The following is a 56,013-nucleotide window of genomic DNA, read 5'->3' on the forward strand; positions in this document are numbered from 1 at the left end:
CCCGTCGCCGAGGTCCGGCTGAGTGATCGAGTGGGCATGATCCGCACCCTTCCGGGGATGGATGACACGCCGGTGCTCTGTCCGTTGACGGCCCCGCCGACTTTCTCCCGCCCGGGCGGCTCAGCGTTCAGGGCAGCCCCGTGCTTGATCACAGCATAACACCGATCCGATGCCCGTGTCACAAGCCCGCGCCAGGCCCGCTTGCCTTCGCGGAAATTCGCGTGTTAATTTACGAAGCTCGGGGTGGGCGAACGAAAGACCTCAAAGCGCAAAGGTGATGGCTATATGGGCTATATGTATATGATGGTGGCAGGACTTGCTCGAAGCCGGGCGCTCTTATTGGTTGCGGCGTTGTTGCTGATCGCCGTTTTTTTACCCTGGAATTCCGCAACGGCTACGACAATGACGAATGTCCCGGCGGAATCCGGCTCGGTCGGAGTTTCCCATCCTCCGACGGTTCAGACCGAACACGTGATTCTCTTTGTTCTGGAGGGATTGAGCCAGGACTCGTTGAAGGGCGGGACGATGCCGGTGCTCAGTCGGATGATCAAGGACGGGTCGGTGACCTGGTCGGCGACCGCGGTGAAACCGGCGCTCAGGCTGCCGACGATGGCCTCGCTGCTGACGGGCTTGCCGGTCGAGAAACACGGCGTGACCTGGAACTCCTTTGAGTTCGTCCGCGGCTATCCGCGCCCCCCGACCGTGTTCGACTATCTGGACCTGAGCGGCGGGCGGGACAGCGCGATTTTTTTCATGGACGAATCGCTCTATCAACTGGCGAGACCGGAACCCTATACGGATTATCAGATGTGTGGACCGTTGAAGCCGGAATGCAGCACGGACACGGTGGTCCGCTATATTCGGGACTATTTCAAGAAAGCGATCAGTGGTCACGGTCACGGCCATGCGATTCTGGCCCTTCCCCATCTTCTAGTGGTGCATCTGCCCCAAGCGGGCCGGGCCGGCGAGGCGCATGGGTGGACCTCGAAAGAATACCGGGAAGCGTTGAAGACGGTGGACAAGGCGATGGGATCGGTCCTCGATCTCTATCGCGAACTCAATCTGTTGGACCGGACCACGGTGTTTGTGACTTCGTTGAGCGGGAACGGAGACCTAAAAATCGGTAAAAACGGCAGCGGCGGTCAGGGAGGCGATCTGCCCGTGGTGCCCTGGATCGCGTCGGGCGTCGGCATCAAGCCCGGACATGTGATCCGCCAGCCGGTCTCGATCATCGACACCGGCGCCACGGTTCTCCGGTCGTTGGGTCTGGAGACCCACACCGAGTGGGAGAGCCGTCCCGTGGAAGAGATTTTCCTGACGGCGTCGGCCGCAGCCTCGGTCAGTGCGGGCTCAACGGGAGCTTCGCCTCAGGGACGGTGAGACCGTGCGCGTTCGACGGGAACCTTCTCTCGATCGACTGAAGTGGTGGGTGCGGGGGGCCTGCTTGGTGTCCGTCTTGCTGATCGGATCGAGTCTCTGGACCGCTTCCGCCGCGCCCCCGGCGGCCTATTTAAAGGAATATCCAATCATTGTCGATGCGACGGCGCTCGACCCTCCGACCAGATGGCAGGTGCCGGGGGTGACGCCGATGATCATGACGCTGGATCCCGAGACATCCGACGCCTATCGCACCACCGAACGCAAGGAGTTGAAGTTAAAACCCGGGAAGTATCGTTTCGGTACGTTTACGTTCGATTTCCCGTTTACCGTGACGCTCGACGGCGTCCTCGAATTTGCCCAGTCGCTCGATCAGTGCGTCGAGGGGCGCGGGACGCAGACGCTGACGGTCCGGTGTACGAGGACCGTGCCCTACGGCGGTCAGCGGGACTGGGAATACTGAGCAAGGGTCGTGAGGTAGGCGATGGCTCAAGCGGTCGAAGATTTGCTGGAAGCGTTGGAGGACGTCGATGACGCCACGCGCGAGGAAGCGGCCAAGGCACTGGCCGAACTGGCCGATCCCGGCACGCTGGAGCCCTTGATCCAGGCTTGCGGCGATGACTATTGGTCGGTCCGCGCGCACGCGGCGTGGGGGATCGCCAAAATCGGAGGGCCCAGGGCGGTCGAGGCCCTCATCGGTCTCTTCAACGATCCGATTACGGAGGTGCGCAATGAAGCCGTGGCCGCCGTGGCCCAGATGGGGCCGCCGGTCGTGGATCGACTCGTCAAATGCCTCAAGGACGAACGATGGCGGGTTCGGGAACATGCGGCCAAAGCCTGCGGCGAGATCAAGGACGCGCGGGCCGTTGATGCGTTGATCATCGCCTGCCGGGACCGGGACGGGGCGGTGAAGAGCGCGGCGGCCGAAGCTTTGGGGAAAATCGGCGACCCGAAGGCCGTTCCTGCGCTGATCAAACTCTTCCGCGACTCTTCGAAAATCGTCCGAGAGACGGCCGGTACGGCGTGCGTCGCGATCGGCCAGGTCTCGGTCGAGCCCCTGATCGAGTGCCTCAAGGATAAAGACTTTGTCGTTCGGTGCCACGCGGCCCGTGCCTTGGGCGGCATGACGACCGACTATCAGATCGGTCGGCCGTGGGTCCGCGAATCGCGCGTGGTCGAAGCCTTGATCGAAGCGCTCAAGGATCCCGACCGGGCGGTGCGGGAGGACGCCACGATCGCGCTGGGCATGATCGGCGATCCGCGCGCGATCGATCCGCTCATCGAGGCGATGAAGGACGGGGCGGTGAAGCGGCATGCGATCGCGTCCCTGGGCATGATCGGCGATCCGCGCGCGTTGCCTGCGGTGTTGGATGCGCTGCGCGGGAAAGGCATTCGCCAGGACGGGACGCCGACTCCCGGCTGCATCGTGAGCGAGGAAGCCTTCATCAAGGAAGCCGCCGCGACGGCCCTCGGCCACTTCCGCGATCCGCGCGTGATTCCGGATCTGATCATGTTGCTGAAGGACGGCATCCTGCGCGAGAAGGCGGCGCAGGCGCTGGTGTTGATCGGCGATACCGCCATCGAACCGCTGGTGGCGTTCCTGCACGATCCGAAGGCGTCGGAGGTGGAAGGGGAAGGCGAGCGCGTCTTGTCCTTCGCGTCGTCCCGGTTGAGCGCCAAGGATGCCTTGCGCTTGTTGGTGCTGGATACGCTGGAGAAACTGGGCTGGACGCCGCCGCCCGAGGAAGCGACGGTGGATTCCAGCGTGACCGACAATCTCCGGGTTGAGAAGCCGCTGGGAGAGACCGGGCGGTTCGGGCCTGCCGGCGACCTCGCCAAGGGGGCGATGTAGCGAGCAGCATTCAGCCCTCTGCGATCAGCCGTCAGCTTTTTCACCAAGATTCTATGCTGAAAGCTGAAAGCTGGCGGCTTCTTCTACTTTTTTCTCACCGCGACTCCGTGCGTATCGGCGGTTTCCTTGCCGTCCTTCATGTTGGTGATCCGCGCGATCCCCACGAACTCTCCTCCGCGGCCTCCATTTATCACCTTGATCACGCCGACCCCGGGGGTCGAGCCTTTGGCGTTGTTGACGGTCTTGTCGTTTCCGGTCAGGGGGGCGGGCCCTCGCGTCCCGACGAACACGTAGGCCTGGTCCGGGGAAACATCCATCAGGTCCGGAGCCGGGTCGTCGCTCACAGCCCCGGACAATTCGATCGTCCCTACGCTCAGGTTGCTCAACGTGTCGATGACCTCGATGTTGTTCCCCGCCCGGTCTGCGCTCCACAGGTAGCGTCCGACGGCCGCCATTCCGTGCGAATCGGCGAACTTGGTGTCGCGCGTGGTGATCAGTTTGGCTGAAACCGACTTCGGAAGGTCGGAAATATTCAAGGCGTAGACGTCGTAAGACAGCGGCGCGACCGGCCATCCTCCGCCGGAATTGATGTACACGGTGTCGCCGATCTGAATCCCTCCACAACCGGCCGGATGGATCTGGACATTATCCAAGGTGGCGACCACCTTCATCGGCGTGGCCGATACGTCGATGACGAACAGCCCCCCTCCTCGAAGCGTCACGAACGCGTACTTGCTGGACGCTTCCGTAATCGGACAGATCGGCGCCGTGTCCGGGCGCTCTCCGCTTTCCAGCGCCCCGAGGTTCAGCACGTCCTTTTCCGGGTCGAAGCTGAACTTATGGCCTGCGTAGTCCGTCCAGATCCTGATGAACTTCTTTTCCGCGATGTTGGCGGCGATCACCATCTTCTGATCGGGCGTCGGCCAGGCCGCATGGACGTTCTTTCCCATATTCAGACACGCTTCCGGCTTTTTCGTTGCGGCGTCCATGAAGAGGACCTGACCGCTCAGGAACGACAGGATGGCGTGAGACTGGTCCTGAGTGAAGAACAGCATGTGCGGGCGTCGGACGGCCTTCTTTGTCGCGTCCTGGCAGAACGTGTTGATGTCGCCGGCCAGATCGATCGTGACCGCCGGTTTGGCCGACGAGGGGTTGGCCGCCAACTGCGCGCCGTCATAAATATAGAGATAGCCGCCGCTCTCCTTGCCCGTGTCCGATTGGTCCGTGATCCACACCTCATAGGCGTAGGCGGAACTTGAAAGCCCCAGGCAAAGAACCATGACCGCCATTCCGAACCATCCCCCAGTGCATCGAGCGTTGTGCCTGATCCTGTTCATTGGAACCTCCTTGTCGGATGAAAAGTCCAGCCTGACGTGCCCCGCATGCTCAGAGACTACAGTCGTTCAACTTAATTGGAAGCCACGGTGGGAATACGATGGTCTCATAGTAGAAGGCGAGCGGAGCGCATGTCAATCTGAGGCCGTGCCGATCGGCGCGTCGCGGCGGAACGTCTTCAGTGGGTCTGTCGCTGCGGGTTCCACAGGAAGCCGACAGGCGCTGCAAGGCGTCTGCCGCGGCCGTGCGCGCGTCTCAGCAGGCGGAACGGGCCGGCGTCCGTTGACCGCGCGAAAAAGCCTGTGTTAAGGTCAACCGCGTCGGTGTGGGAGAAGGAGCGTGTCCGACTACGTGGCCGAACAAATTGCCGCGCTGAAAGACGAAGATTGGGCGGTCCGCGAGGAAGCCGCGTCGGCCTTAGGCTCTCTGCGTGATGCGCGGGCGGTGCTGCCCCTGGTGTCCCTCCTTCGCGATTCCGATCGGGCGGTGCGCGAGGCGGCCATCGGCGCGCTGACAGCGATCGGGGAGCCGTCGGTCATGGTGTTGGGATCCTGCCTCTCCGATCCGGAGCTTTCGGTCCAGGAGGCGGCTTCCTCCATCCTCACGGTCATCGGCGACAAGCGGGTCCTCGAGCCGCTGGTGAAGGCCCTCCAAAGCCCGGATTGGATCGTCCGGATGCATGCCGCCAAGGCGCTGGGGCGAATCGCCGCTGCCGAGGCGGCCGAGCCGCTTCTGCCGCTGTTGCAGGACAAGGTGAAAGCCGTGCGCGAGGAAGCCGCCCGGGCGTTGGCCTCGATCGGGTCGGCCGCCGTTCCCCTCTTATTGCAGGCTCTGAAGCATGAGGATTGGCTGGTCCGGTTGCACGCGGTCGAATCCCTGGGAAAAATGAAATCGCCCGCCGCCGTCGAGCCATTGCTGTATGTGCTGTTCAATGACCGGGATGCCGCCGTGCGGGAGGACGCCGTCCGCGCGCTCGGCGAAATCGGCGACCCTCGGGCGGTCGAGTTCCTGATCATGGCCATGAAGGAACCCGGTTTGCGGTTGCTCGCGGTGGAAGCGTTGGGGCGAATCGGCGACGCCCGCGCCGTGCCGGTCTTGATCGAGGTCGTCAACGGGTCGGGCAGGCCGGCCAGCAGCCGTCCGCTCGACGGGTGCGGCGACCGGTGGGATGAAGAAATGGTCGTGATGGGTGCGGCCGTTCGAGCGCTGGGCCTCATTCGAGACGAACGAGCCATCCCGACCCTGGTCGCGGCGCTCCAGAACACGATCACCCGCGCCGAAGCGGCGGCCGCGTTGGTGCGATTCGGTCCGGCCGCCGTACCGCGCCTGCTTCCGTTGCTTGCGAAGGAACAGGACGACAACATCCGCTACCACGTGAAGGAGGCGCTCACGCAATTGGGATGGAGGCAGGGGCGGATATAGAACAGGCGAGAGGTGCGAGGCAATGGGCAATAGGCGAGATGGCGGCAGGAATGAACCTCTGATTGGTCCATAGCCTTTCGCCTCTACCCCCGCCCATCGCCTGTCTCGTGAGCAGCTATGCCCAAGGAAAGTATCGAAACCCTCGTCGCGGAGTTGGTGCACGAGGAAGACTGGCGCCGCATGCGGGCCACGGCGGCCTGCCTATCCGGCGGACCGAGAGCCGTCCAGGCGTTGATCCATGCCTTGGAAGCGGGCGCCCCTGCGCTGAAGATCGAGGCGGCGGGCATGCTGGCCCGGATCAAGGATCCGCACGCCGGCGTGGCGCTGGTGCGATTACTCCGGCACGAGGATGAAGCGGTTCGGAGGGCGGGAGCCGCGGCATTAGAGCAGATGGCCGGGGTCGTGGACGCCGAAACAGCTTCCGCTCTGGTGCGGCAACTCTACGACGTGAAGGACGAGGAGGTGCGTAAGCTGGTGACGCATCTCTTGGGAGTCATTCCCAACGCCATCGCTCCCCTAGGCGAGATGCTTAAACACCCGGACGAAGAGGCGCAGGTGGCGGCCGCGACGATTTTGGAGCACCTGCTCGATCCGCGCTCGGCGGATGCGCTCATCGACGCAATGGGCTCACCCGCGGTCCGCGACATCGCCGTCCGCACGCTCAAAAAGCTGAACGCGATCCGCGAGCGGATCGATCGGGCGTTTGACGCCCTGCGGGAGGTCGAGGGCGCGAGCGAGCGGGAAGAGGCCCGCATGGCGACCGTGATCAATCTGCTTGCCGTCGGGCGTCCCAGCGTGGAGATCCTGATCGAGTACCTGCATGACGATGACTGGCTCGTGCGTGAAGCGGCAGCGGATCTGCTGGGCAAGATCGGCGACGTGCGGGCGGTCGAGCCGCTCATGGAACGGTTGCATGTGGACAAGGATACGGGGGTCAAGGAACTGGCGATCAAAGCGCTGGGACTGATCGGAGACGCGCGGCCGGTCGAACTCTACATCGAGGCAATTCCGATCCGACCGTTGCGCGTGTTCGCGATGGAAGCGCTGGCCAAAGTCAAAGATGTGGAAGTGCTGAAGCCCTACCAAGATCTCTTCGAGCGGCTGAAAACGGATCGCGACGGGCTGGTCGCTTACAACGCCGGGCTGATTTCGGACAAACTGGCGGCGTTGGCAGGCATGCACGACGTGGAGCACGAAGAGCAGGAACATCATGCATAACGAAGAACCACGATCCGATCGGGTAGAGCAGTTGATTTCCGCGCTGCGCGACGACAACGAAGCGCTGCGGGACCACGCCATCGCGAGCCTGGGGCAAATGGGGGTGGAGGCCGTGCCCCAACTGATCGGTCTGATGGCCGACGAGGATGCCGTGATCCGGGAAGCGGCGACCAGCGCCATTGTGCGGATCGGCCCGGCCGTCGTGGATCGACTCATCGAGGCGCTCGATGACGAGGAGTGGTCGGTTCGGGAACAGGCGGCGTCGGCGCTGGGAAAACTCAAGGATCCGAGAGGAGTCGAGCCGTTGGTCAAGGCGCTGAAGGATAAAGACGGCGCCGTGCGGACGGCGGCCGTCTGGGCGTTGGAGCGGATCGGCGATTCGCGCGCCGTGCCCGGCCTGATCGAAGCGTTGAGCGACAGCACGGTCCGGGAGGACGTCGCGCGGGTGCTGAAGAAGATCGGCGACGCCCGCGCCGTGGACGCGTTGATCGAGGGGCTGATGGGCAACAATTGGATGGTCCGCCGACACGCGGCCGAGGCGCTCGGGAAGATCGGCGATCCCCGCGGCGTTGAGCCCTTGATCGAGTCGTTGAAGGACGAGGACTGGCTCGTGCGCCGCAACGCGGCCGAGTCCTTGGCCCGGCTGGGGGACAAGCGGGCGATCGAGCCGTTGCTGCCCCTGTTGGAAGACGAGAACACGATCGTACAGGAAACCGTCGAAGGCGTGCTGACCAGTCTGGGCTGGAAGCCCGAGCGTACGGCTTAACCGATTCATAAAGGACGAATACCATGGCAGACGAAGCTCCCGTGAAGCTCATTCAGATCGGTCCGAAGGGCGGGGCCAAGAAAGACGGATTCAATCTCGTCACCGAGCGGGTGGTGGCGGTGAATCCCGAAGCCAGGCAGATCGAGGTGGAACTGCTGGCTTATGACGGCAAGACCGTGGTCCTGGATGTGGCGGAAGAGGTTCTGGAAGACCTCAAGAAGATCAAGGTCGGCGACGGCGCGACCATCCGCGTGGTGGAGGAGGGCGGGAAGCGCGTCGCCCAAAATTTTAAGATTCGAGCCAAGGACCCGAATGCCGCCAAGGCCGACGCGATGTTGCTGGATCTGAAAGATTCGCACTGGCTGAACCGCAAGTACGCGGCCGAGGTGTTGGGGGAGCTGAGAGATCCTAGAGCGGTGGGGCCGCTGGTCGAGGCGCTGACCGATGAGGTCGGGGATGTCCGACAGCGGGCCTACGATTCGCTGATCAAGCTGGGCAGCGTGTCGGTGCCGGCGCTGATTCCTTTGTTGGTGTCCGAGGAAGACGAGTTGCGGCAGTCGGTGACGGAGATCATTCGCAAGATCGGCAAGCCGGCGGTCGAACCCCTTGCGACGGCTTTGGTCGATGCGGACGATCGGCTCAAGAGCCGCATCCTGAAGGTGTTGGATCGGATGGGGTACAAGCCCAAGCCGAAGGAAGAGCCGGTGGCGGACCGGCCGAGGCTGACCAGTTCCTCCACCTGAATCGAAGCCGCGGGATCAGGAGGACGAGCTGGGTTCCCGCTTGGGTCGGCCGACGGACACATAGTGAAATCCGAAGCCGGCGATTCGAGCAGGATCATACACGTTTCGCAGATCGATCAGAGTCGGGCGCCGCAGGGCCGTTTTCAACCGATCGAAATCCAGGTTCCGGAACTGGTTCCATTCCGTCACGATGATCAGCGCGTCGGACCCTTCAGCCGCATCGTACGCGTCCTTGCACGGCACGATGCCGGGGAGCAGTTTGCTTCCTTCCTCAAGGGCGGCCGGATCGTAGGCGCGGATGACGGCCCCTTCCTTCATCAATTGCTGCGCGATCGCCAACGCCGGTGCCTCCCGCAAGTCGTTCGTGTTCGGTTTGAATGACAGCCCGAGCAGGCCCAATGCCTTGCCTTTCACACCGCCGACCGCGTCCCGAATTTTTTCTACCATGCGTTGACGCTGCTGGGCGTTGACGCGCGCCGCCGCGCTGGCGATTTCCAACTGATAGCCCACCCGTTCGCCGGTCTGCACGAGCGCGGCCAAGTCCTTGGGGAAACAGGAACCGCCGAAGCCGGGACCCGCGTGAAGAAACTTGCTGCCGATACGGTGGTCCAAGCCCATACCCTTGGCGACCACCTGGACATCCGCGCCGACCTGCTCGCACAGGTTGGCGATCTCGTTGATGAACGAGACTTTCGTGGCCAGAAATGCGTTGGACGCGTATTTGATCATTTCGGCTGTCGCAATATCCGTGACCACGAACGGCGTCTCGATCAGGTACAGGGGGCGATAGAGATCCTTCATGATCGCGATGGCGTGATCGCTGTCGGCTCCGATCACCACGCGGTTGGGCCGCAAGAAGTCTTCGATGGCCGAGCCCTCGCGCAGGAATTCCGGATTCGACACGATGTCGAAGCGATATGAACTGGACAGATTCGCCTTGATGACCTCCCGGAGTTTCTCGCCCGTGCCGACCGGCACGGTGGACTTGGTCGCGATGACTTTGTAACCGTTCATGTTCTTGGCGATGCCGCGCCCGACTTCTTCGACATAAGAGAGATCGGCTGAGCCGTCCGCGCGGGACGGCGTACCAACGGCGATGAACAGCACCAGAGCTTGGTCGACGGCCTTGGCGATGTCGGTGGTAAAAGCTAGACGGTTTTCTCTCAGGCCTTTGGCGACCAATTCGGTGATGCCCGGTTCGTAAAAAGGCACCGCGCCCTTTTCCAACATGGCGATCCGTCGAGCGTCGGTGTCCATGCAGGTCACGTTGACTCCGAATTCGGCGAAGCACGCCCCGGTCACCAATCCGACATAGCCAGTTCCGATGACGCTGATGTGCATAGTGGAAAGCCTCCAGAAGCTGAGCGATCGTATCGCCGGATCGTCCGGCGGTCATGTCCAGGCCGACGGAGAGCGAGTATAGCAAAGCGTCGAAGAGCCAGCCAACGAATTCGTCTTCTTCAGCGCCCATGTGCGGCCGATTCTACGGGCGTCAGGTTCCTCGATTGACACCCATCCGAACCGTTCAGTAGAATTTTGGCTTCGCGAGGACACCAGGGAGGATTCGCGTCATGGCACCGCAGACGGGAGCGATTTTGCGTCCTCTGGCGGTCATGATGAGCCGGGCGCTCAAGACGGTCGGCCCCGACGCGACCCTCCTGGAAGCCGCGAGACAGATGCGCGACGCCAAGGTCGGTGCGTTGCTGGTGGGCGAACGGGATGTCTACCTAGGCGTCGTCAGTGAGTCCGATCTGGTGCGCAAGGCGATGGCCGAGGGAGTCGATGCTCGCCAGACCCGCGTCCGCTCGGTGATGAGCAGCCCCCTGATCACGATCGAGATCGATCGCTCCGCGCATGACGCCAGCGACCTCATGGCGGAGAAAGGCATCCGGCACTTGGTCGTCACCGAAGAAGGCCAAATCGTCGGCATTCTTTCCGTTCGCGATCTGCTCCGGTACTTCAAGAACTGGGGGACGTTGTGATCCCTCATCCCGCGCCGATATCCGTTCGAACCCGACCAGGCGACTCGATGGGTCCCGCAGCTACATGACCACGGGACCAGGTTCCCCTCAATCCTCTACGGTACTGTTGCTGGTGACCGCGCTCATCTCTGGGGCCGTCGTGATGGCGCTGGAGATGCTCGGCAGCCGGTTGCTGGCGCCTGTCTTCGGAAATTCCTTGTACGTGTGGGGCGCGCTGATCGGCGTGATCCTGGCGGCGATGAGCAGCGGCTATGCCTTCGGCGGGTGGTTGTCGGATCGACGGCCCGGCGAGAAGGTCCTGGCGTGGCTTCTGCTGTTTTCCGGGGGCTGGACCTTTCTGCTGGCGTGGAGCGGGCATCCCGTCATGTTCAAGGTCGCCGCGCTGACGGACGACCCGCGATGGGGACCTTGCTTGGCGGCGAGCTTCTTACTGGCCCCTCCGGCGTTTGGTCTCAGCGGGGTGCTCCCAGCTCTTCTCCGCCTCGCCGTGAAGGACATGGGATATTTGGGGCGACATGCCGGGCGCATGATCGCAGTCTCGACGGTGGGGAGCTTGGTCGGAACCTGGGGCACGGCCTTCTTTCTTTTGTCCTGGCTTGGAACCCTGGCGCTGATCGGCTGGTTGGGGGGGATTCAGATTGCGCTCGGGTTTCTCTGGTTCGGGCGAGGGGCTGCGTTCCGAACACGGTCCCTTCTCTCCGTTCTCGGCGGGCTGTTCCTTCTGGGAGGATTGGTGAGCCTGGGCGGCCTGGCGATTTATCGTATCCAACAACTGCCGAAGCCCGTGTATCAGGTGGACAGTCCCTACCAGCAGGTCCGCGTGCGGGACGACGACGTGTTTCGCTATCTGATCCTCGATCGGACCTTCCATGCCGTGATGTGGAAGGCCGACCCCGTCACGCTGTTCTTGCCTTACAGCCAACTGTTTGTCGCGGCTCTTGCGCTCGTGCCTGAGCCCACGCGCGGCTTGATTCTGGGGCACGGCGGCGGATCAATGGCGAAATGGCTGGCTCGGACCTGGCCGGACCTGGAGCTGGACGTGGTCGAGGTCGATCCTGCCGTCGTGCGTGTCGCAGAGCAGTATTTCGATTATCACCCGCCTCCGTGGCACCATATCCATGTCAAAGATGCGCGAGCGTTCCTCCGCTCCACGGCAGCGACCTACGATGTGATCTGGATCGACGTCTTCGCCAGGCATATGGTGCCGTTCCACCTCACGACCAAGGAGTTTTTTTCGGAAGTGCGAGCTCACCTGAAACCCGACGGCGTCGCCGTCGTCAATTTGGCCACATCGGGAGAAGGCGGGGATCGCTTGCGGGAGAGCGCCGTCGTGCAAACGTTGCATACGGTGTTCCCAGCCGTCGAATCGTTCGGAGTGAAAGGCCCCTGGCGGACGAAACCCCAGGACGCGCAGAATCTGCTCTTCTTTGCCGGATCTCCCTTCGAGCGAATGACCTTCGAGCAATTTGTGAACCGGGTCAGCACCCTTGCGGCGGACGGACGGCTTCCAATGGAAGCGCTGGCGTTGTTGTCGACGCGCAAGACGGGTACCTGGCCGGCAGGTCTTGCCCTCACGGATGACTATGCTCCCTACGATCTCCTGATCGGACGCGCAGTCGATGACGGGGGACCGGGGCCTACAGGCTCATCGCAATGATATGAAAGCGTTGAAGAAATTGGTGCAGGCTCGCGCGCCGGCTCGCCGGACAGCGGGTCGCAGGGCCTCCCGAACTACAAGCTTGCTTCCCTTTTAACCCCTATGTTATAAGGTGTGCCACTCGACGCAGTGAAAATTTCGTGTCTTGACGGCAAAAGAGAAAGCAGAGGATAGGCTTTTCTGGGCGAGTTTAACAATCCGTGGGCTTGGCGAGAGTTCTTTACTAACCTAATCACTTCTCTTTTTCATTAAGGAGGTAGGTCATGGGCAAGATGATCTTATCTGTCTTTTTTGGCCTAGTCATGGTTGTGGCCGGCGCCTCGGGAGCCTTCGCTCACCAGGCTGGCGGCGTCGAAATCGGCGATCTCGAAACAGGATCCGTGGTCGGTCAACCGTTCAAGGAGTTGGTGGTTGACGCCGAATTCCATGCGGTTGAGATCGGAAACGTCAAAGCCTGGTATCCGCCCGCCACGATCATCGATTTTAAGGCTCGTCCCGGTCGGCCGGTGCTGTTCAAGGTCACGAACAGTTCCTCCGCCGAGCACGGTTTCTTGCTGACCGCTGACGAGGCATTCGGGGCACCGACGGTGTTGAAGGCTCAAATCGTGCTGAAGCCGGGGGAGACCAAATACATCGGTATTCCTACCAGCGACCTCTTCTACGCTACGACGGGCGTGACGTTGAAATATCGCTGCCATCTGCATCCGGCCCACGTCGGCGGGACCCTGTTGATGATCAAGTAAGATCCCGGCAAAACAGCCGGGCATGAAAAACCCCGTTCATCCCGGGAGGGTGAACGGGGTTCTTTTTTGGTTCGCGATCCGTACTAACTTGTTCAGGTCTGGCTTTGCGCTTCCGGCTGACAATCGGGAGGCGAGTCGAGCGGGATGTTCTGTGCTCCGGCCACCTTGCCCTCGACGATCAACAGAAGAAACCGGCTTTCGGTCGGTTCTCGTTTAAATCGTTCCTGGACAACGGTGTTGACGTCTACGACGATTTCATCATCGTCCCATTGCGTGCTGTTCACCACCCAGAAATGGCTGGTCGCGTCCGGGAAGCGGGTCGTCACGAAGCGCTCGATGATGGAGCCGAGGTCGCCCGTGCTTGGCTCGGCCGGTGTCGCCAGCCACAGGGTCAACGCAGCAAAACAGAGCATCGTCCATTTGTGTCTCATGGTTTCACCTCCGAGCGCCTGACAACGTCCGTTCGGCCGGACGTTTCCATTGTGAGATATAATCGGCTGCCCGCCGTGGTGGCTCTTGAAGGCAAACTCGCTTCACCACAAAATTGTACTGCTCTGTCGACTATAAAATCCAGGAATATGCTGGTTCGTGCCGCTGCGGATCGCTCGCGCGCACCAAAAGCAAACAGAAAGGCCTTCTCCCCTGCTGCAGGGGAGAAGGCCTTCGAGCGAACTATAGGACGGTGCGTAAAGCCGTCGTGGATCCGACGGTCGGGGCAGTTTAATTCCGCACCCCGCTCCACACCTTATCGGGATTGATCTCCTTGTCGGGATTGAGCTTCTTCGCTTTCTCTAAGAGAGCCTCTGTCGTCTCGGGATAGGCCGGATCAGGAACGCAACAGTTGTCGACCGGGCACACGGCGGCGCACTGGGGTTCGTCGAAGTGGCCGACACATTCGGTGCAGCGATCGTGAGTGATCACATAAATATTGTCGCCTACCCCCTGGCCCTCGCCGACATGGTAGCCTTTGCTCTCGGCATCGCTCCGGGTTTCGAAGATGGCCTCGTTGGGGCACTCCGGGAGACAGGCTCCACAGGAGATGCATTCGTCAGTAATCAGCAGTGCCATGACCCTTGCCTCCTTCCCGCGGTATCGGATGTGCTAGAAAAGACGGATCGAACGTTGAGTTGAACGGGTCGCTTCAGCGCGGCCTTCTAAGATCACAAAAAGTATGTCATTCTAGTTCGCTGTACTTTTCTAAGTCAACAGCGGCCGGACTGTTCAGAAGACCTATGCGGCTGATAACGATGGGCCGTTCGGCCCAAGCCTCGCAAGAGGAATGTGTGCACTTCCTGATGTGAGAGCAACTCGATGACTGATGCCGCGGGCTCCGATCCTCGTCAGAAAAAACAGCGTGCAGTAGTCCTGATCCTGCTCGCCGTTTTGTTGATTAGCGCGAGCTTGTTCCTCGGGAATCGCAAGGATTCCGACATCATTGTCGTGACGCTGCCGAGCGGGAAGCAGATCGAAGCCGAGGTCGCCGATACGCCCGAGAAACTGCTGTTTGGGCTTGCCTTCCGGGAGGGATTGCCCGAGGGCTCCGGGATGCTCTATATCTTTGAACGTTCCGGTCCGCATCGCGTCCGCACGAAAGGGTATCGCATTCCGGTCGATATGATCTGGGTCAACGAAAGTCGCCACATCGTCCATCTAGTCGAACATGCAGAGCCTTGTGCGGAAGATCCCTGCCCTTTCTACGGGCCTCCTCCGGAACACGCGCGTTATCTCATTCAGGCGACGGCCGGGCTGATCCGTCGCGAGCATCTCCAGACCGGCGCCGAGTTGAAGTTCGCCTTGCGGCTGTAGAATCCTCAGGAGCGCCCTCGGGCTGACGGTTGAGAAAGGGTTGAATGATGAGCGGGTTTCAATTCGTGGCGCGGGTCGACGAGATTCCTCCAGGTCGCTCGAAGGTCGTGATCGTGGATGAGAAACCGATCGCGCTGTTCAACGTCGATGGCACGTTTTACGCGATTTACAACGTGTGCCCTCATGAAGGAGGCCCGCTTGCCGAAGGGCGGCTGAAGGGATGCGTGGTGTCCTGTCCGTGGCATGACCTGGCGTTCGACGTGCGGAACGGGCAGGGAACGGATGGGGGCGGATACTGCGTCGGCAGCTATGAAGTCCGCGTCGAGGGGCAGGACGTCTTCGTCGGCGGCCGGCGCAAAATCTAGTCATGAATCGGCAGGGCGAGGCGCTGACGAGCGAGCGGGATCGAGACGCAAAGGTGCTCGCGTCTCGAGTGGACGAGCCGTTTCAGATTCATCTTTGGGAAGATCGGACCCGAGGGGAACTCTGGATTCCTTCCTACGATCCCGCGGCGTTGGTCCTGGTCGGCGATGATTTTCTGCGGATCGCGAGCGGCAATGCGGTCGATGCTGGTCGTCGAACGTTTGAATTCAAAGCGGTCGCGCCGGGTACGCACCGGGTGGTGTTCGAAAAGCGGATGGGCTGGAAGTTTACAGCCGAGGATCGGCGCGTGTTCCTCGTCCAGATCTTTTCCGGGGGCGACCGCCCGGCGGGGCGATGATGCCTGATATCGGATTTGTCAACGGGCGCTTCATGCCGCTGGCGGAAGCCGTCGTTTCCGTCGAGGACCGCGGATTTCAATTCGGCGACGGCGTCTACGAAGTCATCCGTACGTACGGAGGCCGGCTGTTTCAACTGGATGCGCACCTCGTCCGGCTGGAACGCAGCGCAAAGGCCATTGACTTGCCCTGCCCGCTCTCTCACGCCCAATGGACGGAACGGGTCGCCGAGGGAATCCGCCTGGCCGGATACCAGGAGTGCAAGGTGTATATTCAGCTCACGCGAGGGCCTGCGCCCAGAGATCATCTGTTCCCGACCGGCGTCCAACCTACCGTGGTGATGACAATCCGGGAACTGCATCCCTTGAGCGACAGCCTCCGGTCCGGCGTGGACGCGATCACGCTCCAGGACTTCCGCTGGGGCCGATGCGACGTCAAAAGCGTGAGTCTATTGGCCAACGTTCTGGCTCGCCAGCGCGCCAAAGACGCGGGCGCGTTTGAAGCCATCTTTATCAGGAACGGAGAGGTCACGGAAGGCGCGGTCAGCAACGTGATGATCGTGCGACGCGGCGTCCTTATGACGGCTCCGGAGGGAGAGCGTATCCTGTCCGGCGTGACGAGGAGCCTGGTGCTCGAACTGGCTCGCAAGGAGGGTCTCACCGTACATGAACGCCCCGTGGCGGAAGCGGAGTTGCGAGGGGCCGACGAGGTCTTTCTGACCGGGACGACCGTCGAAGTGTTGCCGGTCAACCGGATCGACGGCATCGCGGTCGGGTCCGGTCGGCCGGGACCTGTTGCGAATCTCTTGGGAGAGCGTTTTCGCGACCTGACGGCATAAGGGCCCCTTGCTTTGCTAGGGGTATCATGGTATTTTGCTTCCGCGTGAAGTGGGCGTTGGCCCACTTTTTTGTTTGCGGTGATGGCTGCGGCGGCGGTCGCGGAGGGATATGTGTACGACTCCCAGCGCGTCGCTGAGCGCATCCGGGAGATCGCGTCTCCGATTCTCTGGGCGCTCGGCTTGGAGTTGGTGGACGTCGTCTGTTCGGGACAAGGTCCTCGCACGGTCGTTCGGATCTTCATCGATAAGCCGGGCGGCGTGACGTTGCGCGATTGCGAGCAGGCGCACTTGTCGCTCGGTCCGGCCATGGACGTGGCAGACCCTATCCCGCATGCGTACACGCTCGAGGTGTCGTCCCCCGGATTGGACCGACCCTTGAAGCGAGTCGAAGATTACCGCCGTGCGATCGGGAAATCCCTCAATCTGAAGCTGAAGGCTCCTTACGAAGGTCGGTGGCGGATCGCCGGGCGGCTTGTGGGGGTCGAAGATCACGTGGTGTTGGTGGAGTTGGAGGACTCGACGGTTCAGGAAACAGTCCGGTTGGAGTTGGAGGCTATTGCAGAGGCCAAGCCTGAGGTGAAGTTTTAGGGCGTGCGAGAGGGCGAAGGTGAGCCATGAACAGAGAATTGATCGCGGTCATTGATCAAATCGGACGGGAAAAAGGCATCGACAAGGCGAGAGTGATCAGCGCCATCGAAGCCGCCCTGCAGACCGCGGCGAAAAAACGATTCGGGCAGGCCGAGAATATTCAGGTCGAGATCGACCCGAAAACCGGCGAGATCTCGGTCGTCTCGAAGAAAGTCATCGTCGACACGGTCACCAATCCCAAAGCGGAAATTTCGCTCGCCGAAGCCCGAGAGTTCGACAGCGAGGCGGAGATCGGCGATGAGATCGGCTCGTTGATCGAGATGGACGAACTGGGTCGCATCGCGGCGCAAACGGCCAAACAGGTGATCTTTCAGAAGGTCCGGGAGGCCGAGTGGGAGGCGGTTCAAAAGGAATATGCGACGCGGGTGGGCGATCTGATCAACGGGATCATCTTGGGCATGGAACGACGCAACTACCTGGTCGACCTGGGCAAGACGGAAGCGATCCTTCCCGTTCAGGAACAGATCCCCCGGGAAACCTACCGACGGGGGGATCGAGTCAAGGCGTATCTGTTGGAAGTGCGGCGCACGCCCAAGGATGTGCAAGTGATTCTGTCCCGCAGCCATCCTCAGTTCGTCGCCAAGCTCTTTGAGATGGAGGTGCCCGAAGTCTCGGAAAAGATCGTGGAGATCAAGGCGATCGTGCGGGAGCCGGGCGATCGGACGAAGATCGCGGTCGCGTCGCGCGACAAGGCCGTGGACCCGGTCGGGGCCTGCGTCGGCATCAAGGGGTCGCGGGTGCAGGCGGTCGTGCGGGAGCTGCGGGGAGAGAAGATCGACATCGTCGCCTGGACGCCCGATCCGCGGGTGTTCATCGCGGAAGCGCTCAACCCGGCCACCATCGAAAAGGTCGGGATCGATGAAGAGAAGAAATCCGCGCTGGTCGTCGTCGCGGATTCGCAACTCTCACTGGCGATCGGCAAAAACGGCCAAAACGTCCGTTTGGCGGCCAGGCTGACGGGCTGGAAGATCGATATCATCAGCGCGACCGAATACGAGAAAGAAAAGGCAGAGCGGGATAAGGAGATCAAGGCAGCCCTTGCGGAGGAAGCCGAGGCGCAACGGGAACAGGAGGAAGCGGCCCGGGCAAGCCGTGGCGCCAGCGTGGAGCCGGCCGCCGCCGAAGCCGCCGCGACGTCCGAAGCCGCAGCCGCGGGCGAGGTCCAATAGGGATGGTTCGAGATGCGAGTGTATGAGTTGGCCAAGAAGTTGGGCATGGAGAACCGAGAGCTCATTCCCGAGTTGAAGCGGATGGGTATTACGGTCGCCTCCCACAGCAGCGCCCTCGACGACGAGACGGCGCAGCGCGTCATTGAAAAATTGACGCCGAAAGGCAAGACCTCGGTCAAAAGCGGCGCCAAGACCGCGGAGGCAGGCGATCAGGCGGAGTCTCGGACGGAAAGAAGGGGAGGCCGTTCTCACAGGGAAGAGGCGAGCGCGGCGCTCCAGACTTCGGCGAGGGAGACGTTGCGCGATTCAGGCAGACCTGCATCTGCGCGACTGCAGCCTTCGGTCGTCGAGGAGCCCCCTAAGCCCGACAAGCGACGTATTCTGATCAAACGAAAAAAGACCGAAGAAGCGGCTGCGGAGACGGTCTCGGGTGCACCGTCGGAAATTTCCGCCAAACCTGGCCCGCCCCTGCAGGACGCGGCCCGAGCGGTCGGCCCTTCGCTGACGCCCGAGGCGACCGCGCCGCCGCAGGTCGAATCCCAGATCGAGAGCGCGCAGCCTCCAACGCGGACGCTGGATCATGCGCCCGTCGGTCCTCAGCCCGAGTTGCGCGAAACCAAACCGGCTCAGCCGGCGCCGGCCTCCGCTGTGGAACCGCTCCTCCCTGTGGGGAAGAAAAAGAGTTTCTCGATCGAGACGCTCGAGCCCGAAGGAGTCGGGCTGAAGGACAAGCTCAAGAAAGTCCGCAAGCCCGGTCGGGCCCGCGAAGAAGAGGACGTCAGGTTTCGGGACGATGCGGCCCGCTGGGAGGACCTGCGGGCGATCCCCGTGCACAGGAGGGAAGACCGCTCTCGCCATGTCCAGCCGAGCTCCGTCGCCGAGATCACCAAGCCCCGCAAGAAGAGCGTCAAGCTGACCGCCGGTCTGACGGTGAAAGAGTTTGCGGAACTGATCGGACAGCGCCCGGCCGATATCGTCCGCAAGTTGATGGAGATGGGACAAATGCTGACTTTCAATCAACCCATCAACCTGGACGCCGCCGTGCTGATCGCCGAGGAATTCGGCGTCAAGGCCGAAGTCTCGACGGAAAAAGCGGTCGAGGAACTGCTGGAAGAAGCGGCCGAAGGGATCGGCGACGAACGGTTGGAGCCGCGGCCTCCCGTCGTCACGATCATGGGACACGTTGATCATGGCAAGACCTCGCTGCTGGACGCGATCCGTCAGACCAGAGTGACGGAGCAGGAAGCCGGCGGCATCACGCAGCATATCGGGGCCTACACGGTCCGCGTAAACGGCAGGCAAGTGACCTTCCTGGACACGCCGGGCCACGAGGCCTTCACCGCCATGCGCGCGCGAGGGGCGAAGGTCACCGATATCGTCGTGCTCGTCGTGGCGGCCGACGACGGCGTGATGCCGCAAACCGTCGAAGCCATCCACCACGCAAAGGCGGCCGGGGTGCCGCTCATCGTCGCGATCAACAAGATCGACAAGCCCGGCGCAAACCCGGATCGAGTCAAGCACGCGCTGTCTGAGCACAACCTGATTCCCGAAGCCTGGGGCGGCGACACCATCATGGTCGAGGTCTCGGCCAAGCAGAAAGTCGGATTGGATACGTTGCTGGAGATGATTCTGCTCCAGGCCGAGGTGCTGGAGCTCAAAGCTGATCCATACCGTCCTGCCAAAGGAACCGTGATCGAGGCCAAATTGGACCGCGGCCGCGGACCGGTGGCGACGGTGCTGGTTCAAAGCGGCACGCTGCGCGTGGGCGATGCGTTCGTGGTTGGAACGTTCAGCGGCCGTGTCCGGGCGTTGATCACGGACACGGGCAGCAAGGTGCCGGAAGCCGGGCCCTCGACGCCGGTCGAGGTCATCGGTCTGCCCGGCGTCCCCTCGGCCGGCGACGCCTTTCAAGTCGTCAAAGATGAGCGCGTGGCCCGGGAGATTGCCGAGGCCCGGGCGCTCAAGCAGCGGGCTGCAGACTTGGCGGGACCCGCGAAAGTCACCCTCGATGATCTGTACGCCAAGATCAAGGAGGGAGATGTCAAAGAACTGCCTCTCGTGATCAAGGCCGACGTGCAGGGTTCCGCGGAAGCGTTGGCGGCTGCGGTGGAGAAACTCCCGGCCGGCGCCGTCAAGCTGCGCGTCATCCACAGCGGGGTCGGCGGCATTACGGAAACCGACGTGCTCCTGGCGTCCGCATCGCGGGCGATCATCATCGGTTTCAACGTGCGCCCTGAAACCAAGGCCGCGGCGTTGGCCGAGCAGGAAGGCGTCGACATTCGCCTCTACAGCATCATCTACGACGCCATTGCGGACATCAAGGCCGCGATGGAAGGATTGCTCGAGCCCACGTTGAAGGAACGCGTGCTGGGGCGGGCCGAAGTGCGTCAGCTCTTCACGATCCCCAAGGTCGGCGTCATCGCCGGCTGCTATGTCGTCGATGGAACGATCACCCGGGCGAGCGCAGGCGTCCGGGTCGTGAGAGACCACGTGACCGTGTACGAGGGCAAACTGGGCTCGCTGCGTCGGTTCAAGGACGATGTGCGGGAGGTACAGCAGGGGTACGAGTGCGGCATCAGCATCGAGAACTTCAACGATCTCAAAACCGGGGACATCATCGAGGCCTATACCCTCGACAAGGTCGCGGCTAAACTCTGAGCGAAGGTTCCGGTGTCTCCGCGGCGGCAGGCATGATCGTCGGGCTGTGCACAGTCGAGCTGTTCATTCCGGACGGCCACTCTCTGAAAGCCAAGCGGCAAATTCTGGTGAGTCTCAAGGACCGGCTGCACGGCAAGTTTAACGTCTCCGTCGCGGAAGTGGGCGAGCAGGAATTGTGGCAAAAAGCGATCCTCGGCATCGCCTGCGTTTCGAACGAGCGGACCCATGTCAACCGGGTTCTGGATCAGGCCCTGAACGTCATTCGCGGCGTACCGGCCATTCAGGTCGTGCGTTCCCAGATCGAGCTGTTATGAGGTGTGCGGCGGGCGCGGAGGTGGAGGTCTGCGTGAACGCGCGCCTGCGGACGGGGTGAAGCTGCGGGAGGCGGAGATGAAGACCGCGTACAAGCGTGCCGATCGGGTGGCCGATCAAATCCGCATGGAGGTAGCCGACATCCTGATGCGCAGGACGAAAGACCCTCGCCTGCGCTCCGTCACGGTGACGGATGTGCTGCTCAGCAATGACCTGCGCCTGGCCCGCGTCTACGTGACCACGATTGTGGGAGAGGAAGGAGAGCGGGAGGTCTTCGCCGGACTGACCAGAGCCAACGGGTTCATTCGGACCGAGTTGGGACGGCGGCTGGCGATCCGCCATACCCCGGAACTGATTTTCGTGAAGGATGTCAGCGGCCCGCGGGGGGATCGGGTGCTGCGCTTGCTTGACAGTCTCAACGCCGAGTCGGCGCCGTCCGAGTCGGGTCCTGCGACTCGAGACTGTGATCCTTCGGACGCTTCATAGGGGAAGCCTGCGGGGGTATACAAAAATGGCGCACGGTGCCCAGACATCTCGAACCTGTGAAGTCGGCGACGGCGTTTTGAACGTGAACAAGCCGGCCGGGTGGACCTCGCACGATGTGGTGGCCAAGGTGAGGACTTTGTTACGGGAGAGTAAAGTCGGCCACGCCGGCACCTTGGACCCGGCGGCGACGGGGGTATTGCCCCTGCTGATCGGGCGTGGGACGAGGATCGCCGAATATCTGCTGGATTGGGACAAAGAATATCGGGCGGTGCTGCGGCTGGGAGCGACGACGGATACCCAGGATGCGACCGGCGCCACGTTGACGACGCATTCCTTGGAAGGATTGACCGAGAAGCGAATCCATGAGGCGGTGGCGCGCTTTCAGGGACGTCTGAAGCAAATCCCGCCCATGTATTCGGCCGTGAAAGTCGGGGGCGTTCCGCTGTATCGGGCGGCGCGAGCGGGCAGGATCGTGGAGCGCGAACCGCGGGAAGTGACCGTCTATGAAATCGAGGTGTTGGACGTCCGTGTGCCCGACGTGTCGTTGCGCGTGCGGTGTTCCAAAGGTACATACGTGCGGACGTTGTGCGTCGATATCGGCGATGCGCTCGGGGTGGGAGGACATTTGCTGGCCTTGGAACGTCGGCGTGTGGGACCGCTCGTCTTGGAGCAAGCGGTCACGGTGGAGGACATCGGCCGTCAGCATGTGACGGGACGGCTGGCCGAGTCTCTGCTGTTGCTGGACGAGGTGCTCCGAACGATGCCCGCAGTCATCGTGGATCAGCGCACGGCACAGAGAGTCGTTCACGGGGCGCCGGTTCCGTTGCGGGCGATTATGGAATGGGATTCTCCGGCCGGGGAGCCCGGCCGGCGTGGGCCGGTCCGGATCAAGGATCAAGCCGGGCGGTTGCTCGCAATCGGCGCGTGGCCGGGCGGAGTTGAGGCAATCGGCGAGTCCGACGGCCTGGCGGAAGCCGCGGTGGCGGTCGAGAAAGTGTTGGTCGAGGTTTAACGCGAGTAGGGCGGACGGGAGACAACAAGGGAGCTAGGTAGAGTCATGGCGTTGCTTAAGGAAACGAAGACAGAGTTGATTCGGCAGTATCGGCGGCACGAAGCGGACAGCGGCTCGCCGGAAGTGCAGATCGCCATCCTGACGAACCGCATCGGCTACCTGACGGAGCATTTCAAGTTGCATAAGAAGGACCATCACTCGCGGCGGGGGTTGCTCAACTTGGTCGGCCGGCGACGGCGGCTGTTGGACTATCTGCGCCGCGTCGATGACGCCCGCTATCGGGCGGTTCTGGAGCGACTGGGAATCCGGAAGTAATCCCGGGCTCCTGTCGCTTCCGCGCTTCGGCGCGTTTATTCACCGGCTGTCGCCACAGGTGAACACGGACATGCGCTTAGCCGACTAGCACTGTTGAATTACGAATGTTGAATGAGGAATGTGAGAAGCGGTCCTTTAATTCAGAATTCCACATTCCTCATTCATGATTTGAACGCTGAGCGCATCTCTGTGGGCATCTGTGGGACAGGGAACCAGGGGAGACCATAGATGATACACACAGTGGAGCTAGATGTCGCAGGCCGCAGGCTGAGGCTCGAAACGGGACGCGTGGCGAAGCAAGCCGGCGGCGCCGTGTGGGCGTCCTACGCCGACACGGTCGTACTGGCCACGGCCGTGGCGTCGCAGACCGTGAAGCCGGGGATCGATTTTCTTCCGTTGACCGTTGATTATCAGGAGAAAGCCTACGCGGCCGGCAAGATTCCCGGCGGCTATTTCAAGCGGGAGGGGCGTCCCTCGGAAAAAGAGGTCCTGACCAGTCGGTTGATCGATCGGCCCCTACGGCCGTTGTTTCCGGACGGCTATTACTTCGAGACGCAAGTCATCGCCTCCGTGCTCTCGGCCGACAAGACGGGTTCGTCGGACGTGATCGGGATCACCGCGGCGTCGGCGGCGCTGGCGGTCTCCGATATCCCGTTCAACGGACCGGTAGCCGGGGTCAAGATCGGGCGTGTGGACGGGCGATTCGTCATCAATCCCGAGCTGGATGCGCTCGAGCGGAGCGACCTGCACCTGGTGGTCGCCGGAACCGCGGACGCGGTCATGATGGTGGAAGGAGGAGCCAACGAGCTGCCCGAAGCCGTCATGATCGAAGCGATCGAGCTGGCGCACGAGGAGATCCGAAAAATCGTGGCCAAGATCGTCGAACTCCAGGCGCTGGCCGGCAAACCCAAACGACCGGTGGTGAACGAGCAGATCGATCCGGCTTTGGCGGAAGCCGTGCGGGCGCTTGTGGCGGGCCCCATTCGCGACGCGATCCTGATTCCGAACAAAACCGCACGGCAGGAACGGCTGGATCAAATCCTCGGCGAAGCCATCGACAAGCTCAAGAGCGACGACCCGAATCGCGAGCGGCATGTCAAGCTGGTCTTTCGCTCCCTGGAATACAGCGAAGTGCGCAATATGATTTTGGAAAAGGGCGTGCGGGCCGATGGCCGAGGGCCGGCCGATATCCGGCCGATCACCTGCGAAGTCGGCGTCTTGCCCCGCACCCATGGGTCGGCGCTGTTCACGCGAGGAGAAACCCAGAGCCTCGCGGTCGTCACGTTGGGAACGACCGAGGACGAGCAGCGGGTGGACGCGCTGGAAGGCGAATACTCTCGGACCTTCATGCTCCATTACAATTTCCCGCCTTTCAGTGTCGGCGAGGCGAGGCCGCTTCGTTCTCCCGGACGTCGGGAAGTCGGGCACGGCGCACTGGCGGAGCGGGCCCTCAAACCCGTCATTCCCTCCAAGGAGACGTTCCCCTACACGCTCCGGATCGTGTCTGACATCCTCGAATCGAACGGATCGTCGTCGATGGCGACCGTCTGCGGCGGCACGATGGCCCTGATGGACGCGGGTGTGCCGATCAAGGAGCCGGTCGCAGGGATCGCCATGGGGCTCATTAAAGAGGGAGACCGGGTGATGGTGCTCTCGGACATCCTGGGCCTGGAAGACCATCTGGGGGACATGGACTTCAAGGTCACGGGGACCAAGCACGGTGTGACGGCCTTGCAAATGGACATCAAGATCGCCGGCATCACGCCGGCGTTGATGAGGCAGGCGCTGGATCAGGCCCGGGTAGGACGATTGCATATCCTCGTGCGGATGCTCGAAGCGCTCAGCGGGCCTCGAGCGAATTTGTCGCCCTTCGCGCCTCGCATTTTCACCATGAAGGTGAAACAGGACAAGATTCGCGAAGTCATCGGCCCGGGAGGTAAGACCATCCGCAGCATCATCGCCGAGTGCGGCGTCAAGATCAATGTGGAGGACAGCGGCGTCATCTCGATCGCCGCCGTGGACGAGGCGTCGGCCAAAAAAGCGATGGACATGATCAACAAGCTGACGGAAGAGGTCGAGGTCGGAAAGATCTACTTGGGGACGGTGCGCAAGATCATGGATTTCGGGGCATTCGTCGAAGTCCTGCCCGGAACTGACGGGTTGGTGCACATTTCGCAACTCGCCCATCATCGCGTGAAGTCCGTCTCCGACGAAGTGTCCGAGGGCGATCAGATTCTGGTCAAGGTCCTCGAAATCGACAAGCAGGGCAAGATTCGGTTGAGCCGCAAGGAAGCGATGCCCGCGCCCTCGGCATCCGCCGCGAAAGAGCCTGCCGCAGGATAACAAGACGTGTACAGAAAGCTCGTGTTGGACAACGGTCTTCGTGTGGTCGCCGAGCGGATTCCGACCCTGAAATCGGTCACCATCGGGATTTGGGTCAATGTCGGCTCACGCGATGAGCGGAAGGGCGAGGAGGGGCTCTCCCACTTCATCGAGCATATGTTTTTCAAAGGCACCCGGCGACGTTCGGCGACGCAGATCTCACGGGAGATCGACGCGCTCGGCGGAGAGATGAACGCCTTTACCGGCCGGGAGACCACGACGTTTTACGTCAAGGTGCAGGACCAGCAGGTCGAGCCGGCTCTTGAATTGCTCGCGGACCTGTTTCATCACTCCCGCTTCGATTCCAGAGAAGTTCAAAAAGAAAAACAGGTGGTCCTCGAAGAGATCCGGATGGTGCAGGACGACCCCGAGGATCTTGTGCAGGACCTCCATACCAAACAGGCCCTGGCCCGCCATCCGCTCGGGCGTCCGATCTTGGGACATGCGGCCACGATCAAGGCGCTGCGACGGCAGAACCTGCTGACCTACACGCGGCGACACTATGATCCGCGGCACACGATCATCGCGGTGGCTGGAAATTTTGAGACCAAGACAGTCGAGCCGTTGCTGGCCCGCTTCTTCGGCAGATTCAAAGCGACCGGCTTTCCGCAGCCCGACCGATGGCCGCCGGAAATCAAAGGCGGCGTGATCGTTCGGCGGAAACCGTTGGAACAAGTTCATCTCTGTCTCGGGCTCAAGGGGGTGCCGGCCGGGCATAAGGATCGGTATGCGGCCCATGCGTTGAACGGGATCTTGGGCGGCAGCGTGAGTTCGCGACTGTTTCAGCAAATCAGGGAAAAGCGGGGTCTGGCTTATTCTATCTATTCCTACCTCTCGACCTTTTCCGATGCGGGGACCCTCACCGTGTACGCAGCGACGAGACCCAAAGAAGCGCCGCGCGTGATCGAGTTGGTCTGCCGCGAGCTGAGTCGTCTGCGGTCTTCCGGCGTGGGGAAAAAGGAACTCGATCGGGCCAAAAACCAGATGAAAGGCGGTCTGATGTTGAGCCTGGAGAGTTCGCACAGTCGGATGAGCAAGCTGGCCAAGGATGAGCTCTATCTGGGCCACCACACGTCCCTCGCCGATATGCTGGTCGAAATCGATCGGGTTTCCGAAGAACAAGTGCACCGCTTGAGTTGTGAATTGTTCGATCCCCGCAGTCTCTCCATCACCGCATTGGGACCTATTTCCAGGAATGCGATCCAGCCGTCTCTTCTCTAAGAACCCTCCTTCTATCGAACGACCGTTGCCGGTCGGTTTCGTGATCGGCAAGCTCGTTCACAAGAACTTGAGATTTCAAGAGTTTTTGATATAGAGTCTCGGGAAGAGGCGGCCCAAAACATTCCCTTGACACCATATAGGGATTTCAGTACGATATCCGCGTTTTTCAGCGTAGAAAGGCTATTTCTTCAAACGCGCGGGGCGGGGACGAAACGAAAGGGGGTGTGGCACGCGGTTCTCGCGTTGAGGCGTTCTGGGAATTTTAAATTTGGAATTTTCGTTTTCTGAAAGCAGCTCTTAATCGGTTTTGTCATTCATGAAGGAGGTATGAGGTATGAAGAGGGTCGTAGTCATAGCGGCAGTTGCACTGCTTGCCGGTGCTGGCTTGATGACGGCCGAGTTTGTGGCCGCAGCCGACGCTCCCAGCGCTGCAGGTCCCACGGAGCAGGTCGTCGGTGGAAAACCTCTGAAGGGTGAACCCGTCAAGACTTTGAAGGGGCGCGTGTGGGCGCAATGGGCGGACAACCCAGACACGGAGCTGTTGTTCGGGATTCAGTACTGGAACACCGGTGAGCCGGCGTCAGGTACTCCGGCAGGTCGTTCTTCCACCGATCTGGACGTCAAGCCGCCCGATCCGCTGTTCACCTGCTGCGCATGGGGTTTCACCGGCGGAACGGAAAAGAACAATCCGTACTCCGGCTGGTACCATGCTGCGACGACCGTTCGTCTGGCGGTGAAGGACAAGGCGCTTATGGACCAGATCATCAAGGCGTCCCAGGACCTCGTGGCGATGGAAGTGACCCTCGACGGGCGGACCATCACCGGATTCAAGGTTCTCAAATAAGTCTTCAAGACACTTTTTTGGGAGATGAGTTTTTATCGTTCATAGCCTGCGTTGAAGGAGGGATGCGATCATGAAGCTTCATAAGAGAGGCTGGGCCTTCATGGCTGCGTTGGCCTTGGTGGTCGGTGCGGCGTCGACCGCTCTCGCGATCGAGGCATTCCAGGAGCGGTTTGAATGGGGGGATATGAGTAAGCCGACGACCCTCCAGGGACGAGTCATTATCCTGGACCCGTACGATGAGGCGGTGTGGATCAATATCGCGGTGTTCGGCGGCAACGCCGAGAGCGGATATTTCTGGCAGAAGATTCATCCGGGCAAGACCCTGAAATTCTACGCCGCGAACAAAGAGGTGTGGGAGAAGCTGAAAGGATTGGCGCGCCCGCACGCGGGTCCGGCTGCCGCCAAGGAAGTGCCGCCGGCAAGCAAGACGGCTTTGGTCGAGTTCGTCGCCCAGGAAGTCGAGCAGAACCATCGGGTGATTCAGTCGGTCAAGGAACTTCCGGAAGTTGCCGGTATGCCGGGTAAGACACTCAGCATCACCGCCCTGCGGCTGAAGGAGTGCCAGGGGAAGAACGAATTTGACCCGGCCTGCTACAAGGCGAAGCAGGGGTTGACGACTGCTCCGAAGGGCGAGGCAGCGGTTGCGATGCAGTATGACGTACTGAGCCCTGACAAGAAGCCGCTCGCCGGATTGATTCCGTGGACGGCACCTTATAACCAAGGAAAATAACGCGAGAGTATTGTGGGAAGAGGCGGCATCCCGAATCGGGGGTGCCGCCTTTTTTTCGCGTGGTGGGCGCGGCGCGAGTCTACTCCGTTTTCTCCTGAAGCCGTCGCTGCAGATCGGCCAGGCGGTTCAAGGCGTCCAACGGGGTCATTGAAAACAGATCCATCTGTCGGACTTCCTCGATAAGAGGATGCGGCCGGGGCAGGCGTCCTGTCTCCGACGAGGCGTCGGGGTCGGGGCTCGTGCCGACGGCGGTCGCCGTCGGCCGTTCCAGTTGCGCCAGGACTTCCCGGGCTCGGTCGATCACATCCGAAGGAAGTCCCGCCAGCTTGGCGACGTGGATGCCGTAGCTGCGGTCCGCCCCGCCGGCCACGATCTTGCGCAAGAAGAGCACGTCTCCATCCCGTTCCTGTACGTCCACGCGGTAGTTCCTGACCCCCTCTCGCTGATTCGTGAGTTGCGTCATCTCGTGATAATGCGTGGCGAACAAGGTCCTCGCGCCGAGTCGACGCCGGTCATGGATGTATTCGGCGACGGCCCAGGCGATACTGAGCCCGTCATAGGTGCTGGTGCCGCGTCCGATCTCGTCCAACAGGATCAGGCTGCGGCGGGTCGCGGAATTGAGAATATTGGCGGTCTCGATCATTTCCACCATGAACGTGCTCTGTCCTCCGGCCAGATTGTCCGAAGCGCCGACGCGCGTAAAGATGCGATCGACCACGCCGATCTTCGCCTCCGTGGCCGGCACAAAGCTGCCCATTTGCGCCATCAGCACGATCAACGCCACCTGCCGCAGGTAGGTGCTCTTGCCGGCCATGTTCGGGCCGGTGAGGATCAGGAGCCGATTGGTCTCCAGATCGAGCAGCGTGTCGTTCGGCACGAACCCGCCGTCGATCTCCAGCCGTTCCACGACCGGATGGCGCCCCTCGACGATGCGAATCGTTTCTCCCTCATCGACGATCGGGCGGACGTAGCGGTTGAGCGCGGCGGTCTCCGCGAGGGCGGCCAGCACGTCGACCAGCGCGAGCGCGGCGGCGATGGCCTGCAGGCGGGGTGTCTCACGGGCCAACTGCGCCCGAAGGCGCTCGAAGAGTTCCTGCTCGAGGGCTTTGACCTTGCTCTCCGCGCCGGTAACCCGCTCCTCCAACTCCTTCAGCTCGGGCGTCATGAAGCGTTCGGCGTTCACCAATGTCTGCTTGCGGATATAGGAATCGGGCACGCGCGAGAGATTGGCCTTCGTGACTTCGATGTAATAGCCGAAGACCTGGTTGTAGCGGACCTTGAGCGAGTCGATGCCGGTGCGTCGGCGCTCCTGCGCCTCCAATCCGGCGATCCAGGTTTTCCCTTCCTTGCCGGCCTTGCGCAGCTCGTCGACCTGGGGGTGAACGCCGTCCTTGAAGATGCCGCCGTCGCGCCACATGACCGGCGCATCGGGCTGAATCTCGCGCTCGATCAGGTCGTGCAGATCGCCGGCGTCGTCCCACGAGCGGACGAGATCGCGGATGAGCGGAGCCGAGAGCCGGGACAGATGCCGACGGAGTTCGGGCAGCGCCGCGACGGACTGCTTCAGAGCCAACAACTCTCGGGGGCCCGCCGCGCCGAGTGAGATCCTGCTGCTGAGGCGGCTGAGGTCTTGCACGCTTCGTAGGGCGGCCCGGACGGCGACGCGGGCCTGGAAGGCGTCCTTCAGTTCGGCGACCGCGTCCAGCCGGGCGTCGATCGCGTCGCACGAGAGCAACGGCTTCAGAATCCAGTCCCGCATCAAGCGGCTGCCCATCGCCGTGACGGTCCGATCCAGAACCGCAAGCAGCGTCGTCTCTCCGCGCCGCTCTCCTCCGGTCATCGGCCGAACCAGCTCGAGGTTCTGAACGGTCACGCTGTCTAGGTGCATGTCCTGGCCGACCCGGCGCACCTGGAGGCGACGGATGTGTTCCAGACATGCCGACGGTTGGGTCTCGCGCAGGTAGCGCAACGCGGCGCCGGCGGCCTGAATCCCCAGTGTCATGGACGCGCACCCGAATCCCTCCAACGAACAGACGCCGAATTGGTGCTGGAGCAGCCGCCGGGCCTCTTGCAGGTCAAAGCGGGCGGGGGGCTGGGCGCACAGGCGCGGTCCCTTGAGTCGCCCCACCCATGTTGCCACGTCCGACGGAGGCTCTTCGGGATACAGCAACTCCTTCGGCTCCAAGCGCGAGAGTTCATCGATCAGGATCGCGGCGGCCCGATCGCCGTGGAACTCCATCGCCCAGAATTCCCCGGTCGAGAGATCGAGCGCGGCGAGGCCGAACGAGGAGGCGGCGGCCTGCGCGGAGCGGCGTGACGGGGTCGCAACCGCCGCGAGAAAATTGGACTCGGTAGGCGGCAGGAGTTCCGTATCGATCAGCGTGCCCGGCGTATACAGGCGCACCACCTCGCGTCGCACGAGACCTTTGGCAAGCTTGGGGTCTTCCACCTGGTCGCAGAGGGCGACCGTCCGTCCCGCCTTCAGAAGCTTGGCGATATAGCCGGTCGCGGCATGGTAAGGCACCCCGCAGAGCGGGACCGGATTGGCGCTGGCTCTGTCCCTGGACGTCAACGCGATCGACAACAGCCGCGAGGCCTCCTCCGCGTCCTCGTAAAACATTTCATAGAAGTCACCGACGCGGAAGAACAGAATCGCATCGCGGTAGCCGCGTTTGATTTCTCGATATTGCCGCATGAGCGGGGTCAGGTCGGCGTCACTCATCGGAACGTTCCTCGAGAAATTCGGGGGCCGTTTGTCCGGAGGTTTTGTGCAGGGCCTTGTCCAGCGACTGGCGGAGCCGTTCCAGATCCACCTCGGCCTCCTGGAGCGCTTTGGTTTTCCGCCTCAGCTCGATCCGTCCTCGCACCCAGGCGGGGAACAGTAGGATGCCGGCGACCAGCAACCCGGTCGCGAAGGCGCCCAAAATGGGTTTATAAATCGGCGTCGAGGCGGAGCGGAATCCGAAGAAATAGCGAAGCGTGACCTCCTGTTCCTGGTTCTGGAGAAAAAACGCCAGGGAGAGCAGCAATAGGATGCCGACGAGAACGAGCCTGATCATGACCGACGCTTTCCGGTCCGCCTGCGCGGGGCGGACCGGTGCCCGCTCCGCCCCGCCAGAGCGGCCGTGAAGCCGGCTTTGAGCTTGCGATAGGTGGCGTCCAAATGTTCCGGCATGACCCTGGTCTCCGAGAACAACGGCATGAAGTTCGTATCGCCGTTCCAGCGGGGCACGATATGCAGATGGACATGTCCTTCCACGCCGGCGCCGCTCACCCGTCCCAGGTTCACCCCGACATTGAACCCGTCGGGTTTGATCTGGGCCCGCAAGACACGGAGGCTGAGGTTGGTGAGCCGCATCAGGTCCAGCGCGCTCTCGTCCGACAGCCGTTCGGTGCTGTCGACATGGGCGTAAGGGGCCACCAGCAGATGCCCGCTGTTATAAGGAAATAGGTTCATCATGACGAATCCGTACCGGCCCCGGTGAAGCAGCAAATTCGCCCGGTCTTGCGAAGCCCTCGCCTTGGCGCAGAAGATGCACCGGGTGGGCTTCGGCGATTGCCGGATGTACGCCATTCGCCAAGGCGCCCACAGCACCTTCATCCGGTTCGACTCCTCGACCGGACGCGGAGCTTTTCCGCAGCGGGACGGATTCTCCTCAACAGCTCCCCCGAGATCGGGCCGGTCGCGCTCAGGTGCAGCGCTCTGGTCGCCCGTCCTCTGTGGGTTAGGCGGATCTCCAGCCTATCGTCCGGCAATTCCGAGCCGGCGCGCTCCGCCCATTCGACCACCGCGACCGTTTCGCCGTCCAGATAGTCCGAGAGCCCGGTCTGCGCGACGTCATCCTGAGACTCGATGCGGTACAGGTCCGCATGGGCGAGAAGCAGCCGGCCGTGATATTCGTGAATCAGCACGAAGGTCGGGCTGCTGACCAGGCGGGCTGCTGCGCGAATTCCCGCCGCGATCCCGCGGACCAGCGTCGTCTTCCCGGTTCCGAGGTCCCCGTACAGGCCGATCACCTCGCCCCCGCGCAGGGCCCGGCCGATCACCCGACCGAAGCGATCCGTGTCCGTAACGGAAGCGGACAAAAACCGGAGGCCGTCTCCGAACGAGGTTGCCTGCGCCGCGCTCGTCACGCGTCGTGGGGACAGGACCGAATGCTTAGCGTTGTGAAACTTGGACGAGGGCATGGGGAATCTGATCGATGACATCTCCGGCGATCATGCCGGCGACACCCAGTCGGGCGGCCGCGATGTCTCCCGCCAGACCGTGGAGAAAGGTGGCGGCGCAAGCGGCGTCCCACTGCTTGAGGCCCTGGGCCAGCAAGCCGACGATCATGCCGGTGAGCACATCGCCGGTCCCGGCCGTGGCCATGCCCGGGTTGCCGGTCGGGCAGATGGCGACCGCGCCGTCCGGTCTGGCCACGACGGTCCTGGCTCCTTTCAGCACCAGGACCACGCCCCGCTGGGCGGCGAATCGACTGGCGATGCCGATACGATCCGCGTTCACTGATTGCGGCGTCGCCTCCGCTTCCAGCCTGGCCATTTCGCCGGGGTGCGGCGTGAGAATCGGCGGCGTCTTGCATTCCCTCAATAAAGAGGCCTTCCCGGCCAGGGCGTTCAGGGCGTCGGCGTCCAGCACGGCGGGTTTGTCCATCTGCCTGATCAGGGTCTGGACCAGTTCGACCGTTTCCGGATGAATTGTCAGCCCGGGTCCGACGGCGACCGCAGTCCTGGCGCTGATGAACGTCAATAGCCGGTCGAGGCCGGATCGCGCCAGCGTCCGTGCCTTGGTCTCCGGCATGGGCACGGTCATGGCTTCCAGCAACTTGGCTTCCAGCGTGTCGTTCACGCTCGACGGCGTCGCCACCGTCACCAGGCCGGCCCCCACCCGCAAGGCGGCCTTGGCGGCCATCGCCGCGGCTCCGGTTTTGCCGACCGATCCGGCGATGATCGCGGCATGGCCGAATGTGCCCTTGTGCGAGGACGGCGGACGGCGGGGAAGGACGCCACGAATCAAGGCTTCGGTCAGAAGCGAGAGGCGGCTCTCGACCTCTTCGGTGTACGAAGACGGAATGCCGATGTCGACGATCCGCACCTGTCCCGCATGGTCGATGCCGGGTCCCACGTACAGGCCCAGTTTCGGCAGCCCGAATGTGACGGTGAGAGTCGCGCGGACGGCGGCGCCGAGCACGGAGCCTGTGTCGGCGTGGATTCCCGAGGGCAAATCCACCGCCACCGTCGGCCGTTGGGCCTCGTTAATCGTCTCGATGGCTTCCCGATAGCTCCCAGTGACCGGCGCGGAAAGGCCGGTCCCGAGCAACGCGTCGACGACCACCTCGCTTTCAGCGAGCGGGGATTTGAGTTGCTCGATGGACCCCAGCGTGCGCACGGCGGACTTCCCGGCCGTCTGGACAAGGCGGCGATACATGGTCCGTGCGTCGCGGGAGAGGTCCTTCTCCCCCGTCAGCAGAAACACTCGAACCCGCGCCCGCTTCTTCGTCAGCAGGCGCGCGACGACCAACCCATCCCCCCCGTTGTTGCCTTTCCCGCAGACGATTGTGACGGTCTTCCCGCTCAAGCGGCCGAACACGTCTTCCATGTTGCTGACCACGCCGGCACCGGCTCGTTCCATCAACGTCAGGCTGGGCACGCCGGCCTCCAGGATGGTTCGGCGATCCAAGGCTTGCATCTGTTCGGCGGTGACGATCTTCATCGGGGGCAGGGGGTGAGGCAATCGGCTTGAAACCCGATCCCTCCTCACTCGCCACGGCACTTTCGCCGGATTACGAGAGGAGCTGTTTCATCTCGCGCACGGCCCGTTCGAGTCCGACCAGGACGGCTCTGGCAATGATGCTGTGGCCGATGTTGTACTCGACGATCTCCTGGATATGGGTCAGCCGTTTCACGTTCCGGTAGTTCAGTCCGTGGCCGGCGTTGACTCCCATCCCGAGTTTGTAGGCCAACTTGGCGGCTTGCGACAGGGCCTCGACCTCGAGCTGCTCCTCTTTCGCGCGCTTCGCGTTGGCGTAGCGACCGGTATGCAATTCCACGTAATCGGCCGCTACCTTATGCGCGGCCTTGACCTGAGCGAGGTCCGGCTCGATGAAGAGGCTGACCGGAATGCCGCCGTCGTGGAGCAGTTCGATGATTTTCTGGATTTTGTCCCGCTGGCCGGCCACATCCAGGCCTCCTTCGGTCGTCAGCTCCTGCCGCCGTTCCGGCACCAGGGTCACCAAGTGCGGCTTGACGCTGAGCGCCGTTTTCGCCATGGATTCATCGGCCGCGATTTCCAGGTCGAGCTTGGTCTGGACGACCTCCCGGAGCTGAGTCAAGTCACGGTCTTGAATGTGTCGGCGGTCTTCACGAAGGTGAACGACCAGCCCGTCGGCGCCGGCCAGTTCCACCAGCACGGCCGCGGCGATGGGGTCCGGCTCGACGCCGCCCCGCGCCTGTCGCAGGGTTGCCACATGATCGATGTTGACGCCGAGTCTCGCCACGTCGTCCCTCCACCGCGATGAACGGAACGTCCGATGCGCCGAGTTCAGAAATCTCTGTGAGTTTGTGCAAAGTTAGCGCATTATTACAGAAACCTCAGGGGCGAGCAAGGACCGGCGGCCGGGTCTGGCGGAACGAGGCCAGGAGTCCCATCGCTCGTCCCGGCGACAGCTTGCAAGTATCGGCGAAAATTGACTGAAATCGTTCCGGTCGATTAGAATAGGCCACCTTTTAGACCCAAGAGAAGCCCAGTCCTGTCAACCCGTCCCCGACCCGCGTCTGGTGAAGGAGCTTTCGTGCTGGAGGGATTCTACCGGATCAAACGGCTTCCTCCTTACGTGTTCGCGCAGGTTCAGGCCCTGAAGCTGGAAGCCCGCCGCAGGGGCGAAGACATCATCGACTTCGGCATGGGAAATCCGGACCAGCCGACGCCAGGCCACATCGTCGATAAACTGGTCGAGGCGGCCAAGAAGGCGAAGAACCACCGGTATTCCGCATCGCGCGGCATTACCAAACTGCGCCATGCGATCACCAACTGGTATCGGCGCAACTATGACGTCGAGCTGGATCCTGAAACCGAGGCGATCGTCACCATCGGCTCGAAGGAAGGGCTTGCCCACCTCGCGCTGGCGATGATCGGACCGGGCGACGTGGTCCTTACGCCCACGCCGACTTACCCGATTCATATGTACAGCTTCATCATCGCGGGCGGCGAAGTGCGGGGTATCGAACTGCGGCAAGACAGCGATTTCTTTGAGGACCTGCTTCGGGTCTATCGGCAGACGTTCCCTCGTCCCCGCATCCTCGTGATCAATTTTCCGCACAATCCCACGACGGCGGTGGTCGACCTGGAATTTTTCAAGAAAGTGGTGGCCTTTGCCAAAGAGCACGGCGTCATCGTGATCCACGATCTAGCCTACGCCGATATCGTCTTCGACGGCTATAGGGCGCCCAGCCTGCTGCAGGTGCCGGAAGCCAAGGATATCGGCGTGGAGTTCTATACGCTGTCCAAGAGCTACAACATGCCGGGATGGCGGGTCGGTTTCTGCGTCGGCAATCGCGAGGTGGTGGGGGCGCTGGCCAAGATCAAGAGCTATCTGGATTACGGCATTTTCCAGCCGATTCAGATCGCCGGCATCATCGCATTGAACGGCCCGCAGGATTGCGTGAGGGAGACGGTGCAGTTGTATCAGAAGCGGCGGAACGTCCTCGTGGGCGGGCTGAACCGGATCGGATGGCCAGTTGATAAGCCGCGCGCCACGATGTTCGTCTGGGCCCGTATCCCGCAGCCCTACCGGGGTATGGGGTCGCTGGAATTTTCCAAGCTCCTCCTGAAAGACGCGAAGGTCGCCGTGTCTCCCGGCATCGGCTTCGGCGAGGGCGGAGACGACTACGTGCGGTTCGCCCTCGTCGAGAACGAGCACCGGACCAGACAGGCGATCAGGGGGATCCGGAAAGTGTTGAAGCTGGACGGAAGCGAACGATGACATCGCGCATCGGAGTAGGCTTGATCGGCTTCGGCACGGTCGGAACGGGGGTTGCCCGGATCCTCATGAGCCATGCCGCCCTTATTCGGCGGCGGGTCGGCGTGCCCATCGACTTGGTGCGCGTCGCGGACCTCGACATCGCGCGGGACCGCGGCATCGCGTTGCCGGACGGCATGTTGACGACCGATGCGAAACAGGTTATCGACGATCCTGCGGTCGATATTGTCATCGAGTTGATCGGAGGCTATGACGCGGCCAAACGGGTGATCCTCGATGCGATGGCGAAAGGCAAGTCGGTGGTCACGGCGAACAAGGCGTTGCTGGCCGTCCATGGCGAAGAGATTTTCGAGGCCGCGGCCAGGCATCAGGTCGATCTGGGTTTCGAAGCCAGCGTCGGCGGAGGGATCCCGGTGATCCGCGCGTTGGTCGAAGGACTGGCCGCCGACACGATTCTCTCGGTCTACGGCATCATCAACGGGACGTCCAACTATATCCTGAGCCGCATGACCAAGGAGGGGCATGGATTTGCCGAGGTGCTGGAAGAAGCCAAGCGGGCCGGCTATGCCGAGGCGGACCCGACGTTCGATGTGGCCGGGATCGACTCGGCACACAAGCTGGCGATCATGGTCAGCCTGGCCTATGGGACGCCGGTCAACTTCAAGGACATCTATACGGAAGGGATCACCAAGCTGACGCCGCTGGATATCACCTATGCGAAGGAGTTCGGATTCGCAATCAAGCTGCTCGCCATCGCGAAATTTCTGGACGGGGAAATCGAGGCCCGCGTCCATCCGACGATGATTCCGTCGACCTCGCCGATCGCGCAGGTCGAGGGAGTCTATAACGCGATCCAATTGGTCGGGGATGCGGTCAACGACGTCGTCCTCTACGGCCAGGGCGCCGGATCGCTGCCGACCGGCAGCGCCGTCGCGAGCGACGTCATCGCGATCGCCCGCAATCTGCTGTCGGGCGCCACCGGACGGGTGCCACCGGCTTCGTTCCGGCAGGATCAGCGGCGGCCGCTTCGCGTCCGCCCGATCGAAGAGATCCGCTCGTTGTACTACATGCGATTTATGGTGCTCGATAAGCCCGGGGTCTTATCGCAGATTTCGGGCGTCCTGGGGCGGTATGGCATCAGCATTTCGTCCGTGCTGCAACAGGGCCGCAAAGAAGGGCAAACGGTGCCGGTCGTGATCATGACGCATACGGCGACCGAGCGAGACGTGCAGGCTGCCCTCCGTGAGATCGACCGGATGGCGTTCATCTCTCAACCCACCACCTTGATCCGCGTTGAGGGGCATGACGAATGAGGCAGGTCCCCCACCGGATTCGACGCGGTCACTGACCGATTTTCTTTCCTATGACACGCTGGCGCGGCGTCATCAACGAGTATCGCAAGTTTCTCCCGGTGTCCGATCAGACGCCGGTGGTGACCTTAGGCGAGGGCAACACGCCCCTTATTCATGCCGCGCGCCTAGGGAAGAAAATCGCGCCAGGCGTCGAACTCTATCTGAAGTTCGAAGGAGCCAATCCGACCGGGTCGTTCAAGGACCGCGGGATGACGATGGCGATTTCCAAGGCTCTGGAGTCCGGAGCCCGGGCGGTGATCTGTGCCTCCACGGGCAACACGTCGGCCTCGGCCGCCGCCTATGGGGCTTGCGCCGGCCTGGCGGTCTACGTCTTGATTCCGGCTGGCAAGATCGCGCTCGGCAAGCTCTCTCAGGCCATGATGCACCGGGCGACGGTGATTCAGATTGAAGGAAATTTCGACCAGGCGTTGGCCATCGTCAAGGAACTGGCCGCCACCTACAAGATCGAGCTGGTGAACTCGATCAATCCCTTTCGGATCGAAGGCCAAAAGACCGCCGCGATGGAAGTCTGCGATCAACTCGGCGATGCGCCGAGCGTCCATGTCTTGCCGGTGGGCAACGCGGGCAACATCACCGCCTACTGGCGCGGCTACAAGGAGTACCGCGCGGCCAACCAGTGCACCCGTGTCCCGCGCATGATCGGGTTTCAGGCGGCGGGGGCCGCACCTATCGTGCTCGGCCGGGTGGTGGAGGAGCCGCAGACGATCGCGACCGCGATCCGGATAGGCAATCCGGCCAGCTGGGCCTCCGCGCTCGAGGCGGTGCGGGAATCCTCCGGCCTGATCGACATGGTCACCGATGAGGAGATCCTGCGGGCCTATTCGCTGGTCGCGGCGGAAGCCGGCGTCTTTTGCGAACCGGCTTCAGCCGCCTCGGTGGCCGGGGTCATCAAGTTGAGCCGGGCTGGTTCGCTGCGTGAAAGCGAAACGGTGGTGTGTACGTTGACCGGCCACGGGTTGAAGGACGCCGATACGGCGATCGGCGTGTCGAGACAGCCGCTGACTGTGAAAGCCAGCCGCGACGATGTGGCCCGTCTGTTGAAGGTTTAACCCGGACCGTGACCCGATGAAATACGTGATTCTCCACGCGAGCGGAATGAGCGACGGTCCCTATCAGGAACTGGGCGGGAAAACCCCCCTACAGGCGGCTTCCACTCCGAACATGGACCGATTGGCCCAAGAGGGAGAATTGGGGCTGGTGACCGTTCCGTTCGACGGGCCGGTAGTCGGCAGCGACGTAACGGGCGTGTCAATCCTGGGCTATGACCCACGCAAGTATTATCCGGGTCCGGCGCCGCTGGAGGCGGCCAGCCTTGGCGTGACCGTCGGCGAGCATGATGTCGTGTTCCGTTGCACCATGGTCACGTTGCGCGCGGAAGCTACACCGGGCGGGCGGTCGACGACGGCCGATATCAAGAAGTTCGGCCCGCATGTGATCCTGGACGATGCGACCGCCGGCTACATCGAAACGGAGCAGGCGCGCGAGCTGATCGACGCGGTCAATGAACAACTCGGCTCCGAGACCATTCAGTTTTACCCCGGCATCGGCCATCGGCACCTGATGGTGTGGGTCGGAGGCAAGGCCCGCTCGACCTGTGTGGATCCGCGTCAAGCGGTCGGCCGTCCGATCGGCGACTATCTGCCGACTGGCGACGGGGCGGATATCCTGCGGAAATTGATGGAAGCCGCCCTCATTATTCTCCGGGATCATCCCGTCAACGACGAGCGGCGGGAAGCGGGGTTGAAACCGGCCAACTGTCTGTGGCTGTGGGGGCCCGGGCGCCCGCACGCCTGGCCGAGCCTGACGGAACGGTTCCGGGTCTCGGGCGCCGTCGTCGCCTCGAGCGATCTGCATCGGGGGATCGGGATCTGCGCCGGCTTGGAGGCGGTGGAACCGGTGGTTTCACGCGGAGCCGACGGCCCGGCGTTGACGGCGTTCGGCGAGGCAGCGCTTCGCGAGCTGGCCCGAAAAGACCTGGTGTATGTCCATTCGGCGATCCCCGATGAAGTCCTATACGGCGGCGATCCCAAAGCGAAGCTGCGGGTGATCGAGGAGTTCGACAAACACGTGGTGGGGACCGTGTTGAGCGGCCTGTCGCAATGGGGACCCTACCGGGTTCTGCTGGTTTCGGACCGGGCCGTGACGGGGAGCGACAAGACCATGGCCCCGTCGGCGCTGTATACGTTCTCGGAGGGGCCGACACCGAGGGCCGCCTCGGGCGCGCGGCGGTTCAGCGAAACGGACGCCCACTCCAGCGACGCGCCTCCGCGCGAAGCCACCAGGTTGATCGCCAAGTTGTTCCCTCGCGGTTAGGAACGGGCCATGGCGTTGATCGTCCAGAAATACGGCGGCACGTCGGTCGGGAGCATCGAACGAATCCATCGTGTCGCCGACCGTGTCGCCCGTGATCACCGGGACGGGCACCGGGTGGTGGTGGTCCTCTCCGCCATGAGCGGCGAGACCGATCGGCTCCTGCGATTGGCGCACGAGGTCACGCCCTCGCCGGACGAGCGCGAACTGGATATGCTCCTGTCCACCGGCGAGCGAGTCACGATCGCGCTGTTGGCGATGGACCTGCGGGGGCGAGGGCTCAACGCCCGGTCCTTTACCGGCAGACAGGTCGGGATTCTGACCGACAGCTCTCACACCAAGGCCCGCATCGCCCGCGTGACGGCCGAGCGGATCAAAGCCGCGCTGGCCGAAGGCGTCATCCCGGTCGTGGCAGGGTTTCAGGGGATCAACGAGCAGTCCGACGTGACGACGCTGGGTCGGGGCGGATCGGATCTGACGGCGGTCGCCTTGGCGGCCGCGCTCAAAGCCGACCGGTGCATCATTTTCACCGACGTGGACGGAGTCTATACCGCCGATCCGAACATCGTGCCGGCCGCCAGACGCATCGACAAGATCTCGTATGAGGAAATGCTGGAACTGGCGAGCCTGGGCGCAAAGGTGCTGCAGAGCCGTTCGGTGGAGTTCGCCGCAAAGTATGGGGTGCCGGTCGAGGTCCGATCCAGTTTTACCGAAGGAAAGGGAACGCTCGTGACGACTGAAGATGCGGACATGGAGGGCGTGGCGGTCTCCGGAGTCACCGGCGATCGCAACCAGGCGAAGATCACGATCGTCGGGGTTCCCGACAAGCCGGGCATCGCGGCGCGCATTTTCGGGCCGGTGGCGGAGGCCAACATCGTGGTCGACATGATCATCCAGAACGTGAGCCAGGCCTCGCTCACGGACATTTCGTTCACCGTGCCGCGAGTCGATCTGGGGAAAGCGGTCAGTCTCGTGCAGCGCGTCGCGAAGGAGATCGACGCCAAGTCGGTGACCGTGACCGAGGCCATCGCCAAGGTGTCGCTGGTGGGTGTGGGGATGCGGTCGCATTCCGGCGTCGCGGCCAAGATGTTCCACGTACTGGCTCGGGAGGGCGTGAACATCATGATGATCAGCACCTCGGAGATCAAAATCTCCTGCGTGATCGATGAGAAATATCTCGAGCTCGCCATGCGGGCCTTGCACGCCGCCTTCGGATTGGATCGGGTGCCGTCATGACATGCAAGCAAAAGGGCGCGAGGCGAGGGGCGAGGGGCGAGAGGGGGGAAGCTCTTCCTACCCCCGCGCCTCACGGCGCTAGCCTCTCGCCTTCGTTGGAGATCTACGATACGACTCTGCGCGACGGTGCACAGGCCGAGGATGTGAGCTTCTCGGCCGAAGACAAGGTCCGCGTGGCGCAGAAGCTGGATGAGTTGGGCGTGCAGTACATCGAAGGAGGATGGCCGGGCGCCAATCCCAAGGATATCGAGTTCTTCCGGATCATCAAGACCATTCCGCTGAGACACGCGACGGTCGTCGCCTTCGGCTCGACGAGGAAGGCCAGTAATCCGGTCCAGAAAGACCCCAATATCCAGGCGTTGCTTGCCGCGGAGACATCGACGATTACGCTCTTCGGCAAGAGCTGGGGGTTGCACGTGACGGATGCGCTCGGGATTTCCTTGGCCAAGAATCTGGAGATCATCGGCGACTCGATCCACTATCTCCGTTCCAAAGGGCGGAGGGTTTTCTACGACGCGGAGCATTTCTTCGACGGGTACAAGGCCAATCCGGACTATGCGGTGGAGACGCTGCGGAAGGCGGTGGAAGCGGGCGCGGAGCGGATCGTCCTGTGCGACACGAACGGCGGGACCATGCCGTGGGAGATCCGCAGGATCTGCGAAACGGTGCGGCGGGAGATCGCCGTACCGCTCGGCATTCACGCGCATAACGATTGCGAGATGGCCGTCGCCAACTCGCTGGTAGCGGTTGAAACCGGCATCGTTCAGGTGCAGGGGACGATCAACGGCATCGGCGAACGGTGCGGCAACGCCAATCTCTGTTCGATCGTGCCGAACCTGGAGCTGAAGATGGGACGGCCGTTGCTCGGCGAACGGCTGGCCCATCTGAAGCAGGTGTCCGGGTTCGTGACCGAGATCGCCAACCTCATGCCCAACAAGCATCAGCCCTATGTCGGGGATTCGGCCTTCGCGCACAAGGGCGGCGTGCACATCCACGCGGTCCTCAAGAATCCAGCCACCTACGAGCATGTCATCCCCGAACGGGTCGGGAACCGCCAACGCATGCTGGTGTCCGACTATGCCGGCCGAAGCGGCTTGTTGGAGAAAGTGGAGGCGTACGGCATCAAACTGAATAAGAATCACCACAAGCTGCAAGAATTGGTCAACACGCTCAAGGAGCGCGAGAGCCAAGGCTATCAGTTCGAAGGGGCCGAAGGGTCTTTCGAACTGCTCATGCGCAAAGCCATGGGCACCCATAAGCCGTCGTTCCAACTGCTCGGGTTCCGGGTGATCGTGGAAAAGAAAGACGAGACCGGCGCGCCGGTCTCGGAAGCGACCGTGATGGTCAAGGTCGGCGAGGCGGTCGAGCATACGGCTGCGGTGGGCGCAGGCCCTGTGAACGCGCTGGATCATGCGCTCCGCAAGGCGCTGGAGAAATTCTACCCTCAGCTCCGCGAGGTCAGGCTTCTGGATTACAAGGTCCGTGTCCTCACGGCCAACAAGGGCACCGAATCGAAAGTGCGCGTGTTGATCGAATCGGGCGACCACAAAGACAAATGGGGAACGGTCGGAGTGTCGGACAACATTATGGAAGCGAGTTGGCAGGCCTTGGCCGACAGCATCGAATACAAGTTACTCCAAAAGGAACGCTTCCGTGGGAGCGACGCTCCGCATTCATGATCAGGGTCCGAGAAAACTCCTTGACACGGCTGATAACCTCACGTAATTTATGGAAAAATCGTGTTAGGGCTAAGGGGTTCGCCGGAGCGACGGGACAGGAACTGGCAAGCAGGTTGTCAGGAGGGGCGGCATGAGAAAGGCTGATATCGCCAATGAGATCTACAAACAGGTGGGAGTGTCCAAGAATGAGGCCGCGGACATCGTCGAACTCATCCTGAACCTGCTCAAGTCGGTCTTGCAAAAAGGAGAATCGGTCAAGATTGCGGGGTTCGGGAATTTCGTGGTCCGCAGTAAAGGGGCCCGGAAAGGACGCAATCCGCGCACCGGGGAAGAGATCGGTATCACGCCGCGCCGGGTGGTCACCTTCCGCCCCAGCCAGGTTTTCAAGAAGTACGTCAATTCGTAAATCTCTTCGCACACGCCGGCGATCCAGTCGCGAGGGTCGGTCATGGGGAGTGAACCCAGACTGGGGAGCAAGGTCTTCTACAAGATCGGAGAAGTCAGCCACATCACGAAACTTCCGGCCTACGTGTTGCGGTTTTGGGAATCCGAATTCAGCTTTCTCAAGCCCAAGAAGAGTCGAGGCAACCAACGTCTGTACGTCCAGCGCGATATCGAGACGATTTTGGAAATCAAGCGTATGCTGTACGAAGAGGGGCATACGATCGCCGGGGTGAAACGGTACTGGGCGCGTCGTGGCCGCCATGCACACAGGCAGATTCGACCGAGGGAGCTTGCGCAACGGGTACGGGGAGACCTCCAAGCGATCCTGCGCATCCTGGAGTCTCACCCGGGCTGATGCGTCGTCTTCGCCGAGATCGGCGAACGGCGTCGGTTCTCCAGGCGATCGAAAGAGGAAAACACGGTCGGGGCGTGGCGCAGCCCGGTAGCGCACTCGTTTGGGGTGCGAGTGGTCGGCCGTTCAAATCGGCTCGCCCCGACCAAATAAGCGGTGAAGTGTGAGGGGTAAGGGGTAAGGGGTAAGGGAAGACAAGCTCAGCATCTCCTCACCTCTCACGCCTTACCCCTCACGGTTATGAAAGCTGCCCCGCGCAGCTTTTTTTATTGCTTTGCGCCGTCCATGAACATCCTGATAACCAACGACGACGGTGTGGCGTCGCCGGGTTTGCACGCGTTGGCCGAAGCCATGCGGGCGCTCGGCACCGTGTGGGTCGTCGCTCCCGATCGGGAACGAACGGCGGTCGGGCACGCCCTGACTCTGCACAAACCGCTTCGGCTGACCACGCTGGGCAAGCGGATCTTTGCGGTGAACGGGACGCCGACCGATTGCGTGAACTTAGCGCTCAAGGTGGTGCTGCCGAAACCGCCGGGTTTGGTGGTCTCGGGCATCAACAAGGGCGTCAATCTCGGCGACGACGTGACCTATTCCGGGACGGTCTCAGCGGCGCTGGAAGGGACCATTCTCGGCGTGCCGTCGATTGCGGTCTCTCAGGAAGGCGGCGACCGATTCCGATTCGACGTTGGGGCGCGGTACGCCGAGCGGGTCGCCCGTTTGGCGCTCGAGTACGGCCTGCCGGAGGAGACGATGCTCAACGTGAACATCCCCGACCGACCCTTGAGCGCCATCAAGGGCGTGCGGGTCACCTGTCTGAGCCGCCGGCGATTCGAGAACCCGATCGTCGAGAAAGTCGACCCGCACGGACGGAAATATTATTGGATCGCCGGCACGCGTATCGCCTGGAGTCGGCAGAAGGATTCCGACCACGAGGCGATCCGGCAGGGGATGGTGTCGATCACGCCGATCCACCTCGATATCACGCACTACGGGGTGCTGGAGCGGCTGCGGAATTGGGAAGTGCTGATCGGAAACAACAGGCCTGCATCGCACGCGCGCGGCCGCCGGTAAGGACGATCGTTTCTTGGTCTCGCTGCTCGAACACATCATCGCGGAACTCAGCCGGTTCATCATCGCGACGATCTCGAAATGCGGCTACGCCGGCATTCTGCTGACCATGGCGATCGAGAGCGCGTGCATCCCGTTGCCGAGCGAGATCATCATGCCGTTTTCCGGATACCTCACGTCGACCGGCCGGTTTTCCATGCTCGGCGTGACGCTGGCCGGCGCGCTCGGCAACGTGGTGGGGTCCCTCGCGGCCTACTACGCCGGCGTCTGGGGCGGGCGGCCGTTCGTGGAACGGTACGGTCCGTATCTGCTCATCTCGCGGAAGGACCTCGACCTGGCGGACCGCTGGTTCGCCCGATACGGCGAAGCGGCGGTGTTTCTGAGCCGTCTGTTGCCGGTTGTGCGGACCTTCATCTCGCTGCCGGCCGGCGTGGCTCGCATGAATGTCGTCCGCTTCGTCGTGTTTACCTTTGTCGGCGCCCTGCCGTGGTGTTATGCCTTGGCCTATCTCGGTCTGAAGCTGGGCGAGCGATGGGGCCAGTTGCGCGAGCACTTTCACCGGATAGACGTCGTGATCGGGTTGCTTCTCCTGATCGTTCTCGCCTATTTTGTATGGTCGCATTGGCCGCGGCGTCGCCGCGCTGATCTGAAATCGGGGCCTCCTTCGTGCTGAAGATCTACAACACCCTGTCCGGCCGGAAGGAACCCTTCGAGCCGCTCGTCGCGGGCTCGGTGCGGATGTACGTCTGCGGCGTTACGGTGTATGACGAGTGCCATCTGGGGCATGCCCGGAGCGCGCTCGTGTTCGAGGTGATCCGCCGGTATCTGGAGTATCGAGGGCTGGCGGTCACCTTCGTGAAAAATTTCACCGACGTGGACGACAAGATCATCAATCGCGCCAACGAACTCGGAATTCCCTGGCAGGCGGTGACGGCCCGCTACATCGACGCCTACTATCGTGACATGGGACGTCTGGGGATCGGCTGCGCGACGGTCGAGCCCAAGGCGACGGAGCACATGGCCGACATCATCGAGTTGGTGCAGACATTGATCCGAAACGGCGTCGCGTATCGGGTCAACGGCGACGTCTATTTCCAGGTGGAGAAGTTTCCGGCCTACGGGCTGCTGTCCAAGCGCAAGCTGGAGGACATGCAGGCCGGCGCCCGCGTCGAAGTGGACGAACGGAAGCGGCATCCGATGGATTTCGTCCTTTGGAAGGCGGCCAAGCCGGGCGAGCCTTCCTGGGACAGCCCCTGGGGCCCGGGCCGGCCGGGCTGGCACATCGAATGCTCGGTGATGTCGATGAAACACCTGGGCGAGACGTTCGATATTCACGGGGGTGGGGCGGACCTGATCTTCCCCCATCATGAAAACGAGATCGCCCAGTCCTGCGCCGCCACCGGCAAAGAGTTCGCGCGTTACTGGGTGCACAACGGGTTCGTGCAGGTCAATCGGGAGAAGATGTCCAAGTCGCTGGGAAACTTCTTCACGATCCGGGAAGTCTTCGAAAAGTGGGGATATCGGGAGCCGGTCACCGCGGAAGTGTTGCGGTATTTTTTTCTCTCCACCCATTATCGCAGCCCGCTCGATTTTTCCGATCAAGCCTTGCAGGAAGCGAAACGGGCTCTGGATGCCTTCTACGATCTCTTCCTCAGGCTTGAGGAGGAGTCCCCGGCCGAGGGCGGTGTGGCCGACAAGCTGTCCCCAGCTCTGCACGAGCTCCAACACGCGTTCCGTGAAGCCATGGACGATGACTTCAATACACCGGCCGCGCTGGCGGCTTTTCAACAGTTCCGGTCGACCGCCAACCAGTTGCTGAAAACAGGGCTGTCCCGGGCGCATCGAGCGCAGGTCCGTGAAACCTTCCGGTCCTTGGGACAGGTGTTGAGTCTGTTCCAATTGGGCGTCAAGGAGTGGGAGTTTGCGACGCGAGGAGGGATTTCGTTTGCGGAGCGGGAAGCTCCGAGCCCATCGCTCGAGGATACGGAAATCGGACGGTTGATCGCCGAACGGAACGAGGCGCGGAAGAAAAAAGATTTTGCGAAAGCGGATGAAATCAGGAAATCGCTGGCGGCCCGGGGGATCATCCTGGAAGACCGGCCAGACGGCACGACCCGCTGGAAGCGGTGAGTCCGCGGACATCATCTACGGGCTGCATGTGGTCCGGGAAGCGCTGCAGGCCGGCGCTCGGCCGTTCCAGCGGATTTTGGTGCTCCGCCAAGATCGGCAGTTCGCCGAGATCGTGCAGCTCGCTCGCGCCAAGCAAGTTCCCGTTCATGTGGAACCTCGGCCGGCGCTGGATCGACTGGTGCACGAGGGGCGGCACCAGGGCGTCATCGGCGTGATCGCAGCCAAAGCCTATGCCGAGACGGACGAGATCCTGGGCTGCGCCCGCGCGCGCAACGAGCCGCCGTTCGTGGTCATCCTGGACGGCGTGGAAGATCCGCAGAATTTGGGCGCGGTGCTCCGGTCGGCCGACGCCGCCGGCGTGCACGGGGTCTTTGTGCCGGATCGGCGCTCGGCGGGGCTCACGGGAGCAGTGGCCAGGGCGTCGGCCGGAGCGCTCGATCATGTCAGAGTCGGTCGTGCGCAGAACCTGTCGCGTCTGATCGAGGAATTGCAGGCCGCCGGATTGTGGGTGTACGGACTCGACCCGAGAGCGCCTAAACCCTACACAGCGCTCGACTTTCGGGGACCCATTGCGGTGGTGCTGGGAGGAGAGGGAAGAGGGATCCGCCCGGGAGTGTTAGACAAATGCGACGACCGGGCGAAGATTCCGATGCACGGCCGGGTCAACTCCCTCAACGTCTCCGCCGCCGCGGCCGTGACGCTGTTTGAAGTGGTCCGGCAGCGCTCCGGGGCCGCTCCCGTCGCCGCCGAGGCTAGCGGATCTTGATCATTCCCCCCTGGATCGCCGCCTTGAGCAACTGCGCGGTGTTCGACACCCGGACCTTCTTCATCATATTGGCCCGGTGCGCCTCCACAGTTTTGACGCTGATCTTCAGCCGTTGGGCGATTTCCTTATTCTTGAACCCCGACCAGATCAATTCAAGGATTTCTTGTTCCCGGCTGGTAAGGGCTTCCGGCCGCTTACGTCTGGGCGGAACGAGCTCCAACGTTGCTTTCCGAGCACGGTTTCGAGGACTGACTTTCACCTTTGGCATATGTCAGGTTCTCCTTCTTGGTTCATCACAAGACTGTATGAGGTTCTCAAGTCTCTGCGGCCACAAAGCACCGCATGGGCGGAGAAGGCTTCCGAATGTATAAATAACCTGGATCGCTAGGGCAAATGCAAGTATTTTCTGTCTGAGAAATTTTGCTCTAGGTGTGATCGCTAAGACAACCATGCCTGCCTGACTCTGCTTAGGCAGACAAACCGGGATTGACTCCATGGTTTCGATCCCTCTGTATATGGTCATCGGCGTTTTCGGAGCGCTCATCGGCAGCTTCCTCAACGTGTGCATTTACCGACTTCCGCGGGGGGAGTCGATCGTCTGGCCCTCGTCCCGTTGCCCGTCGTGCTCTCGGCCGATTGCGTGGTATGACAATATCCCGATTCTGAGCTTCCTCGCGCTGCGAGGAAAGTGCCGGGCCTGCGGCGCGCCGATTTCATTCCGCTATCCGCTCATCGAGGCCGCGAATGCGGTCGGGTACGGCGTCATCTTCTGGCATTTCGGTGTCGGATGGCCGTCGGCGGTGTACGCGGTCCTCTTTTCCGCGCTGCTCGTCGTGACCGGCACCGACTTCACCCACCAAATTATTCCCAACGCCGTCACCATCCCCGGTATTCCGATCGGACTGCTCTGCGCGACCACGATCCTGCCGGTGGGGTTGGTCAACTCGGTTTTGGGTGTATTGGTCGGCGGGGGACTGTTGTGGCTCTTGGCTTGGGTCAGCCCCTACCTCTTCGGGAAGGAAGGCATGGGGAGAGGCGACATCAAGCTCCTGGCCATGATCGGCGCCTTTCTGGGATGGAAGGCGACCCTGTTGACGGTCATGATCGGCGCGTCGGTCGGGTCTGTCGTGGGGGTGGGTCTGATCTCCCTCAACGTGATCAAGAAAGATGAATACATCCCCTTCGGTCCCTTTCTGGCGCTTGGCGCCGTCCTGTCCCTCTTTTTCCATGAGCCACTGCTCGAATGGTATTTCAACTTGGTCGCTCCGCCTGAATGATCTCGCCGGGACCCTTTCGTCGACGCTTCTCTCCGCATATGTCCCTTGATCATCGGTTCAAGCTGTATCTAATCCGGCATCGGCCTGTATCCGAACTATGACAGTCACCTCCCGGTCCGTTGTCAGATTATTCCTACCCGCTGCACGCCTCTCATAACGCTCACCGCGCATTTCCCGCTTCCCGTGCGGCGAACCGCGCATGAACGGTTTCGACCATCGGGATGCTTTTGTCCGTTTCGGTTGTCGGTGGGCGCGGCACGGCTTTTGGAAAATCCTGCGGCCGATGGTGGCGAGCGAATAAAAGAAAGAGGCTTCGATCATGCGAGACATGCCTTCCGACGCGCTCCTTCAAAAAGGCTTAGTCCGGGAAGCGGGAGCCAGCCTCACGGAGTTGCTGGTGGTGGTCGCCATCATTGGTCTGGCGACCGTCTGGGGGGGAGAAAGTTTCCTGGCTTTGGCCGCACGACAACAGGAGAAGGCGGTGATGACGGAGATCGCGGCCGAGCTGCGGTTTGCCCGCCAGCTTGCGATCGGACGCCGGGAACGGGTTCGAGTGGTGTTCGATCTGGGGAGCGCGAGCATGAGAACCGAACGGGCTGACGTCTCCGGCCATCGGCTTCGCGCGTATCAGTACGGCGGCAAGGGAACGGTGGTCGAGGGACTCAGCGGCGGCACACAAATCCTGTTTCATCCCAGCGGGCGCTCCGCCTCTCCCACCACGATCGTGCTGCGTGGTCGATCGGGCGAGCGACGGTCGATCACTGTCGGCATCACGGGGAGGGTCGCCCTGTCATGAGCACGGCGGGTGTCCGATTTCAATCGAAGCCATTCCGCTCTGCCGCCCTGGCGGAGGATGTCCGGAGGGGATTCAGCCTCATCGAAGTTATGATCGCCATGGTGATTCTCTCCATTGGATTGCTGGGCGCCATGACGACCTTTGAATGGGCCGATCGCGGGCTTCGTGAGGGAGTCACACGGACACGCGCGCTGGCATTGGCGGAGTCCAAGTTGGAGGTCAAGCGGGCGGTGGCGTGGAATCTGCTCCTCACGGAGGATTGGGATGCGGATGGTCTGCCCGATGCGACCATGCGCGATGACGGGGTTGAGCCGGACGAGATCGCGGGCGATCGGGTCTACACGGCGAGTTCTGATCACAAGGAGATCCGTCTCGTCTGGACGGTTGCGATGGACCATCCCGGTCCTCTTGCGTATGTCGGATCGGTTGTGATCCACGTTCGAGCCGACTATCCGTCGGCGAGCGGTCAACGCCGAGAAGTGCGGCTCGGCACGGTGCGGGCGAATCCGCGGTTCGTCGGTCTGCGATAGAACGTTTCCCGAGCACGTGAACAGAGGGAGCATCATGATGATGGCGAGGCGGCTGGGAGATGAACAAGGAACGACGCTGCTCGAATTGTTGATCGGCTTGGTGGCCGGTGCGGTCGTCCTCTCGGCCGTGCTGCAGACACTCAAGCACTGCCAATCACGGTTCCATGCCCAACAGGACACCATCGCCCGCCATCAGGATCTTCGTCTGGGACTGGAGGTCATGGGCAGCGAACTCCGCATGGCCGGATCCGGCTTCTCTCCCGCCGACCGAACTGTGCGCAAAGCCGACTCTCAGGAAGTCGAGTTTGCGGCGAACCTCGGAGGCTATGTCACGACGTTGGCTCAGCCGGTCATGGCGGGCCAGCAGGAGCTGCCGGTCGGTGACGGAACCGACTGGCCCAAGGGAAAGCGTATCGTAGTGTGTGCGGCGGAACGGTGCGCCGAAGGGCGACTGGCCAAGGACGGTCAGCGCGCCAGGCTGACGCTCGCCGCTCCGCTGGGACAGTTCTTCCCGCCGGGCAGCGTCGTCTCCGTCTCCAACGATGTGCGCTACTACCTCGGACGGGACGAGCGCGGCGCGGCCCGGGTCATGCGTATGGTGGACGGCGGCGCCGGCACGCTGATCGGCGATGTCGCGCATTTCGAGCTGAAGTATTTCGATCGGGAGGGCAGGCCCGCCCACGCGCTGGACCGCGTGGCCCGGGTTCGTGTGGAAGTGGCGGTCGGTCGCGGGCGAGCGATCGTGACCCATGACATCGGACTTCGTGGGTAAGGGAGGTCAATCATGAACTGCGGATCGGTGAACGAACGGGGCATCGCGTTATTGGGAGTCTTGCTGGCACTCCTCATCCTCTCCGTGCTGGGGCTGACGTCCGTGAATTTGGCCGGCATCGAGATTCAGAGCGCCGGCGCCACGAGAGAGGAAAGGACGGCGCAACATGCGGCCGAGGCCGCAGTGGATCAGGTGATGGCGTGGTTCCACGATCCCGGCTCTGCGCCGGAGGGACCGGTAGGCGCGCTGTTTATGAAACGATTCGAACTGCCTGGAAGCGGCCCGTCGTTTTTCGACGCGCAGGGGCGGTCGCAATTTATGGGAACCGCCGAGAAGCCGGATGTGCTGTTCGACGCGACGCAGCCAGCCCAGGATGCGCTGTTAAACGGGCCGACCTCCGGGTGGTTTCGCTCGCTGCGAGGACTGGGCCGTGTGCTGAAGCTCAAGGTGTATGGGCCGATTCGACCTGGATTGTTGTGTACGGTTGAAGCAACGGCAGCGGCCGTCTCGCCCGGATCATCAGGGCTCTCCAGAACCGTGTCGGTGCAGATGGGGACCCGCACCATTCCCGCCGTCCGAGCGGCCGTCCAGGCGGCCGGTCTCCTCGCAACCTCCCCCGGAGGCGCGTCCGCGCCGGTTGAGGTCCATTGGGGTGACATGAAACTGGGAGGGGATGTCCGGTGGAAGACGTTCGACGCAGTGCCGCTCAAAACAGACCTCGCGCCGGTCACGGGTCAATCGTATTCGGAGATGACGCGCCGCGAAGACAGATGGGTCGATATCTGGATCGGCGGCGCGACGTTGTTCGTGACCGCGACTCCGGCGGTTGGGGCCTCTATGCCCGCGAATGTGCATCCGCGACAGGAACCTGTTCCGGGATTACGTATGGATCAGTGGGACTATGAGAGCCTCAAGCAAGCCGCGCTGCTGTACGGGCGTTACTACGCGAGAGACCGGGACGGCCTGCTCTACGCCGACGGCATCGTCGAGCCGGGGCGCGGGGTGACCGTGGACGAGGTGTTTGCTGCCAGCGGCGTCGGGGATCATCGCGGGCTTGTGTTCATCGATACGGTGGACCAGCAGCCGCCGCGAGCCGACAATTTGGGGATGCTCGCCGTGGGAACAGACTATGCGGAAGGGCTGTTCGTGGTCAATGCGCATGTATCGTGGAAGCCGCGCGGACCGGGGCGGCCAGTGCCGGCTCTTAGCCCGCCCCGCGAGGGGCTCTCTTCCTTGGCGACTCGGGTGCCGGTTCAGTTGAGCGGAGTGCATCTCCAGGGGGTGTTGTACACCGCCGGCAACTTGCTATTCGAAGGCCGGCCGCGGGTCTATGGCGCAGTGCTCGCCGCCGGTTCGCTCGGAGAAACCGGAGGGACAGGAAACGCACTCGAAGTCTGGTACAACCACGATCTGCTCGGCGGGCTCGTGCGCGGACTTCCGTTGGTCTATCTGGCGGCTGGCACTTGGCAACTCAAATAAATATTGATGCGTGCTCGACCGAGTATATGAGCGACTGAATGGACGGGGACCATGCTTCAGGGATGAGGAGTGATCCATGATCGCGACAATCGGAAATCGTCACGATGCCGCATGTTCGAGAAATGCTGTCAGCGATCGATCGATTGTGAAAGGGAGAAACATGTGGAAACCACAGGCGTCGACGGTGGAAACGGGAATGTTCGAGTACCTGCTCCGCAACGGCCTGTTGAGGTCCGCCGATCTCGAGGCTGCAATCGAAGAGTCGCGAAGGCGCGCCATCGATCTGGAGACGCTCTTACTCGATGCCTATCATGTGCCGAAAATGGAACTCGGCAGGTCATTGGGCGAGTACTACCAATGTCCCTACATTCCTTACGATGACCGGACAGTCGTGGATCCCGAGTTGCTCAGGAATCTGAGTCACGACTATCTCAAGAGGAATCATTGGATTCCGTTGCGACGGGACAACAACTGGCTGGAGGTGGTGATCGACAACCCTCGCGACATGGGCAAGATCTGGGACATCAGGCGCGCCTTCCCCGGTCTGACTATCCGATTCGCGGTCGGCCTCAAGCGGGACATCGAGCAGTTTCTCCTGGCCGCGAGAGACCACGTGGCGACCGGTTCAATCAGCGATATCCTCGTCGAACTCATCAGCGAGGCGCAGGTGGAGCAGTGCGAGAATGCAGGCATTGCGGTCATCGATGAAAACGACAGCGCGATCGTTCGGCTGACGAACCAGATCATCGCTGAGGCCGACCGTCGGGGTGCCTCCGACATTCACATCGAGCCGTATTCCGATCACAAGGAAACGGCGGTGCGCTTCCGGGTAGACGGGACCTGCTTCACGTATATGAAGATCCCGCCCGCCTATCGACGTGCGGTCGTGTCCCGCATCAAGATCATGGCCAATCTGGACATCGCCGAACGCCGGAAGCCGCAGGACGGTAAGATTCGGTTTAAGCTCAACAAGGAGCGGCAGATCGAGTTGCGGGTGGCGACCCTACCCACGGCCGGTTCCAACGAAGACGTGGTGATGCGCCTCCTTACGGCCAAAGGACCGATGCCTTTGGAAGCCATGGACTTCTCTTCAGGGACGCTCGCGGCCATCAAGGGGTTGGCCGAGAAACCCTATGGGATCATCTTGTGTGTCGGACCAACGGGCTCCGGGAAGACCACGACGTTGCACGCGATTCTGGGTCACATTAATACCGACGAGCGAAAGATTTGGACGGCGGAGGATCCGATCGAAATCTCTCAAGAAGGTCTGCGTCAGGTTCAAGTCCACCCCAAGATCGGTTTCACCTTCGCGGCTGCGATGCGGGCGTTTCTACGGGCCGACCCGGATGTGATCATGATCGGAGAAATGCGTGATAAGGAAACCGCCGACATCGCAATCGAGGCGTCGCTGACCGGCCATTTGGTGTTGAGCACGCTCCACACCAACAGCGCGGTGGAGACCGTGACCCGCCTGTTGGACCTGGGCTGCGACTCGTTCAACTTTGCCGATGCGATGCTGGGAGTGCTGGCCAAGCGATTATGTAAGCGCATCTGCGGGGAATGCCGGGAAGCCTATCACCCGACAAGGTACGAATATGACGAACTGGTCCAGAGTTATGGAGCGAAGCATTGGCCGAAGCTGGGTGTCGAGTATAGCGACGAGTTCCGGTTGTATCGCGGGCGGGGCTGTGACGCCTGCAACGGAACCGGATTCAGGGGGCGCGTGCCGCTGCATGAATTGCTGCGTGCTTCGGAAGATATGAAGAATCTCATCCAATCGAGAGCCAGAACCGATGAGATGCTGACCCTTGCGATGAAGGAAGGGATGACGACTTTAGTCCAGGACGGGATTGAAAAAGTGCTCAAAGGCATGACGACGTTCAAACAGGTCAGAGCCGTCGCCCTGAAATGACGTCGTCTGTGTCAACCTGCCGGTAAGCCGCGAGAAGCGCCCTTCATCTCTGCGTCCCGCGCCACCTCGCTCATCTTCGGTCGCATTCGCATCCACTCAGGTCCGAGCTCTCATGTGTAAGTCAGCCAACGAAACCACCGCCCGGCCGCCTGTTTGCCGGTAGCGGGAATGGTTGGATTCCCCAAGGTCATTCGCGGCCTTACAAGCGCGTGTGGCGGACAAGTTCATGACGAAAATTGTCATAAAAAATGACCGACAGAGCGCGAATTTGTACTCCATCGAATGAGGGGTAACAACGTGAAATCAATAAGTTGAGAGATCGTTTCCTCCTAAATCTAAGGGCATGGCACTTGCTCACGTTTATGGCGCTATGTCTACCAGTCTGCCGAAGCCCCGCCAAGTCCGTGTCCCCGAAGAACGGGGATTTACGTTGGTGGAAATGATGACCGTCATCACCATCATCGGGATCGGTGCGGCGTTGGCGGTTCCAAGTTACACGCAATGGAATGCGCGTTACCAGCTACGACAGGCGGTCACCGAGATCACCGGCCAGTTGGCCCTCGCCAGGTTGGCGGCCATGAACAGAAATACTTCGGTCAACGTCACGGTCACCGCGGCGGCGGGGCGGGTCACTGTGGCGACCGCAGACGTGTCGGGCGCGCAGGTGTTGCCGACGCAGTCGATGATGGTCCACGTGACCAACGTCGGGGGAGGACCGGTGCAGTTTAACTCGCTTGGTCTCCGGTCAGGCGGCGGCGCGGGAAACCAGATGATCACGGTGACGAATAATCAAGGATTGACGTATTCGATCAAAGTCACTCCGGGCGGGAAAGCGACCTGGTGCGCGAGCCCGACCTGCCCCTGAAGGCGTGAGAGTATCGTTGAGTACGGAATGGAAAGGCATGCACGCGAAGCGTTCAACGCAGTCGGGCTTTACGCTGGTCGAAGGCATGATCGCGGCGGTGATTCTTGGCGCCGGGCTGTTAGCGCTCTCTGGGATGCAGGCTATCTCGTTTGGCCGAAACGTGGACGCAAACGAGCTGACGAGGGTGACAAACCTTGCGGCCGACATGATCGAGCGAATTCAATTCAACCGGCGCAACGTTGTGGCCTACAACAATATCGACACGTTGAATGCTGGGACCCAGCCGCCGACAAGTCAACCCATGGCTCGAGGCGACTATGCCCAGTGGCAGGCGCTGTTGAACGCCTCCGGTCTCACCGGCGTGCAGGGGCGCGTCACCGTAACGGCGATCGGGCCGATCACGCCGCCCCTGAATCAAAACTCGGTGACGGTGACGATCACTTGGAGCGGCTCTGTGCGCGGAGAGACGAGCATGACACGAAACAAGGCTCTTACACTGACGACGGTGGTGGCGCCGGAATGAAGACGTTCGGAATGAATCGAAGCCGAATCTACGAAGAGGCGCACGGCGTCACACTCGTCGAACTCATGGCGGGGATCTTCGTCACGCTCGTCGTGGTCGCGGCGGGTTTTACGGCGCTGAATACGACCAACAAGGCGGCTCGCGCCAACGATCAAACGGTGGATACGCAACAGAATGTGCGGGTGGCGATGGAGGTGGTTTCTCGTGATATCAAGCTTGCCGGATTCGGCATGACCGGCCAAGTGGGCGCTTGTGCACTGGCGGGAGCTCCTCAGGCCATTGTTCCT

58 protein-coding genes and 1 tRNA gene (2 of these 59 only partly in view) are annotated in these 56,013 nt (G+C 62.0%); 47 read left to right on the forward strand and 12 right to left on the reverse strand.

The annotated features are described in order from the left end of the window. A protein-coding gene (locus AB1555_08570; GenBank protein ID MEW6246747.1) for a hypothetical protein crosses the window boundary here: on the reverse strand, positions 1-38 show its start. Its footprint begins 1,378 nt before the window's first position; 38 of the gene's 1,416 nt are visible here — the first part of the coding sequence; its start codon is at positions 36-38; the stop codon falls past the left edge of the window. Between the two features lie 247 nt (positions 39-285). Here AB1555_08570 and AB1555_08575 point away from each other — a divergent pair, with 247 nt between their 5' ends. The 3 genes from AB1555_08575 to AB1555_08585 are packed head-to-tail and all read left to right on the forward strand — an operon-like array spanning position 286 to position 3,229. Continuing rightward, a complete protein-coding gene (locus AB1555_08575) occupies positions 286-1,380 on the forward strand; it encodes an alkaline phosphatase family protein (GenBank protein MEW6246748.1) in 1,095 nt (364 codons plus the stop codon). A 4-nt stretch (positions 1,381-1,384) separates the two neighbouring features. Continuing rightward, positions 1,385-1,840 (forward strand): hypothetical protein, encoded by a 456-nt coding sequence (locus AB1555_08580; protein ID MEW6246749.1) that lies wholly within the window; start codon positions 1,385-1,387, stop codon positions 1,838-1,840. Positions 1,841-1,861: 21 nt separating this feature from the next. Continuing rightward, complete coding sequence (locus AB1555_08585; protein MEW6246750.1) at positions 1,862-3,229, forward strand: HEAT repeat domain-containing protein; 1,368 nt, start codon at positions 1,862-1,864, stop codon at positions 3,227-3,229. 83 nt (positions 3,230-3,312) lie between these two features. Here AB1555_08585 and AB1555_08590 read toward each other — a convergent pair whose 3' ends face one another. Then, positions 3,313-4,518, reverse strand: coding sequence for a hypothetical protein (locus AB1555_08590; protein MEW6246751.1), 1,206 nt, complete (start codon positions 4,516-4,518; stop codon positions 3,313-3,315). 397 nt (positions 4,519-4,915) lie between these two features. Here AB1555_08590 and AB1555_08595 point away from each other — a divergent pair, with 397 nt between their 5' ends. From AB1555_08595 to AB1555_08610, 4 genes are all read left to right on the forward strand, one after another. Next, entirely contained in the window at positions 4,916-5,986 is a 1,071-nt protein-coding gene (locus AB1555_08595; protein ID MEW6246752.1) for a HEAT repeat domain-containing protein, read from the forward strand. Positions 5,987-6,103: 117 nt separating this feature from the next. Further along, on the forward strand, positions 6,104-7,204 hold the full coding sequence (locus tag AB1555_08600) for a HEAT repeat domain-containing protein (GenBank protein ID MEW6246753.1): 1,101 nt from the start codon (positions 6,104-6,106) through the stop codon (positions 7,202-7,204). Then, on the forward strand, positions 7,197-7,970 hold the full coding sequence (locus tag AB1555_08605) for a HEAT repeat domain-containing protein (protein ID MEW6246754.1): 774 nt from the start codon (positions 7,197-7,199) through the stop codon (positions 7,968-7,970). Before AB1555_08600 ends, AB1555_08605 begins: the two co-directional genes overlap by 8 nt. 23 nt (positions 7,971-7,993) lie before the next feature. Beyond that, positions 7,994-8,713, forward strand: a complete 720-nt coding sequence (locus AB1555_08610) for a HEAT repeat domain-containing protein (GenBank protein MEW6246755.1) — start codon at positions 7,994-7,996, stop codon at positions 8,711-8,713. Positions 8,714-8,728: 15 nt separating this feature from the next. Here AB1555_08610 and AB1555_08615 read toward each other — a convergent pair whose 3' ends face one another. Then, positions 8,729-10,054, reverse strand: coding sequence for a UDP-glucose/GDP-mannose dehydrogenase family protein (locus AB1555_08615; GenBank protein ID MEW6246756.1), 1,326 nt, complete (start codon positions 10,052-10,054; stop codon positions 8,729-8,731). Between the two features lie 230 nt (positions 10,055-10,284). Here AB1555_08615 and AB1555_08620 point away from each other — a divergent pair, with 230 nt between their 5' ends. From AB1555_08620 to AB1555_08630, 3 genes are all read left to right on the forward strand, one after another. Beyond that, the gene (locus AB1555_08620; GenBank protein ID MEW6246757.1) at positions 10,285-10,695 is read left to right on the forward strand and encodes a CBS domain-containing protein; all 411 of its coding nucleotides are present in this window, start codon (positions 10,285-10,287) and stop codon (positions 10,693-10,695) included. A 64-nt stretch (positions 10,696-10,759) separates the two neighbouring features. Further along, on the forward strand, positions 10,760-12,352 hold the full coding sequence (locus tag AB1555_08625; protein MEW6246758.1) for a fused MFS/spermidine synthase: 1,593 nt from the start codon (positions 10,760-10,762) through the stop codon (positions 12,350-12,352). 263 nt (positions 12,353-12,615) lie between these two features. Further along, positions 12,616-13,095 (forward strand): hypothetical protein, encoded by a 480-nt coding sequence (locus AB1555_08630; protein MEW6246759.1) that lies wholly within the window; start codon positions 12,616-12,618, stop codon positions 13,093-13,095. Between the two features lie 92 nt (positions 13,096-13,187). Here the strand turns inward: AB1555_08630 and AB1555_08635 are convergent, their stop codons facing one another. Both AB1555_08635 and AB1555_08640 read right to left on the reverse strand, forming a co-directional pair. Next, positions 13,188-13,526, reverse strand: a complete 339-nt coding sequence (locus AB1555_08635; protein ID MEW6246760.1) for a hypothetical protein — start codon at positions 13,524-13,526, stop codon at positions 13,188-13,190. Between the two features lie 289 nt (positions 13,527-13,815). Beyond that, entirely contained in the window at positions 13,816-14,163 is a 348-nt protein-coding gene (locus AB1555_08640; GenBank protein ID MEW6246761.1) for a 4Fe-4S dicluster domain-containing protein, read from the reverse strand. Between the two features lie 243 nt (positions 14,164-14,406). On the opposite strand from AB1555_08640, the gene AB1555_08645 reads away from it, so the two are divergent. The 15 genes from AB1555_08645 (at position 14,407) to AB1555_08715 (ending at position 28,235) form a co-directional block, all read left to right on the forward strand. Continuing rightward, entirely contained in the window at positions 14,407-14,901 is a 495-nt protein-coding gene (locus AB1555_08645; GenBank protein ID MEW6246762.1) for a DUF192 domain-containing protein, read from the forward strand. 44 nt (positions 14,902-14,945) lie between these two features. Next, positions 14,946-15,266, forward strand: coding sequence for a Rieske 2Fe-2S domain-containing protein (locus AB1555_08650; GenBank protein ID MEW6246763.1), 321 nt, complete (start codon positions 14,946-14,948; stop codon positions 15,264-15,266). A 2-nt stretch (positions 15,267-15,268) separates the two neighbouring features. Next, positions 15,269-15,622 (forward strand): protease inhibitor I42 family protein, encoded by a 354-nt coding sequence (locus AB1555_08655; GenBank protein ID MEW6246764.1) that lies wholly within the window; start codon positions 15,269-15,271, stop codon positions 15,620-15,622. Then, a complete protein-coding gene (dat, locus tag AB1555_08660; GenBank protein ID MEW6246765.1) occupies positions 15,619-16,458 on the forward strand; it encodes a D-amino-acid transaminase in 840 nt (279 codons plus the stop codon). Before AB1555_08655 ends, dat begins: the two co-directional genes overlap by 4 nt. Before the next feature lie 81 nt (positions 16,459-16,539). Then, positions 16,540-17,046: a ribosome maturation factor RimP gene (gene rimP, locus AB1555_08665; GenBank protein MEW6246766.1), complete on the forward strand. Its 507-nt coding sequence runs from the start codon at positions 16,540-16,542 to the stop codon at positions 17,044-17,046. Between the two features lie 26 nt (positions 17,047-17,072). Next, entirely contained in the window at positions 17,073-18,275 is a 1,203-nt protein-coding gene (nusA, locus tag AB1555_08670; GenBank protein MEW6246767.1) for a transcription termination factor NusA, read from the forward strand. A 12-nt stretch (positions 18,276-18,287) separates the two neighbouring features. Beyond that, on the forward strand, positions 18,288-20,933 hold the full coding sequence (gene infB / locus AB1555_08675) for a translation initiation factor IF-2 (protein ID MEW6246768.1): 2,646 nt from the start codon (positions 18,288-18,290) through the stop codon (positions 20,931-20,933). A gap of 32 nt (positions 20,934-20,965) precedes the next feature. Continuing rightward, positions 20,966-21,247 carry a DUF503 domain-containing protein gene (locus AB1555_08680; protein ID MEW6246769.1) on the forward strand — a complete coding sequence of 94 codons (282 nt, stop codon included), beginning with the start codon at positions 20,966-20,968 and terminating at the stop codon, positions 21,245-21,247. 76 nt (positions 21,248-21,323) lie between these two features. Beyond that, entirely contained in the window at positions 21,324-21,731 is a 408-nt protein-coding gene (gene rbfA, locus AB1555_08685) for a 30S ribosome-binding factor RbfA (GenBank protein ID MEW6246770.1), read from the forward strand. Between the two features lie 25 nt (positions 21,732-21,756). Next, entirely contained in the window at positions 21,757-22,743 is a 987-nt protein-coding gene (truB, locus tag AB1555_08690) for a tRNA pseudouridine(55) synthase TruB (protein ID MEW6246771.1), read from the forward strand. Between the two features lie 45 nt (positions 22,744-22,788). Then, entirely contained in the window at positions 22,789-23,058 is a 270-nt protein-coding gene (rpsO, locus tag AB1555_08695; protein ID MEW6246772.1) for a 30S ribosomal protein S15, read from the forward strand. A gap of 228 nt (positions 23,059-23,286) precedes the next feature. Next, positions 23,287-25,401 (forward strand): polyribonucleotide nucleotidyltransferase, encoded by a 2,115-nt coding sequence (gene pnp, locus AB1555_08700; GenBank protein ID MEW6246773.1) that lies wholly within the window; start codon positions 23,287-23,289, stop codon positions 25,399-25,401. A gap of 6 nt (positions 25,402-25,407) precedes the next feature. Continuing rightward, on the forward strand, positions 25,408-26,661 hold the full coding sequence (locus AB1555_08705; GenBank protein ID MEW6246774.1) for a pitrilysin family protein: 1,254 nt from the start codon (positions 25,408-25,410) through the stop codon (positions 26,659-26,661). Between the two features lie 334 nt (positions 26,662-26,995). Further along, positions 26,996-27,505 carry a hypothetical protein gene (locus AB1555_08710; GenBank protein ID MEW6246775.1) on the forward strand — a complete coding sequence of 170 codons (510 nt, stop codon included), beginning with the start codon at positions 26,996-26,998 and terminating at the stop codon, positions 27,503-27,505. A gap of 70 nt (positions 27,506-27,575) precedes the next feature. Next, the gene (locus AB1555_08715; protein MEW6246776.1) at positions 27,576-28,235 is read left to right on the forward strand and encodes a hypothetical protein; all 660 of its coding nucleotides are present in this window, start codon (positions 27,576-27,578) and stop codon (positions 28,233-28,235) included. A gap of 79 nt (positions 28,236-28,314) precedes the next feature. On the opposite strand, the gene mutS is transcribed toward AB1555_08715, so the two are convergent. The 6 genes from mutS to AB1555_08745 all read right to left on the reverse strand — a co-directional run bounded on the left by mutS (position 28,315) and on the right by AB1555_08745 (position 34,732). Then, positions 28,315-30,957, reverse strand: a complete 2,643-nt coding sequence (gene mutS, locus AB1555_08720) for a DNA mismatch repair protein MutS (protein MEW6246777.1) — start codon at positions 30,955-30,957, stop codon at positions 28,315-28,317. Next, positions 30,950-31,294: a LapA family protein gene (locus tag AB1555_08725; GenBank protein MEW6246778.1), complete on the reverse strand. Its 345-nt coding sequence runs from the start codon at positions 31,292-31,294 to the stop codon at positions 30,950-30,952. Before AB1555_08725 ends, mutS begins: the two co-directional genes overlap by 8 nt. After that, on the reverse strand, positions 31,291-31,836 hold the full coding sequence (locus AB1555_08730; protein MEW6246779.1) for an HIT domain-containing protein: 546 nt from the start codon (positions 31,834-31,836) through the stop codon (positions 31,291-31,293). Before AB1555_08730 ends, AB1555_08725 begins: the two co-directional genes overlap by 4 nt. Continuing rightward, complete coding sequence (tsaE, locus tag AB1555_08735; protein MEW6246780.1) at positions 31,833-32,423, reverse strand: tRNA (adenosine(37)-N6)-threonylcarbamoyltransferase complex ATPase subunit type 1 TsaE; 591 nt, start codon at positions 32,421-32,423, stop codon at positions 31,833-31,835. The genes AB1555_08730 and tsaE overlap by 4 nt, the downstream gene beginning before the upstream one ends. Next, the gene (locus tag AB1555_08740; protein ID MEW6246781.1) at positions 32,395-33,948 is read right to left on the reverse strand and encodes an NAD(P)H-hydrate dehydratase; all 1,554 of its coding nucleotides are present in this window, start codon (positions 33,946-33,948) and stop codon (positions 32,395-32,397) included. The genes tsaE and AB1555_08740 overlap by 29 nt, the downstream gene beginning before the upstream one ends. Positions 33,949-34,018: 70 nt before the next feature. Further along, positions 34,019-34,732 (reverse strand): pyridoxine 5'-phosphate synthase, encoded by a 714-nt coding sequence (locus tag AB1555_08745; protein MEW6246782.1) that lies wholly within the window; start codon positions 34,730-34,732, stop codon positions 34,019-34,021. Positions 34,733-35,026: 294 nt separating this feature from the next. On the opposite strand from AB1555_08745, the gene alaC reads away from it, so the two are divergent. From alaC to rlmB, 13 genes are all read left to right on the forward strand, one after another. Then, the gene (gene alaC, locus AB1555_08750) at positions 35,027-36,217 is read left to right on the forward strand and encodes an alanine transaminase (GenBank protein MEW6246783.1); all 1,191 of its coding nucleotides are present in this window, start codon (positions 35,027-35,029) and stop codon (positions 36,215-36,217) included. Continuing rightward, on the forward strand, positions 36,214-37,527 hold the full coding sequence (locus AB1555_08755) for a homoserine dehydrogenase (GenBank protein ID MEW6246784.1): 1,314 nt from the start codon (positions 36,214-36,216) through the stop codon (positions 37,525-37,527). Before alaC ends, AB1555_08755 begins: the two co-directional genes overlap by 4 nt. A 50-nt stretch (positions 37,528-37,577) precedes the next feature. Continuing rightward, on the forward strand, positions 37,578-38,636 hold the full coding sequence (gene thrC / locus AB1555_08760; protein MEW6246785.1) for a threonine synthase: 1,059 nt from the start codon (positions 37,578-37,580) through the stop codon (positions 38,634-38,636). A gap of 16 nt (positions 38,637-38,652) precedes the next feature. Further along, positions 38,653-39,900: a 2,3-bisphosphoglycerate-independent phosphoglycerate mutase gene (apgM, locus tag AB1555_08765; GenBank protein MEW6246786.1), complete on the forward strand. Its 1,248-nt coding sequence runs from the start codon at positions 38,653-38,655 to the stop codon at positions 39,898-39,900. A 9-nt stretch (positions 39,901-39,909) separates the two neighbouring features. Then, the gene (locus tag AB1555_08770) at positions 39,910-41,133 is read left to right on the forward strand and encodes an aspartate kinase (GenBank protein MEW6246787.1); all 1,224 of its coding nucleotides are present in this window, start codon (positions 39,910-39,912) and stop codon (positions 41,131-41,133) included. Further along, positions 41,130-42,812: a citramalate synthase gene (gene cimA, locus AB1555_08775; protein ID MEW6246788.1), complete on the forward strand. Its 1,683-nt coding sequence runs from the start codon at positions 41,130-41,132 to the stop codon at positions 42,810-42,812. Before AB1555_08770 ends, cimA begins: the two co-directional genes overlap by 4 nt. Before the next feature lie 130 nt (positions 42,813-42,942). Then, positions 42,943-43,218, forward strand: a complete 276-nt coding sequence (locus AB1555_08780) for an integration host factor subunit alpha (GenBank protein MEW6246789.1) — start codon at positions 42,943-42,945, stop codon at positions 43,216-43,218. Between the two features lie 42 nt (positions 43,219-43,260). Then, on the forward strand, positions 43,261-43,611 hold the full coding sequence (locus AB1555_08785) for a MerR family transcriptional regulator (GenBank protein MEW6246790.1): 351 nt from the start codon (positions 43,261-43,263) through the stop codon (positions 43,609-43,611). Positions 43,612-43,679: 68 nt separating this feature from the next. Continuing rightward, positions 43,680-43,756: transfer RNA gene (locus tag AB1555_08790), tRNA-Pro, on the forward strand. Positions 43,757-43,893: 137 nt separating this feature from the next. Further along, complete coding sequence (gene surE / locus AB1555_08795; protein ID MEW6246791.1) at positions 43,894-44,679, forward strand: 5'/3'-nucleotidase SurE; 786 nt, start codon at positions 43,894-43,896, stop codon at positions 44,677-44,679. Between the two features lie 22 nt (positions 44,680-44,701). Next, positions 44,702-45,349, forward strand: coding sequence for a DedA family protein (locus AB1555_08800; protein ID MEW6246792.1), 648 nt, complete (start codon positions 44,702-44,704; stop codon positions 45,347-45,349). Next, positions 45,343-46,806, forward strand: coding sequence for a cysteine--tRNA ligase (gene cysS, locus AB1555_08805; protein MEW6246793.1), 1,464 nt, complete (start codon positions 45,343-45,345; stop codon positions 46,804-46,806). Before AB1555_08800 ends, cysS begins: the two co-directional genes overlap by 7 nt. A 13-nt stretch (positions 46,807-46,819) precedes the next feature. After that, on the forward strand, positions 46,820-47,572 hold the full coding sequence (gene rlmB / locus AB1555_08810) for a 23S rRNA (guanosine(2251)-2'-O)-methyltransferase RlmB (GenBank protein MEW6246794.1): 753 nt from the start codon (positions 46,820-46,822) through the stop codon (positions 47,570-47,572). Here rlmB and AB1555_08815 read toward each other — a convergent pair. Further along, positions 47,559-47,840: a LuxR C-terminal-related transcriptional regulator gene (locus tag AB1555_08815; protein ID MEW6246795.1), complete on the reverse strand. Its 282-nt coding sequence runs from the start codon at positions 47,838-47,840 to the stop codon at positions 47,559-47,561. The two genes, rlmB and AB1555_08815, sit on opposite strands and share 14 nt — an antisense overlap. A 226-nt stretch (positions 47,841-48,066) precedes the next feature. On the opposite strand from AB1555_08815, the gene AB1555_08820 reads away from it, so the two are divergent. The 9 genes from AB1555_08820 to AB1555_08860 form a co-directional block, all read left to right on the forward strand. After that, positions 48,067-48,849, forward strand: coding sequence for a prepilin peptidase (locus AB1555_08820; GenBank protein ID MEW6246796.1), 783 nt, complete (start codon positions 48,067-48,069; stop codon positions 48,847-48,849). Between the two features lie 319 nt (positions 48,850-49,168). Continuing rightward, on the forward strand, positions 49,169-49,645 hold the full coding sequence (locus tag AB1555_08825) for a GspH/FimT family pseudopilin (protein MEW6246797.1): 477 nt from the start codon (positions 49,169-49,171) through the stop codon (positions 49,643-49,645). Continuing rightward, complete coding sequence (locus AB1555_08830) at positions 49,642-50,175, forward strand: prepilin-type N-terminal cleavage/methylation domain-containing protein (protein MEW6246798.1); 534 nt, start codon at positions 49,642-49,644, stop codon at positions 50,173-50,175. Before AB1555_08825 ends, AB1555_08830 begins: the two co-directional genes overlap by 4 nt. A 34-nt stretch (positions 50,176-50,209) precedes the next feature. Beyond that, positions 50,210-50,947, forward strand: a complete 738-nt coding sequence (locus AB1555_08835; protein MEW6246799.1) for a hypothetical protein — start codon at positions 50,210-50,212, stop codon at positions 50,945-50,947. A gap of 12 nt (positions 50,948-50,959) precedes the next feature. Then, positions 50,960-52,426, forward strand: coding sequence for a PilX N-terminal domain-containing pilus assembly protein (locus tag AB1555_08840; protein ID MEW6246800.1), 1,467 nt, complete (start codon positions 50,960-50,962; stop codon positions 52,424-52,426). Between the two features lie 160 nt (positions 52,427-52,586). After that, positions 52,587-54,338, forward strand: coding sequence for a GspE/PulE family protein (locus AB1555_08845; GenBank protein ID MEW6246801.1), 1,752 nt, complete (start codon positions 52,587-52,589; stop codon positions 54,336-54,338). Between the two features lie 370 nt (positions 54,339-54,708). After that, positions 54,709-55,203, forward strand: coding sequence for a pilin (locus AB1555_08850; protein MEW6246802.1), 495 nt, complete (start codon positions 54,709-54,711; stop codon positions 55,201-55,203). Positions 55,204-55,240: 37 nt separating this feature from the next. Continuing rightward, on the forward strand, positions 55,241-55,726 hold the full coding sequence (locus AB1555_08855; protein ID MEW6246803.1) for a prepilin-type N-terminal cleavage/methylation domain-containing protein: 486 nt from the start codon (positions 55,241-55,243) through the stop codon (positions 55,724-55,726). An 11-nt stretch (positions 55,727-55,737) separates the two neighbouring features. After that, positions 55,738-56,013, forward strand: partial view of a PilW family protein gene (locus AB1555_08860; GenBank protein MEW6246804.1) — the 5' end (the start) only. The gene runs 837 nt beyond the window's last position; 276 of the gene's 1,113 nt are visible here — the first part of the coding sequence; its start codon is at positions 55,738-55,740; its stop codon lies off the right edge, out of view.

Source organism: Nitrospirota bacterium (genome assembly GCA_040755395.1).
GTDB lineage: Bacteria > Nitrospirota > Nitrospiria > Nitrospirales > Nitrospiraceae > DATLZU01.

What these genes read in the sequence shown, in the direction of transcription:
- AB1555_08785 (MEW6246790.1), top strand. Translation starts at nt 43,261, where the DNA reads ATGGGGAGTGAACCCAGACTGGGGAGCAAGGTCTTCTACAAGATCGGA.
- dat (MEW6246765.1), top strand. Translation starts at nt 15,619, where the DNA reads ATGATGCCTGATATCGGATTTGTCAACGGGCGCTTCATGCCGCTGGCG.
- AB1555_08630 (MEW6246759.1), top strand. Translation starts at nt 12,616, where the DNA reads ATGGGCAAGATGATCTTATCTGTCTTTTTTGGCCTAGTCATGGTTGTG.
- AB1555_08680 (MEW6246769.1), top strand. Translation starts at nt 20,966, where the DNA reads ATGATCGTCGGGCTGTGCACAGTCGAGCTGTTCATTCCGGACGGCCAC.
- AB1555_08710 (MEW6246775.1), top strand. Translation starts at nt 26,996, where the DNA reads ATGAAGAGGGTCGTAGTCATAGCGGCAGTTGCACTGCTTGCCGGTGCT.
- AB1555_08575 (MEW6246748.1), top strand. Translation starts at nt 286, where the DNA reads ATGGGCTATATGTATATGATGGTGGCAGGACTTGCTCGAAGCCGGGCG.
- rpsO (MEW6246772.1), top strand. Translation starts at nt 22,789, where the DNA reads ATGGCGTTGCTTAAGGAAACGAAGACAGAGTTGATTCGGCAGTATCGG.
- cimA (MEW6246788.1), top strand. Translation starts at nt 41,130, where the DNA reads ATGACATGCAAGCAAAAGGGCGCGAGGCGAGGGGCGAGGGGCGAGAGG.
- AB1555_08725 (MEW6246778.1), bottom strand. Translation starts at nt 31,294, where the DNA reads ATGATCAGGCTCGTTCTCGTCGGCATCCTATTGCTGCTCTCCCTGGCG.
- AB1555_08590 (MEW6246751.1), bottom strand. Translation starts at nt 4,518, where the DNA reads ATGGCGGTCATGGTTCTTTGCCTGGGGCTTTCAAGTTCCGCCTACGCC.
- AB1555_08640 (MEW6246761.1), bottom strand. Translation starts at nt 14,163, where the DNA reads ATGGCACTGCTGATTACTGACGAATGCATCTCCTGTGGAGCCTGTCTC.
- apgM (MEW6246786.1), top strand. Translation starts at nt 38,653, where the DNA reads ATGAAATACGTGATTCTCCACGCGAGCGGAATGAGCGACGGTCCCTAT.
- AB1555_08845 (MEW6246801.1), top strand. Translation starts at nt 52,587, where the DNA reads ATGTGGAAACCACAGGCGTCGACGGTGGAAACGGGAATGTTCGAGTAC.
- AB1555_08855 (MEW6246803.1), top strand. Translation starts at nt 55,241, where the DNA reads ATGCACGCGAAGCGTTCAACGCAGTCGGGCTTTACGCTGGTCGAAGGC.
- rimP (MEW6246766.1), top strand. Translation starts at nt 16,540, where the DNA reads ATGGCTGCGGCGGCGGTCGCGGAGGGATATGTGTACGACTCCCAGCGC.
- mutS (MEW6246777.1), bottom strand. Translation starts at nt 30,957, where the DNA reads ATGAGTGACGCCGACCTGACCCCGCTCATGCGGCAATATCGAGAAATC.
- AB1555_08850 (MEW6246802.1), top strand. Translation starts at nt 54,709, where the DNA reads ATGTCTACCAGTCTGCCGAAGCCCCGCCAAGTCCGTGTCCCCGAAGAA.
- AB1555_08645 (MEW6246762.1), top strand. Translation starts at nt 14,407, where the DNA reads ATGACTGATGCCGCGGGCTCCGATCCTCGTCAGAAAAAACAGCGTGCA.
- truB (MEW6246771.1), top strand. Translation starts at nt 21,757, where the DNA reads ATGGCGCACGGTGCCCAGACATCTCGAACCTGTGAAGTCGGCGACGGC.
- AB1555_08605 (MEW6246754.1), top strand. Translation starts at nt 7,197, where the DNA reads ATGCATAACGAAGAACCACGATCCGATCGGGTAGAGCAGTTGATTTCC.
- AB1555_08740 (MEW6246781.1), bottom strand. Translation starts at nt 33,948, where the DNA reads ATGAAGATCGTCACCGCCGAACAGATGCAAGCCTTGGATCGCCGAACC.
- AB1555_08625 (MEW6246758.1), top strand. Translation starts at nt 10,760, where the DNA reads ATGACCACGGGACCAGGTTCCCCTCAATCCTCTACGGTACTGTTGCTG.
- AB1555_08830 (MEW6246798.1), top strand. Translation starts at nt 49,642, where the DNA reads ATGAGCACGGCGGGTGTCCGATTTCAATCGAAGCCATTCCGCTCTGCC.
- AB1555_08655 (MEW6246764.1), top strand. Translation starts at nt 15,269, where the DNA reads ATGAATCGGCAGGGCGAGGCGCTGACGAGCGAGCGGGATCGAGACGCA.
- surE (MEW6246791.1), top strand. Translation starts at nt 43,894, where the DNA reads ATGAACATCCTGATAACCAACGACGACGGTGTGGCGTCGCCGGGTTTG.
- AB1555_08840 (MEW6246800.1), top strand. Translation starts at nt 50,960, where the DNA reads ATGAACTGCGGATCGGTGAACGAACGGGGCATCGCGTTATTGGGAGTC.
- AB1555_08610 (MEW6246755.1), top strand. Translation starts at nt 7,994, where the DNA reads ATGGCAGACGAAGCTCCCGTGAAGCTCATTCAGATCGGTCCGAAGGGC.
- AB1555_08600 (MEW6246753.1), top strand. Translation starts at nt 6,104, where the DNA reads ATGCCCAAGGAAAGTATCGAAACCCTCGTCGCGGAGTTGGTGCACGAG.
- rbfA (MEW6246770.1), top strand. Translation starts at nt 21,324, where the DNA reads ATGAAGACCGCGTACAAGCGTGCCGATCGGGTGGCCGATCAAATCCGC.
- tsaE (MEW6246780.1), bottom strand. Translation starts at nt 32,423, where the DNA reads ATGCCCTCGTCCAAGTTTCACAACGCTAAGCATTCGGTCCTGTCCCCA.
- AB1555_08780 (MEW6246789.1), top strand. Translation starts at nt 42,943, where the DNA reads ATGAGAAAGGCTGATATCGCCAATGAGATCTACAAACAGGTGGGAGTG.
- thrC (MEW6246785.1), top strand. Translation starts at nt 37,578, where the DNA reads ATGACACGCTGGCGCGGCGTCATCAACGAGTATCGCAAGTTTCTCCCG.
- AB1555_08585 (MEW6246750.1), top strand. Translation starts at nt 1,862, where the DNA reads ATGGCTCAAGCGGTCGAAGATTTGCTGGAAGCGTTGGAGGACGTCGAT.
- infB (MEW6246768.1), top strand. Translation starts at nt 18,288, where the DNA reads ATGCGAGTGTATGAGTTGGCCAAGAAGTTGGGCATGGAGAACCGAGAG.
- AB1555_08620 (MEW6246757.1), top strand. Translation starts at nt 10,285, where the DNA reads ATGGCACCGCAGACGGGAGCGATTTTGCGTCCTCTGGCGGTCATGATG.
- pnp (MEW6246773.1), top strand. Translation starts at nt 23,287, where the DNA reads ATGATACACACAGTGGAGCTAGATGTCGCAGGCCGCAGGCTGAGGCTC.
- AB1555_08820 (MEW6246796.1), top strand. Translation starts at nt 48,067, where the DNA reads ATGGTTTCGATCCCTCTGTATATGGTCATCGGCGTTTTCGGAGCGCTC.
- AB1555_08770 (MEW6246787.1), top strand. Translation starts at nt 39,910, where the DNA reads ATGGCGTTGATCGTCCAGAAATACGGCGGCACGTCGGTCGGGAGCATC.
- AB1555_08835 (MEW6246799.1), top strand. Translation starts at nt 50,210, where the DNA reads ATGATGATGGCGAGGCGGCTGGGAGATGAACAAGGAACGACGCTGCTC.
- AB1555_08815 (MEW6246795.1), bottom strand. Translation starts at nt 47,840, where the DNA reads ATGCCAAAGGTGAAAGTCAGTCCTCGAAACCGTGCTCGGAAAGCAACG.
- AB1555_08755 (MEW6246784.1), top strand. Translation starts at nt 36,214, where the DNA reads ATGACATCGCGCATCGGAGTAGGCTTGATCGGCTTCGGCACGGTCGGA.
- AB1555_08825 (MEW6246797.1), top strand. Translation starts at nt 49,169, where the DNA reads ATGCGAGACATGCCTTCCGACGCGCTCCTTCAAAAAGGCTTAGTCCGG.
- AB1555_08715 (MEW6246776.1), top strand. Translation starts at nt 27,576, where the DNA reads ATGAAGCTTCATAAGAGAGGCTGGGCCTTCATGGCTGCGTTGGCCTTG.
- AB1555_08635 (MEW6246760.1), bottom strand. Translation starts at nt 13,526, where the DNA reads ATGAGACACAAATGGACGATGCTCTGTTTTGCTGCGTTGACCCTGTGG.
- AB1555_08730 (MEW6246779.1), bottom strand. Translation starts at nt 31,836, where the DNA reads ATGAAGGTGCTGTGGGCGCCTTGGCGAATGGCGTACATCCGGCAATCG.
- AB1555_08650 (MEW6246763.1), top strand. Translation starts at nt 14,946, where the DNA reads ATGATGAGCGGGTTTCAATTCGTGGCGCGGGTCGACGAGATTCCTCCA.
- nusA (MEW6246767.1), top strand. Translation starts at nt 17,073, where the DNA reads ATGAACAGAGAATTGATCGCGGTCATTGATCAAATCGGACGGGAAAAA.
- AB1555_08615 (MEW6246756.1), bottom strand. Translation starts at nt 10,054, where the DNA reads ATGCACATCAGCGTCATCGGAACTGGCTATGTCGGATTGGTGACCGGG.